Origin of the sequence: Tsukamurella hominis (assembly GCF_965137015.1) — a bacterium.
GTDB lineage: Bacteria > Actinomycetota > Actinomycetes > Mycobacteriales > Mycobacteriaceae > Tsukamurella > Tsukamurella hominis.
Genome location: NZ_CBCRZG010000025.1, coordinates 1 through 57,671 on the forward strand (window position 1 = coordinate 1; position 57,671 = coordinate 57,671).

Below are 57,671 nucleotides of genomic sequence, written 5' to 3' on the forward strand. Positions count from 1 at the left end.
ACCACCGAGCGTCCGGCCCGCACCGCCGCCCCCGCCCGCGTCTTCGCCCCGCAGCTGCGGGTCTCGGAGAAGCCCGCCGCGGCAGTGCTGCGGGTGATCCGTCGTGGCGGCCTGGTGCTCCGCGACGAGATCGTGCGCGAGACCCAGCTGTCCGCCGCCACCGTGAACCGCCAGGTCACGGCCCTGATCGAGGCCGGTCTGGTGCGCGAGCGCGCCGACCGCGCGGCGAGCGGCGTCGTCGGCCGGCCGCGACTGCCGCTCGAGGTCGATCCGAACGGCCCCGTCGCCCTGGGCATCCACATCGGCTTCCGCGTGAGCACGGTGACCATGCACGACGTCGCCGGCAAGGTCGTCGGCGCCATCCAGATCCCCACGCCCGAGAGCGGCGAGCCCGGCGAGGTGCTGTCGGTGATCGCCACCAGCGCGCGGCGCTTCCTCGCCCGCTGGGACGGCCGTACCGTTCTGGGCGCCGGCGTCGCCATCGGCGGCCGCGTGGACGACCGCGGTGTGGTCGCCGACCACCCGCGCCTCGGCTGGAAGGACGTCGCTCTGGGCGAACGCCTTTCGGGCGCGATCGGCCTGCCCGTGACGGTGGCCCCGCACGTCGAGGCGATGGCCGCCGCGGAGCTGCACCTCTCGGAGGAGTACGAGTCGCAGGGCTCCACGCTGTACTTCTACGGTCGCGAGACCGTGGGCGTCGCGCTGGCGCTGCACGGCGCCGTGCACTCGCCGAAGTCGGGCCCGCACACGATCGGCCACCTGCCGACGCGCAACGTCGAGCTGCTCGATCCGAAGCGCACCGGCCGCCTCGAGGACGCCGTCACCGACACCGCCGTCGTGGACGCCGCACGCGCGCAGAAGCTTCCGGTCCGGACCATCGCGGATCTGCACAAGCTGGCCGACGGCGGCAACGAGACCGCGCGGGCCATCGTCGCTGAGCGCGGCCGGGTGCTGGGCGAGGCCGCCGCGCTGGTCGCCGACATCTTCAACCCGGACCGGCTGATCCTGGGCGGCCAGGCCTTCACCGACCACACCGCGATCCTCCCGCACGTCTCCGCCGCACTGAAGGCCACCTCGGCCGAGCCCGGCCGGTCCGTCCGGGTGAGCGGCGCGGGTGGGCGCGTGCAGCAGCAGGCCGCCGGCGCCGCCGCGCTCGACGGTGTCTACACCGACCCGCTCGGCGCCGTCTCCCGCGCGATCGCCTGATCGCTCACTTCGCGTCCTTGACCATCAGGTAGCTCGCGGCCGCCTGCTGGTGCGCCTGGGTGAGGGTGCTGACCGCGCCGGTGGAGACGTAGTAGCGACCCGCCGTGAAGCTGCAGGTGTAGGCCTTGCGCGGGTCGCCGTTGGAGCGGGTGATAAACGAGGCGCAGCGCGAATCCACGACACCCGCGGCAGGACGCTCCTCGGTCCCGTTGCCCGAGCCGCCGTCCTCGCCCGTCCAATACGCGTCGGCGAGGTACCGCGCACTGGCGGCGCTACGCGCGCGCCGCACCGTCGAGCCGGCGGCGGCGATGAGGTCGACGCCGGCGCGCTCGAGGAGCGTCTTCGTGGCCAGCCAGTCGTCGGCCGCGGCGTTCGCCCAGGCCTGCGGAGCGAGGTAGCCGAGGGCGAGCTGAGCGCCGTCGCCCGTTCGGATGACGTCCGGCAGGGTCAGCGACATGATGCCATCGCGGTCCGGCGGTAGCGCGAGCATCTGCTCCGGTGTCGCGGTGACGGCGCGCAGCGCCGTCGTCTGCCGGTCGATCCAGGACTTCGCGAGGGATTCTGCCGCCGCATCGGCGACATTGCCGAAGCCGATCACGAGCAGGTAGTCCTGGAAGGGCATCCACCAGACCTTCGTGAGGTCGTGGTCCAGCAGGCTGGTCCCGAGGAATGCGTCGGCGTGCTCGGGGATAGGCGCGGATTGATGGGAGCCGACGGCCTCGCGCACGGCCCGGGCCGCGGCGGTCGCGTTGTCGGCGGTCCGGTATCGGATGACGCCGGTCCTCATGCGCGCGGTATTCGGCTGCGCGCGTTCGATGAGCGCCGTCTGACGCGCCGAGACGGCGCCGCCGACGTAACTCTCGTTCTGCGACAGCGCGGTCACCAGCGGGACTCCGAAGACCATCCCGAGTGCGACGGTCGACGGGAGGACCGGCGTCGACGCCGCTGCCGGCCAGTTGAAGGTCTTGTCGAGTTCGGGCGGAGCGATGAGGTGGCCGGACAGCTCGTAGCTCGCCTGCACGCGCCGGTCGTTGGGATCGGTTCGTTCCGGCACCTGCCGCGGCGCCGTCGGGTAGCCGCCGGTGTCGCGGCGGGCGGCCGAGCTCGGGTCGGGCTGTGCGGTGCCGTCGACGACGGTCGCGCACCCGGTGATGGTCAGGGCCGCGGTCAATAGCGCGGCGAGCGCGATCCGCCGGAATCTCCTCATGGTGGACAGCTTGGCACAGCCCCGCGGGGGCGTAGTCCGAGGCGACGCCGGTGCTTTCATGTCCCGAGCGCGGAGCGCCGGAAATTACTGAACTTGAATTCTCGCAGTCGGTGTGAACTCTCACGAATGACCCGCGCGCGGAGCTGGGGTGGTGCCCGGTTCTCCGCCGGCGGAGGGGCGATTCCCACTCCGACCAGGTCACCTCTCGCAAACTCGATTCCGCTGCAACGTGTTCTAGCCGATTCGCGCGGAAGCGCCCCGACGGTGCGCGAAGAACCGGGATCGCTGCGCAGGGCATCGACCTGTGACCGTGCACAACGTGATCGACAACCAGAATTGTCGATCACGATCCTGTGGGGCCTGACCTGGTCGTCTTGTAATCCAACAAGGGTGACTTCAAAGAAGTGCAGTTGCAATGCGAGTGGTACATTCTTTTGCGACAACGAACTCAGTCGGTACGTGTGTGCCGTCTGGCTGGGCAGGACGGGAGGGTGGCATTGAGTTCCGACAAGGACGCCGGTGCGAACCTCGGCCAGAGCGCCGGTTCGCGGGCCATTGAGGCACGTGCGGCCATCGCGACGGCGCAGTTGCGATCGACCGTGACGTCGATCAGCTCCTCGGTGGGCTTCACGAGCTCGCACGGCGAGCGGATCGTGGTGACGATCGAGGATCTCATCGACGACGTCGTGCCCGAGCTCGAGGCCGCCGAGGCCCTCACCGCGGCGGGCAGGTCCGGTCGAGGGGGCGACGGTGGTTCCTCGCCGCGCTCGTCGCTGTGGGTCGAGACCCCGTCGACCGTGAGTGCTTCGTCGTGAGCACGTCGTTCGTCGCGGCCGCGCCGCGCCCGGCATGAAGTGAGGTGTCGAAGTGATCGATCGCCCTGATACCCCCCACGCCGACGTCCTCCTGGAAGGGATCTGGGAGGACGAGGTGACGCCCGACGACCTCGCGTCGCGGGCGCTGTCCGCCGCCCAGGCATCGTCCTACGCCTTCCGCGTCGCGAGCGAGGGCACCACCGCCACCGCGCAGCTGGCGGAGGTCGACGTCTCCGAGTTCCTCGAGTCCGAGACGGGCAAGTGGGCGCAGAGCTTCATCGGCATCGTCCGCGTCGGCGAGTCGCTGGTCCACGTCTCGCACGCGCTCGGCGAGCTCGCCCGCAGCCTGCAGCAGGTGAACCTCGAGCAGTCGGAGATCGTCTACCAGGTCGAAGCCGAGATCGAGGCCGCACAGCTCCAGTCCGCGCAGGCGGGCGTCGACCCCGCTGACCGGATCGCCGAGCTGATCGCCGGTGCGCGGGCGCGCGCTGCCGAGGTGGCGGAGAAGATGGTCACGCCCGAGACCGCGAGCTCGACGAAGAAGCCCGCGGTCGGCCTTGTCAGCGGGTTCATGGCGTTCGGCCGGGTACCCGGGGCCAGCGCCGAGGCCGCGGAGCGCAACGGCCGCGTGGCCCGGAACGGGCACGCCCGCAACGGGTACGCGATCCGCAACTCCCGCGCCGACCAGAACGGTCATGCCGTCGCGAACGGTCGCGACGTTGCCAACGGTCACGAGGAGGCCGCGAACGGTGACGACGTCGTGAACGGCGGCGCGGCCGCTGAGCGTGTGGTCTCGGCGGAGAAGCCCGCCGCGGCCGCTGCACATGACGCGTTCGCGAACTCCGGCGACGAGGCTACGACGGACAGCGGTTTCCTGGCCTTCGGCCGCACGCCTGCGCCCGCCGTCCCCCACGCCGACGAGGCCTCGGACGCGGATGAGATCGCCGTGGACGACGTCGTCGCGGAAGCCTCGGGCGAGGCCGATGCGCCGCCGGCGGCCGCCGCCGATGCGCCGGTCATCTCGAACGGCTTCCTCGGGCTGGGGAGCGCCCCGTTCGTGGGCGTGCCCTCCGACGATGCCGCGGTCCCGGTGGTGCCGCAGCCCCTGGCCGGCGGCTTCCTCACGCTCGGGCGCACACCGTCCGCAGGGGCGGCTGCGGTGCCGGGACCCAGCAGCGGCCCGATTCCGGTCGTCGCGCCGACCCAGTTCCTGCCGCTCCCCGCGACGCCTGCCGAGATCGTGGCAGGGGCGAGCGGAGACGCGCTCGGCGCCGAGTTCGGCGCCGCGCTGCCGCTGGCCGGGGCAGTCGGCGGCCTCCGGCCCGAGAGCGAGGACTCCCGTGCGGACGCGAACGACGACGGCTTCCTCTCGTTCGGACGCGTTCCCGGCACGGAGTGGGGTGGTTCGGGGGCCCTGCCGACGGTGCCCGCGCCCGAGGCCGCCGCTGTGACGCCGGGCGCCCACAGGCCCGCCGACGACGAGCTCGTCGCTCGGGTGGAGGACTCCGCCGAGGCCGAGCCCACGGAGGTGGTCGAGGAGCTGTCCGGTGAGGCCGACGACGCGATCGACGGCGTGGACGCGGACGCGGCGGCCCGGCTTGACGACGATGCCGGGGAACCCGCCACGACCTCCGACGTCGAGGACACCGATGATCTCGCGGAGCTCGACGGTGCCGACGACCTCATCGACGTCGACGAGACGGAGGTCGACGAGACCCCGGCGCCGGGCGACGAAACACCCGATGACGACGTCGATTTCGCCGACGAACTGGACGCCGAGGCGGACGAACTCCTCGCGCCGGAGGAGCAGGACGACCACGCGATCGCCGACGCCGACGCCGACGCCGACGTCGTCCTCGATGACCTGGCCGACGAGGTGCCCGACGACGTTCCGGTTGCCGACGAGGTACCGGCTGCAGACGATGCGGAAGCGGCGACAGGCGGGCCCGCGGCCGACGATCTCGCGGACGTGGTGTCCGAGGACGCCGACGTGACGGGCGAGACCGCCCGCGAGGAACCGGCGGACGACACCGCGGAGGCCGACGACGACTCGGCTGAGGCCGACGAGGACACGGCTGAGGCCGACGACGAGGCTCCGGTGGAGGGCTTCGCCGTGCAGGACGACGCCGCCCACGACGAGCCGGCGGACGACGGCGAGACCGCCGCCCCGGACGAGGCCGTGCAGGCGGTGGAGGTCGCGGAGGCGACCGCCGAACCCGTGAGGACTCGCCCTGCTCCCGCACCGAAGCCGGTGCGGAAATCCGGTCCGGTCAAGTTCTCGGACCTGCTCAAGGCTGCGAACGCCAAGAAGGTCGATCCCGCTCATCTGGCGCCCGCCGCGATCGTGGCGGCGGTGGAGAGCTCCGCCGTAGCACGGGAGGCCGAGCCCACCGCGGCCGCCGACGAGACGGCCGCTGCCGCGAGCGAGACGGCGGCGCCGGTGGAGCGGGGCCCCAGCCCGGAGGAGCAGGTGGAGGAGCAGAAGGCGCCCGTCAAGCCTGCGCCGGTGCTCGCCACCGGTCCGGCCATCCTGGGCCGCACGGAGCCCCTGGTGCTGCGGAAGAAGGTGTCGCCGGTCGTGCAGCAGGTGCACGACGCGGTCGCCTCGATCCTCGGATCGCTGCGCGGCGGCCCCCACGGACCCGACTCCGGGCTGCACTGGGCCGCAGGCCTGTTGGTCAAGGATGCGGAGACGATCATGGCCGTCACCACGTCGGACGCGGGCTGGCTCCCGCCCGGCGTCGTGATCCCCGCCGGCGTCCGCGTGCTCTGGAACGTGCCCAGGGGCTACCGCTGGGCGTCGATCGACGACCCCGTGCGCCAGCTCATCGCGTACGCCGAGCAGGACGGGTACACGCTCACCGCCGTCGCGACCACGCACCAGAGCCGCGCCTACGCGCCCGTCATCGGCGAGGAGAACATCGTCGGCGTGCACCGGCCCGGTGCGGTGCTGCCCGGTGGGCGCAGCCGGTTCGAAGCCACCGTCTCGCCTGCGCGGCTGCAGCACATCCGGTCACTCGACCGCGATCAGGCGGAGCGGCAGGCGCGGGCGCTGATCCGTGACCTGGAGACGCAGCCGATCGCACCCGAACACGCGATCGGCATCGAGGCCGCGCGGATCGACGCCCGGTGCTTCCTCGACGAACGCGACGAGGTGCCGCCCCCGGTCCTCGAGCAGCTTCACGCCGACGAGCGGGCGCTCGGCGACGCCCTGGTCCTGGACCGGACGCCGGCGTCGGCCGCGGATCTCACGGCATCCGCACCGGAGGCGGCCCGCCTGCGCGACCGGATGCTGGAGCGGGCGATCCTCGTCGCCACGCTCGCCGCGGCGCACCACGACATCGAGTCGGCGGTGTACGCCTGGACCTACGCACGGTTCCTTTCGAGCCAGGATCAGGACTCCGAGCAAGAACGATGACGACCTCCAATCCCACTGCCCAGCGGTACTTCTCGCTCGGGCTGCGATCGCTCGCGGCCCGGACCGACACCCGCGAACCGGCCCAGGCGTTCCGTCTGGCAGTCGAGGCCGACCCCACGATGTGCGATGCATGGATCGGCCTGATGGCCGTCGACCGATCGCAGCTCAGCGATCCCGCGGCCGCCCGCGGCCTGCTGAACTCGGCCCGCAACTTCGGCGTCGAACTGCGCCGTAACGGCATGGTCGTCGACCCCGCCGAAGGCGCTCTCGGGCTGAAGATCCCCGTGCACATGGGGGTCGTCGAGCTCGGCATGCCCGTCACCGACGTGATCTACGCACGCGCGGGCGCCGCGGTGATCCTCGCCCAGGCCGGCTTGCTCACGGAGGCCGCCGCGGAGCTCACGCGGCTGCAGCGCGAGGTGAGCGCCGACTCGCCCGCCCAGCGGAACTATCTGCGCTACTTGTGGATCTGCCTGCTCGGGCTCGCGCACCGGTGGCCCGAGGTGCTCTCGACGGTGGCCGACAGTCGCGAGCCGCTCTGGGTGTCCGCCGAGACGGACGGTGCGGTCCGCTTCTGGCAGCTGGGGGTCACCGCGCTCACGGCGCGCGCCCTGGTCGGCACCGGCGACGCCCACCAGGCGCTCTCGGCGACCAAGACCGCGCTCGCCTCCGAGGACTTCAAGTTGGTGCAGGCGAGTCTCCTGGTCACCCAGGCGTACGCGCTCCGGGCGACGGGCGACGAGGAGGGCGCCGCCAAGCTGCTGCGCGACGCCCGCGCCTGGATCTCCTCGCGCCCGGACCTCGACCACGCCGCCGCGGGCGGCTCCCTCGAAGTGGTCACGGCGCAGTCGATGAACACCCGCTCGGACCCGTGGAATCCCGACTCGGGGACCACGGCGCAGGAGATCGAGCAGGAGAGCCTCGACCGGCAGCGCCACGTGGTGCTCGCCGACGCGTGGCGCGAGCTCGACGCGCTCGTCGGCAGCCCCGATGTGAAGTCGCAGATCCGCCGCCTCGCCTCGAAGGTGGAGATGGACCGGGAACGCAAGGAGCTCAGCGACGAACTCGGCGAGGAGTACAGCGAGGAGGAGATGCGGCTCTCCGCGATCATCACGGGCCCGCCGGGCACCGGTAAGACGACCGGCGTGCGGATTCTCGCCAAGCTGTACTACGGCCTCGGCGTGATCGCCAAGCCCGAGGTCTACGAGCACCAGCCCAGCGACATGATGACCGGCTACGTCGGCCAGGCGGGCATCCGCACCAACAAGCTCGTCGACGAGTCCCGCGGCGGCCTCTTCTTCCTCGACGAGGCGTACGGCCTCGTCGCCGGAGACGGCGAGGACCAGGCCTCCCGGTTCGGTCGGGAGGCGCTCGAGGCACTGCTCGCCCGGATCGAGAACGAGGGCGACAAGCCGCTGCGCGACAAGGTGGTCGTGGTGCTCGCGGGCTACGACGACGACATGAACCGCCTGCTGCAGGTGAACGCCGGCCTCCCGCTGCGCTTCCCGACGCGGATCTCGTTCAGCTCCTTCACGGCGGACGAACTGGTGGAGATCGCGGAGTCCGTCGCCGCGAAGAGCCGGGAGAGCCTCGGCGTCGGCGTGCGCGAGTACCTGGAGGAGCACAACAAGCGGCTCGCCGAGGTCAGCGCTCTCGACCTCAAGGGCCGCCTCTGCTCCGGTATCGACCTGATGTCGAACGCCCGCTTCATGCGCACCGTGATCTCGTCGGCACGGGGTTTCCGCGACTTCCGGGTCAGCGCGATCGACCGGTCGTCGCTCTCGTCGGAGGAGAAGCGGACGCTGCTGCGCACCCTCGAATTCGAGGACGTGCGCCTGGCCTACGAGGAGACCCTGCGGGTGTCGCCGAACTTCCCGTGGTCGCAATGGCATCTCCTGGAGACGAGTTGGCACGAGGAATCGAATGGCTGAGATGACTCCGGATCCGTCGAACCCGAAATCGGGCCTGCAGGAGCGGGTCCGGGGGTTCCGGCTGACCTCGAAATACCAGAAGTCGGGCGAGGCGTACCTGCAGCGGCGCAACGAGGAGGCGCTGGTGCGCCGCGACACGCGCTGGATCGACGACGTCAAGAAGTTCCAGGGCTCGCCGTTGTACATCGGACTGGCCGTCGGGCTCGTCGTGATGCTGGGGTGCGTGATCGGTGCCGTGATCTTCCCCGCCGGGAAGGTCGGGGACGGCGACATCATCCAGGACAGCCAGACCGGCGCCCTCTACGTCAAGGTCGGCGACGCGCTCAGCCCGATCCCCAACGTGGTCTCCGGCCAGCTCATCATCGGATCGCCCGCCAAGCCGGTGCTCGCGAAGTCCGGGGAGATCGAGAAGCTGCCCCGCGGCCCCATGGTGGGCATCCCTTACGCCCCCACCGTGATCCGCAACTCCACTAGCCGGCTGTCCCAGTGGGCCGTCTGCGACAGCACCGCCACCGGTTCGGCCGTGCCGCTCGACCCATCGACCGGATTGCCGACCACCGCCACCGCGGCGGTGAAGGTCACCGTCATCGGCGGCGCACTCACTCCCGCCGACGGCACTGACGAGCTGACCGGCGACCGCGCCCGCGTCGTCGCCTTCGACAACCAGACCTGGCTCGTCTACTCCGACGACGGGGTGGTGGCCCGCTCGCGTCTGGACCTGGGCAACTCCGCGATCCGCGAGGCACTGGGGATCTCCATCGACCAGCGGGTGATCCCCATGTCGCCGGGGCTGTTCAACGCCCTCGCCGCGCGCGAGCCCATCGACGTCCCGCAGATCACGGATCTCGGTAAGCCCGTGCGCTTCCCGAACACCGAGAAGCTGCTCGTCGGCACCACCCTGCGCGTCGCGACCGTCGACGGCGGCTGGACCTACTACGTGGTTGCCGCCGACGGCATCCAGCAGGTCAGCCAGACCGCCGCGGCGATCCTGCAGACCGTCTCGCCCGTCAAGAGCGGCGTCGTCGAGACCGAGGCGTCGAAGGCGAACCAATGGCCCAAGGTGGGCGGGCGGATCGCCGTCGACCACTTCCCGGCCGGCAAGGTGCGGATCGAGGACGCGACGAGCGACCCCGTGACCTGCATGACCTGGTCGCACGACGGCGAGGCGCCGACCGCCGAGCAGAAGGTGCTGGTCGCAGGCACGCTGCCGCTCACCGCCGAGCAGAGCGTCGCCCGGATCGCGCTCATCGGCGCGCCCGGCTCGGCGGGCACCATCGCCGACGACGTCTACCTGCCGGCGAACAGCGGGCGGTACGTCTACGCCACAGGCTCCGCGAAGGACTCCCGTGAACACAGCGGCGAGTTCTGGATCGCCGATACCGGCATCCGGTACGGCATCGACGACCAGGGCTCGAACGACCCCGGCTCGTCCGCGAAGGCGCTGGGCCTGAGCAATCCGGTGCCCGCGCCGTGGACGATCGTGAGCCTGTTCGCGCAGGGGCCCACGCTCTCGAAGGCGAGCGCATCCATCAAGCACGACGGTGGCGCCGAGGACCCCGTCGTCGCGACGTTCGACCCGAAGGGGAAGTAGTGAGTAGGCAGGTCTTCGAGCCCCCGCTCCACCCGAAGAAGGAGCCCCGGGTCGTCAAGAAGGAAGTGGAGGTCCGCACCCCGGACACCATCGACGAGGTCGACCCGCCCGGCAAGTGGCGCACCGTGATGATGCCCGTCATCATGGTGGTCGCCGTGCTCGGCATGCTGTTCATGATGATCCGCATGAACCGCGGCTTCAACCCGGTCATGCTGCTCATGCCGATGATGTTGCTGTTCGGCATGTTCGCGTACATGGGCGGGGGCCCCGGCGGCAGCGGCAACAAGTCGAAGGCGCAGCTGCTGCACGACCGCAAGCAGGCCAGCCGCTCGATCGGCACCTCGCGCGAGAAGGCGCTCTCCCGCGGCCGCAACTACTTCGACGCGCTCGCCCACGCCTATCCCGACCCGGCCGTGGTGGCGTCGCTCATCGGCACCGAGCGGATGTGGGAGGTGAACGGGGGCGACGCCGAGCGCAAGACCCGGTTCACCGCGGCGCGCTACGGTCGCGGCCGCATCGTGCCGAAGGCGAAGTTGCTCACGCCCGAGGCGCCCGACGGGGAGTTCCTGGACCCCGTGCAGTGGACCGAGACCGTGAAGTTCCTGCACACGCATTCGACCATCGCGGACATGCCGCTGGCCTTCACGCTGCGCACCGTGCCCGTCCTGGGCGTGGGCGGCGATCCGGAGCGGTCGGCGGGGATGGTGCGCGCCATGCTGAACCACCTCGCCATCACGCACGGCCCGGACCGGCTGCGCGTCGCGGTGGTGGCGGACACGCCCGACGGCGGCCGGTGGGAGTACCTGAAATGGCTTCCGCAGGCGCAGCATCCGTCGCTGATCGACGCCCTGGGATCGCGCCGGATGATCTACGGGAACTGGACCGACTTCCTGGAGGAACTCGCCGGCGGCGACGAGCAGCCCGTCGCCGAGTCGGACCGCATCGTCGACTACTCCCGGCCGTTCACCACCGAATCCGAGGTGACCGGACGCACTCGGCACACCGTGGTCATCGTGGAATCCGCTGAGCGGGCGAGGATGACGGACCAGGCGATCGCCTCGCTCGCCGACGTCACGTGGATCCTGATGTCGCCGCCCGACGGCGTGATCGACGCGTTCCCGCACGCCGTGCTGCTGAACGTGGACCCGACGGGCATCGTGACCCGGTGGGACTCGGACCTTCCGCTGGAAGCGCCCAAGGAGATCGCGCGGGCCGACGACCTCGACCTCATCGACGCGCACACCACCGCGCGCAAGCTCGCCCGGTGGGAACTGGAGACCACCGCCTCCCTGCTGTCGAAGGAGCGCCAGGACACCGGCCGGGACTGGGCGAACCTCGTGCAGGTCGACGATCCCGGTGCGATCGACGTCGTCGACTTCTGGCAGCGGATCAAGCGCTTCGACGATCCCCGTCGGCTCAACTTCCCGATCGGCTTCGCGCCCGATGGGACCCGGATCTTCCTCAACATGCGCGAGGCCAGCCAGGGCGGCACCGGCCCGCACGGCGAGATGATCGGCACCTCGGGCTCCGGCAAGTCGGAGTTCCTGCGCTGCCTGGTCCTCGACGCCTGCCTCTTCCACTCGCCGACGATGCTCAACCTGCTGCTCGTCGACTTCAAGGGCGGCGCGACCTACCAGGGCATGGAGGACATCCCGCACGTCGCCGCGGTGGTCACCAACCTCGAGAAGTCCGAGAGCATGGTCGACCGCATGATGGAGGTCATCACCGGCGAGCTCAAGCGGCGCCAGCAGCTCTTCGACAGCGCCGCGGCCCGCTACCCCTCCTTCAACATCATCGGCCTGACCGAGTACGAGAAGGCCCGCGAGTCCGGCCACTGCCCCGACCTCGAGCCCATGCCGGCGCTGCTCGTGCTCATCGACGAGTACACCGAGCTCCTGGAGGCCAAGCCCGAGTTCGTGAACATCTTCAGCCAGATCGGCCGCGTCGGCCGCTCCGTGGGCGTGCACCTGCTGCTCGCCTCGCAGAACGCGGAGATGGCGCGCTCACGCGGCCTCGAGTCGAACATCCACTACCACATCGCTCTTCGCACCGGCACCGCCGGCGACTCTCGTGCGGTGATCGGCGTCCCCGACGCGAAGAACCTGCCCGGCAAGCCCGGCAACGGCCTCATCAAGACGCTCCACGAGGACGAGCTGATCCGGTTCTACGCCGGCTTCACGGGCAAGCCCTACTTCGCGCCCGAGGCGGCGCCGGAGCCGGTCGCGCGGGAGGTCGTGCAGCCCACCGCCGACGACCTCTCCTCCCGCGGCTTCACCGCGCGGCGAGTGGACATCCCCGACCTCGAGGCCGAGATCGTCGAGGACGACGAGATCGTGCGCACCGAGGAGGAACTGCTCGCCGCGCCCACCGTGTTCACCGTGGTCAAGGAGCTGCTCACCAAGGCGCCGGCGCGGCCCGCGTACAAGCCGTGGCTCCCGGAGCTCACCTCCACCACCCTGGACATCCTGGCACCGTCGCTCGCGGCGGACGCGTGGGTCGCGCCGAAGGTGACCACCCCCGCCACGCTGAAGCTGCCCTTCGGCGTCTTCGACGACCCGGCCAGGCATCAGCAGCCCGTGTGGGAGCTGGACCTGTCGGGCGGCCAGGGCAACGTGCTCATCTACGGTGCGCCGCAGAAGGGCAAGACGACCGCCGCGATGACGCTGGTCACCTCACTGGCGCTCACCCATTCGCCCGAGCAGGTGCAGTTCTTCGTCGTGGACTACACGGGCGGCGGCTGGATGCGGCTCGAGGACCTGCCGCACGTCTCCCGGATCGCGACGCGGTCCGAGGAGGACGCGATCAACCGGATCGTCTCCCAGATGTCCGACCTGATCGACCAGCGCGTCAAACTCTTCCGCAAGTACCGCGTCAACTCGATGGCGGAGTACCGGCGGCTGCGCAGCGACCCCGGCGCGGAGGTCATCACCGAGGACGCCTTCGGCGATGTCTTCATCGTGATCGACGGCTTCGACGCCGCTGTCACCGAGGGAGGGGTCTTCGAGGACAAGGTGGCCGTGCTCGAGGCGCTCGCGTCGGGCGCCCTGAACTACGGCATCCACTTCGTCATCACCACGGCCCGCAACACCGTGCTCCGCGGCCTCGCCAGCCACATGCACACGATCATCGAGGGCCGCGTCTCCACGGCCAGCTACGACATGTCGGTGGTGAACTCGCAGCGGAACAAGGCGGTGCCCGACAAGGCCGGCCACGTCATCACCACGGACCGGGAACTGCTCGCCCTCGTCGCGCTGCCCCGCGCAGACGGTGATGCCTCGCCCGAGACCCTCAGCGACGGCATCGAGGAGGTCGTGGACCGGATCCGCCGCGCCAACACCTCCGGCGCGGAGGCGCCGAAGTTGCTGGCGCTGCCCGAGTCGGTCCTGCAGGACGACCTGTTCTCGGTGCTGCCCGCCGAGGCGAGCGCCCGCGAACGCGTCCGGTTGCCGTTCGGCGTCCGGGAGAGCGACGGCGGACCCGCCATGGCGGACTTCGGTCGCGAGGCGCACATGTACGTGGTCGGCGAGAGCGGCTCCGGGCGATCCGCCTTCGTGCATACCCTCATCGAGGCGATCAGCCGCCGGTACCCGACGATCGACGACGGCGTCATCGCCCTGCTCGACCCCAAACGCGTGCATCGCGGCGCCTTCGCACCCAATCCGAAGAACCTCGGGCTGCACGGCTCGGATCTCTACGACTTCCTCCGCCGCTGGCAGGACAAGCTCGTCGACTGGATGGGCGAGGGGGAGACGGATCCCGTGAAGGTCACCTACCGGAAGGTGCCGGACAGCGCCGACAGTTCGGCGCTCGCGCGCCGCGACTGGTGGACCGGTCCCGAGATCTTCCTCATCATCGACGACTACGACGCCGTCGTCGCCCGCGGGGACCGCACCAACCCGCTCACGCAGACGGTGAAGCTGATGAACGACGGTGTCATACGCGGCTTCCACGTGATCGTCGTCCTCAACGACGCCGAGTACCTCTACAAGGCCAGTTCCGACCCGCTGATCCAGTACCTCGACACCCACAGCTCGATGGCGCTGGCGATGTCCGCGGACAAGTTCAACGTGAACATCGCAGGAGAGCGCGGGCAGCGCTTCGGCACTCCAGGTCGCGGTCGGTTCCACCCCGGGCGCGGGGCGCCGTCGGACGTCGTCCAGGTGGCCTGGAACGGCGTACGCAGGGATGAAGCGGAGGCCGACGACGATGTTTGGGGATGACAATTTCGGACAACTAGGGATTGACGAAATTTGACATTTCTGTTTTAGTTGCAACTTGAAAATCTAGGCGGAGGGAAGATCAGGTGGGCCTGAACGTGGCGCCTGTTCAGCTTTTGGCGGGAACCAACGAGGTGATGGCGAATGTCGCCACCACCTCGGGCTTGATCGGTGGCGCCGCGGGCGCCATTGGGGCGATCGTGCCCGCGGGTGCCGACGATGTGTCGCTGCTGGTCTCGGCCAGTTCCGCGGCGCACGCGGCGAATTTCCTGGCGACGTCGATCGTCGATCACGCCGAGGTCGCGCAGTACGCCGTGAGCCTCTCGGCCGTGGCCTCCACCTACATCATGGCCGACAACGCCGTGCAGTTCTGACGAGCGTGACCTCGTGACTTTCCCAGCGCTTCCCCCCGAGGTCAACGTGGGGCGCCTGATGTCGGGAGCGGGCCCGGCGCCGGCGACCGCTGCGGCTGCGGCGTGGGCCTCGGTCGCGGCCTCCGTCAGCGCGCGGTCGGTCTTCCTGCAGTCCCTGCTGCCGCGGCTCGCGGCGTCCTGGCAGGCGCCGGAGACGGCGCTGATGACGCGCAACGTCGCGATCTACCTCGCGCACAACGAGGCACTGCGCACCCAGGCGCTCCTCGCCTCCACCCGCCACACCAAGCAGGCGGCCGACTACTCGGCGGCCCTGGCCGGCATGGCTCAGCTGCCCGAGATCGCGACGAACCACGTGACGCACGCGGTCCTGCAGGCGACCAACTTCCTCGGTGTGAACACCGGGGCGATCGCCGCGAACGAGGCGGAGTACGCGGGGATGTGGGCCCAGAACGCGTCGATGATGGCTGTGTACCTCGCGAACTCCACCGCGAACATGACGTTCGAGCCGTTCCTGCCGCCGAAGCCTCTCGCGACCTCGGTCGGCGTGCCGATCCCCGCGGCGGCCGCGGGCGCCGCGTCGGTCGGCGACGCGGTGGTCACCAAGATGACCCTCGCCGCACAGGGCGCGCAGGCCGTCGCCAGCATGCTCTGGATGCGCACCGCCGGCGGCGTGCTCACCACCACCAAGCTCGGCCAGACGTTGCTCGTCAACGCCCAGCGGGCCGAACAGGCCGCCTCGAACGCGGCGACCGCCGCGTCCCAGTCGCGCGAGAACAGCGCCGTCCGGCCCGTCGCCGGGCAGCAGCTCGGCCAGAGCCTGATCCAACAGCTCGGTGGGGCCGGCGGCGCGGCGGCCGGCGTCGCGGGCGGCGTGGTCGGCGTCGCCGTCTCCGGCGGGGGGCAGGCCCTGCAGACAGGCGTCAGTGCGGGGACCGTCGCCACCGGCGGCGGCGTCGTCTACCAGCCGATGAGCGCGCTGCTCGCGGGCGTCAACCCCGAGAACCGGACGGGCACCGTCGGCTACTTCGGCGCACGCCCCGGCTCGCCCACGCTCGAACGGATGTCCCGCGGCGAGCAGGCACAGCGATCGGCGTCCGCGCTGCGCGTGGAGCCCGGGACGAGCGCGCTGCCCAAGGTGGCCGCGCCCGCGAACTGGTCGACCGACGGCCTCACTGTGGCGCCGCCGCCCCCGCCGGTACCGCGGGTTCCGGCCGAGCCGCTGCGCCCGGTCCTGCCGACCAGCGCGAGCGCGCCCGTCGCGCGGTCGAAGGGCAAGCAGCGCGAGCGCATCGTCGTGCCCGATACCGCAGCCATGCCGATCTACCAGGACTCGGCGCCCGAGTACGAGTCCGTTCCCGTCGACGTCCCGTCGAGTGGGGAGGGACGCTGATCCCCACGACTCGCTCGGCCCACCACGACCACCGCTGAACTGGAGGAACACTCATGCCCCCGCAGATCTACGACCTGAACACCGTTTCGCACGCCGCCGGCACGGCCAAGACCCACGACGTGGCCGCGACGACCCTCGCCAACATCAAGTTCGTCCGCACCACGGCCGAGGCCTACCGCGCCGCGAACAACGGCGACACCGCCAACAAGGCCACCGCCCACATGGAGGAGCTCATCGCCGTGTGCAACGCCGAGCAGCAGAAGCTCGAGGCCGTCGCCGAGGCCCTCGGCCGCAACGGCGGACTCATCACCAGCACCGACGGCGACGCCGGTGGCCTGTTCACCGGCTACGTCGTCTAGACCGCCAGATCTCACTGAAGGGGTAACAGCATGACTTCCGCCGAGCGCATCACAGTCACCTACGCCAGCTACGACGCCACGTCGGCCGGCCTCGCCAAGGCCTCCGCCGTCGCGGACGCGAACATCGCCGAGCTGACGGCCAACAACACCGCGAACCTCAACGCCGGCAACTGGGTGGGCGTCGACCAGGAGAGCTACCAGCACGTCCACGAGATCTGCCTCAAGGCCAACGAGAACCTGTCCATGGCGATCCGCAAGACCGGCGTGAACCTGCAGACGGCCGCCACGATCCACCAGGCCGGCCAGGCGCAGGCCGCGGGTCTCTACGGCGTCTGAGAACGACAAGACGAGGCCCGGCCACCGCATGCGCGGCGGCCGGGCCGCGTCGGAAGAGGAGGGCGCATGGCGGTCCTGCGCGAGGAAACGGCGAAGCTGTCCGCCTTCGCCGCGGACGTCGACGAGCTGCTGCTGTTGATGCGGCTCTCGGACGTCAGCGAACTGGCGCCCGTGGTGCTGGCCGTGCACCCGAACGTCTACCGGCCCGACGATCAGCTGGTGGTGGACCTGGCGGTCCTGCCCGGCCTGGTCGACGCCGGCCTGGTGGCCACGAACGGATCCGTGGACCCGCAGGTCGGCCAGTGGCTGCGCGCCCTCCAGGTGCCGGCCGCCGAGGTCGCCATCCGCGTCTTCGACGGTGACGCCGTGCTCCGCGGGGCCGTGGTGCGCCGCGACGAGCTGGTGGTCGTCGCCTTCCGCAACGACGACCAGTTCACCGTCCAGGGGTTCCGCACCGATCGCGAGGATTTCGAATCGACCGTGGTCGAACCCCTGTGGCGGGTGCTGGGCGCGCGCGATGCCGCGGACTTCGAGTCCCTCACCCTGGACGAGGCCGAGCTCGCGGAGATCGTCGCGAGCTTCGATCCGCAGGTCGCCGGGCCCCGCGGTGAGCGGGAGATCCGCAGCCGGCTGCGCGAGCACGACCTGCCCCCGAAGACGGTCGACATCCTCGTCGACGCCGCTCGGTACACCGGGCGTCGCGCTGAAATCGTCTACCACCGTGCGGATTCCAGTGGCGTGCGGACGCAGGCGGCGTGGGCCGTCGGGGTCATGGACACGGCGGCCGGTCGCGTGCTGTCGACGACGGACCGCGGCTCGCGGGGCGTGGTCGACGTGACCCTCAGTCCCGGAACCCGTCGGCGGTTCTCCGAGGGGATCGGCGCGCTCGTCGAGCGCGGAGGTTGCCGCGGGTGGTTCGATACATCAAACTGATAGCTCACCCCCACTGGTCCTCTGACCTGGGTATGTATTAGTCTGCAAAAGATTCTTCCAGCAAGAGAGGTGCAGTCCATGAGCGACGCAGCCACTAACGTTCGGGTGCCTTTCGTACCGCAAAGCAGTCACGAGGATGACTCCGCGGCGGCGATCCTGCCCTCGACCGACTCTGCCGTTCCGGTGGTCCGTCCGACCGTCCCCACGGGTGGCCCGCTGTCCGAGCCCGCGAGCGGTGAATGGGAGGAGCCGGAGCTCCCCGGGGTCGACGACCTCGACGGATCCGCCGCCGTCCCGACGGCCCCCGCAGCCACGCCGGTCGTCATCGCCGCGGACGAGCGCCCCACCGCGGAGCAGCCCGCGATCGTCGACGACGTGGCCGATACCGCGAAGGCGGACGGACCCAAGGCCGGTTCGCCGAAGACGGACGCGCCGAAGACGGACGCGCCGACCAACGGCACGCCCAAGGCCGAGGCCCCGAAGGCCGACGCCGACGACGCCACGACCGACGCTCCCAAGCCCGACGCGCCGAAGGCTGCTGCCAAGGCCGAGCCCGCGGCACCGTCGACACCGCAGGCGGCCAAGCCGGTCCCGGCTCCGGCGCCCGTGCCGCAGCCGCAGCAGCCCCAGCAGCAGTGGCAGGGCGGCCAGAACGGCTTCGTCCCCGCCGCGGCGCAGAACGGCCAGCCCCAGCAGGCCCCGTTCCAGGGCGTCCCGCCGACCGGCCAGTTCCAGTCGGCGCAGGCCTCCGGTCAGATCCATCGCCCCGCTTCCCCGCAGCCCTTCGGCCAGGCCCCCGCGCCCGTTCAGGGTGCGCCCGCGCCGATGGTGCCGCAGCACCAGCAGGCCCCGATGCGCCCGATGGGCGAGTCGCTGTCCGCGCCGATGTCGACCGCCTCGTCGTCCTTCAACCAGCAGATCCGGTTCTCGGACGCCGCGGTGCGGGTCTCGGGCTGGCGCGCCTGGCTGCGCAAGATGGGCCTCGACGTGGGCCCCAGCGCGAACGACCAGGAACACGCGGAGCTGGTGCACCGCATCCGCGTCCCGAAGAACAAGTTCCACGTGACCAGCGTCTTCGCCGACAACGCCGGCGGCACCCTGCTCGTGGGCGTCCTCGGCCAGATCCTCGAGCGCACCCGCGCCGACAACGTGGTCGCGCTCGACCTCGACCCCGACGGCGGCGACCTGGATCAGGTGACCGCGTGGCACCAGGGCGGCTCGACCGCGCGCACGCTGATCCAGCAGAGCGACCTGTCGGACCGCAACCAGGTGGACAAGCACCTCGCCGTCACGTCGACCAACCTGCACGTGCTGCCGACGCCGTGGCGGTTCAACGGCCGCGACGTCACCGACTACGACGACGTGCTGGATCTGTACTCGATCTTCCGCCCGCACTACAGCCTCGCGCTGGTCGACGCCGGCCGCGGCCTGCAGACCCAGACGGGCACCGGCGTGCTGGAGATCTCCTCCGCGCTGATCCTCCCCGCCTCGGCCACCACCCGCGGCGTGCGCAAGGTGGCGGCGACCATCGACTGGCTGCGCCACCACGGCTGGCACGGCCTGCTGGCGAACACCATCGTGGTCATCAACCACACCAAGCGCCGGGGCAGCGTCTCCGTGGAGCAGTTCGACGAGCTCTTCCGCGCCGGGCAGAAGCTCCGCGTGCACGAGATCCCGTACGACCCGCACCTCGACTCGGACCAGCCGATCGACATCGACCTGCTGCGCAAGCGCACGGTCCGCGCGTTCGAGGAGCTGGCGGCGGACCTGGCGGACGGCTTCAACTCGGGCTACGAGCCGCCGGCCGCTCAGAAGCTCGCCGAGCTGCAGCAGGTGCGCACGACAGAGGGACGCTGACGCCAGATGGTCTTCCCGATCACCCCGGAGCCCGCCGGAACCGAGAACGCGGGCCCCGGGCGATCCGCCGTCCCCGAGCAGGTGCGCGTCCTGGTCGAGGTCGGCGAGAACTCGGTCGAGCGGAGCCTGCTCGCCCGCCGGCGGCTGTCGGTCGTGATGGATTCCGTGATCCCCGGGCTGGAGCAGATCTTCCCGGACCACGACTTCGCGACGACCGGCGCCTGGACCTTCGCCCGGGAGGGCGGAACGCCGCTCGCGCGCGACAAGTCCCTCGCCGATGCGGGCGTGCTCGACGGTGACCGGCTGATCCTCGCCGAGACCTTCTCGACCCAGACCTTCCGGCCGCTCATCGAGAGCACCGCCGACGCGATCCAGGAGTTCTGCCGCCAGCGCTTCCGCCGGTTCGAGTCGGCGACGGCACGGGCGCTGGGGCTCCTCGCGCTGGTGCTCGGCGCGACCGTCTTCTCCGCGCTGGTGCTGATCGCCTGGTTCGAGCACTCCAGTGTGCTGTGGTGGTTCCCGGTGGCGGCGCTGGCCTCGATCGCCGTGGTGCTCGCCGCGCTGTCCGCGGACCGGCAGTACCGCGCGCCGCAGGTGGCGTACGCGCTGCAACTCGCGGCGGTCCCGGTGCTGTTCTCCGCCGGGTTCGTGCTCATCCCCCCGGACGGCGGGGTCGACGGTGCCTTCACCGCCGCGAACGTCCTCACGGGGTCGACCTTCGCGCTCATCGGCGTGGTGGTGCTCGGCCGCGCCAGCCGCCTGGGCGCGACGGTGCTCGCCGCGCTCGGCCTCACCGCCGCCGCGGTCGTGGTCGCGAGCGCGCTGTTCGCGTACACCCCGCTGGGCCGGCCCGCGATCCCAGCGATCGGCGTCATCGGTGGTCTGCTCCTGGCGAACTGGGCGCAGGGCTGGGCCCTCATGCTCGCCCGCGTCCGGCCGGATCCGCTGCCGCCGCCGGGCGAGGACATCGACCGCAGTGAGCTCGACGCCGCGTACCACGTGGACACCTTCGACGACGAGAGCACGACGGAGCTGGCGCGCGCCCAGGAGAACACCGGCCTCGAGCGCAAGGCCCGCACCGCGGCCAAGCTGCTCACCGGGTTCTACGCCGCGATCGCCGGGATCCTCGTGGTCTCCGCGCTCACCGTGATCGTGCCGCACAGCCACTACTTCTGGGGCGAGGTGGCGATCGCCGCGCTGACCTCCGTGATCTGCGTGCTGCGCGGCCGCACCCTCGACGACCGCGTGCACGCCACGGTGTTCTTCGTGGCGGGCTTCGTCATCGCGGCGGGCCTCGCGGTCGTCCTCGTCGGGGCGCTCGACTCGGACCTCGGCCGTCTCGTGGTGATCGTGCTCAGCGCCGCCGTGCTGGCGAGCTTCGGCGCGGGCGGCCTGCTGCTCGCGGACCGTGTCTCCACCGACCGCGGCGGCCACGCCCGCCCGCTTTCGGCGCGGCTCCTCGGCCGCATCGAGGCCGGGGAGAAGCTGGCGATCTTCGCGGTCGTCCTGCTCGCGCTGTGGTGCACCCGCCTGTTCGCCGCGATGCGCGAACTCGACCTGTCGTTCCTGAAGTAGAGGGGCTGGGGTCCGTGCTCCGTTTCCCGAGGGCGGCCGCGATCGCGGCCGTCTCCGCCACCGTCGTCGTTGCCGGCGCCTGGGCCCCGGCCGTCTCCGGCGCGGTGGTGCCGCCCGTCGCCGACATCGGCGGCGCGCCGCCCGACACGGACGGCCCGGAGCGCCCGCTGCGCAACAACAATCCGCGGTGCGTGGAGCCCGGCGTCCTGCCGAACTCCAACCTCGCCGCGGCCCCCGCGCCGGCCACCACGCTGCGGATCGACGAGGCGCACAAGTTCTCCACCGGTGCCGGGGTCACCGTCGCGGTCCTGAGCACCGGCGTCCGGCCCCAGGCCCGCCTGCGCGGCCTCGACGGCGCCGGCGACAACATCGTGGCCGCCGACCGCGGCCTGCTGGACTGCGACTCGACGGGCACCCTGGTCGCGGGCATCATCGGCGCACAACCAGCGGCGGGCGACGGCGTGGTGGGCGTGGCCCCGGACGCGCGGATCCTGTCGATCCGCGTGGACTCGGCCGGTTTCTCCCTGCAGAACAGTCCGGCGGACGACGCGGACCCCAACCTCGGCCGTGCCGCGGTCAACGCACGCAGCATCGCCCGTGCCATCGTGCGCGCCGCCAACCGCGGCGCGAAGGTGATCGTCGTGCCAGAGCCCGTCTGCATGGCGGCCGACAACCAGTTCCGCCAGCGCGAGGTCGGCGGCGCCGTCGCCTACGCGCTGCGCGCGAAGGATGCGCTGGTCGTGGCCGGCGCGGGCGCGACGGACCGGCAGGGCGGCACCGTCGGTGCGAACGACTGCAAGGCCAACCCCGACCCGGACCCGGGGCAGCCCGACGACCCGCGCGGCTGGCGGCAGGTGACCACCGTCGCGACCCCGAACTGGTTCGACGGGCAGGTGCTCTCGGTGGGCGCCACCACCGCGGAGGGCACGCCGTTGCCCGGATCGCTCAACGGCCCCTGGCTCGACGTGGCCGCACCGGGAGCGGGCATCGTCTCGCTCAGCTCGCGCGGCGGCGACGGCGTGGTCAACGCGGCCCCCGTCGACCGGAACCTGGTGCCCTTCGCCGGTCCGGAGTTCGCGGCGGCCTACGCCGCGGGCGCGGCGGCGCTCGTCCGCGCGCGGTACCCGCAGTTGTCGGCGACCGAGGCGGCCGCGCGGCTCGTGGCCACGGCGCACGCGCCGGGCCGCGGCACGGACAACAAGGTGGGCCGCGGGCTCATCGACCCCGTCGCGGCCCTGACCGCGAAGGTGCCCGCCATCGACGCGGACATCGACCCGCAGTCGGTGGAGAAGCTGCTCGTACCGCCGCCCCCGCCCGAACCCGACACGAGGCCCCGGCGCACCGCGGCGATCGTGGCCGGCGCGGGCGCGGTGGTGCTGCTGGTGATCGGTGGCGTGGTCGCGCTGACGCGACCCGGCCGGAAGCGGAGGTCGTGATGACGGAGCCCGTGACGACGGCGGCGGTCGCCGAGGCCCCGACGCATCCCGAAGTCGCGCGGCTGCGCCGGCCGGTCGGCATCCGGATCTCGCTGCGCCGCGCGCTGATCTGGGCCGTCCTTTCGGCGAGTCTGTTCGCGCTGGTCGGCGGCAGCTGGCCGCTGTGGTCGGTGATCGCCCTCATCGTGCTGGGCGCCCTGGTCGCCTTCGTCTCGGTGCACGGCACCGTGCTCAGCGAGAAGATCGGGGCCCGCTACCGGTACCTGCGGCGGCGGCGCCGCGCGTCCGGGGACATCCCGGGGCGGGTCATCGACGTCGACGGTGTCGGCGTGCGGCAGGGCGACGGCTTCGAACTGGTCTCGGCGATCGAACTCACCGCAGACCCGGCGGAGACCCGGCTGCGCGAGGGCCGGGCCTTCGCCGCGGAGACGGTTCCGCTGGACCTGCTCGCGACCATGATGACGCAGTACGGCCTCGATGTGGACATCGACATCGTCTCCGCCGGCCGGCGCGTGCCGCCCGGCCCCGCGTACCGCGCCTCGTACTCGCAGGGAGTCCGGTTCTACGCCGCGATGGCGGAGCGCTCGACGTGGCTCGTCCTGCGCGTGAACACGCAGCGGAACCTCGCGGGCATCGTGCGCCGCGGGCCGTCGCGCACGGCGGGCCCGAAGGCCCTCATGGCCGCCACGCGGCGGCTCGAGCAGCGGCTGCAGGAACGCCTGATCCGCGCGCGGGCGCTGCCCGCCGCGGAGCTGGCCGGGGTGGACGCCCGCATGACCTTCGGCGCGGATCCGTTGGGCGGCACCGAGAACTGGCAGAACATCGAGCACGGCACCGAGTTCGCCACCGTCTACCTGATCGACCCGGTCCGCACGTCCACGGAGAAGCTCGACCGCTGGTGGGGCCTCGACAGCGACAGCACCGCCGTCGTGCTGCGCATGCGCAAGGCGGACGCGCAGGCGCCTGTGGAGATCAGCGGCCTGGTCCGCTACGACACCGCGGTGCCGATCGTCGACAATCTCGACGACGCGCTCGTGCCGATGCCGGGCCGGCAGATGGAACTCGCGCGGGGAACCCTGCCGGGCGGCGGGTCCAGCGTCGTCGACCTGCCCTCCACCCGCCTGGACGGCCTCGGCACCGTGGAGATCCCCGTCGGCCCCGCCGGCCCCGTCTGGGGCGTCTCCGGCACGGACGCCGTCGCGTTGCCCCTGTTCGACGGTTCGCCCGTCCCCGAGACGCTCGTCGTGGAGTTCGCGACCGAGCTGATCCCGCTGCAGCTCGTGCTGCTCCGCTCCGTCGGCGCCGGCGCGTCCGTCGCGGTGCACACCGACCGACCGGCCCAGTGGGCCACCCTCACCGCGACCCTGGCGGACCCCTCGCGCTTCCGGATCGCCGACGGCCCCGGGGGACGCCCGGCGGACATCACCGTCTTCGACGGTGCCCCCGCCGACGCCGTGCCCGAGCGCACCATGCTGACCCTGCGCGCGCCCGGCAGCGCCCCGCAGCGGGCGAACGCCGACCTCGTCGTCGCGCAGGTCTCGCCGTCGGTGGTGGCGGTGCGGATCGGCCGCCGCGCCCCGTTCGACGTGGTCCTCAACCCGACGGACGAGGAGTTGCGCTACTGCGACGTGCAAGCGCAGCCGATCACGGCCGCCGCTCCGCAGCAGCCGGCGCAGCGCCTGCCGCGCCAGGTGCCCGCGCCGCCGCGGCTGGCGCCGGGTGCCGCAGTGCCGCAACCGCCCGCGGCCCCGCAGGCGACGGTCCCGCCGCGCGTCCCCGGCCGGCACGCGCAGCCGGCGGTCCCGCCGCAGGCCGCGCCCTCCCCGGCGCCGGTAGCGCAGGCGCCCGGTGCCCCGGCGCCGCAGCCGCCCGTCCCGCAGTACCAGGCGCCCCCGCCGCCCGTGCCGCCGCAGCGACCGCCCCGCCCGGTGCGGCCGCTGCCCCCGCCGCCCTACGAACGCGGCACCGGCGCCCAGCGCAAGCAGGGCGGGGACCGCTGGGTGCGGCCCTCGCAGGGCCAGGACGACCGCGGCCCGCGGCGCCGCCCGGTGCAGCCGCCGACCGCGCCCCGGTGGGGCAAGACGGGAGAGCGCGGCCCCTCCGACGAGCCGCCAACCTCACGTTAAGCACCGCGCAACCTGCGTCGCGGTAGATTCTTACCGCTGTACACGTACAGGAGCGGAGGTGTGTTCGTGGCGTCGGAACCCGGTGAATCGATCGCGGGGTACGTGATCGAGTCGGTCCTCGGTACCGGAGGCATGGGCACGGTGTACCGCGTGCGGCACCGCACGCTGCCCCGGTCCGTCGCGCTGAAGGTGCTGCAGAGCCAACTCTCGGCGGATCCGTCGGTGCGCGCGCGGTTCGACCGCGAGGCCGACCTGATCGCCGGGCTCAAGCATCCGCACATCGTCGACGTGTACGACCGCGGCGAGTCCGACGGGCACCTGTGGATCGCGATGGAGCTCGTCGAGGGCGGCAACCTCGCCGAGACCGTGCAGCGGGAGGGCCCGTTCAGCCTGGACCGCACCGTCGCCGTGATCGAGCAGGTCGCGGACGCGCTCGACTACGCGCACCAGCACGGCATCCTCCACCGCGACGTCAAGCCCGCCAACTTCCTCGTCGACCGCGGCCGCCGCGGCGAGCAGGTCAAGCTCGCGGACTTCGGGATCGGCGCCGCGCAGACCGAGGTCGGCCAGAACACGCAGGCGGGCACCGTCGTCGGCACCCTGGCGTACACGGCGCCGGAGGCGCTACTGGGGCACCCCGTCGACCACCGGGCCGACGTCTACTCCCTGGCCTGCGCCACGGTGGTCCTGCTCACGGGCGCGCCGCCCTTCACCTCCACCGTCTCGGGGCAGCTGATGCTGGCGCACATCAGCCAGAACCCGCCCAGCGTCCGGCTCAAGCGGCCCGACCTCTCGCCGGAGATCGACCACGTGCTCGGCCGCGCCATGGCGAAGAACCCCGCGGACCGGTTCAGCACCGCCGGCGAGTTCTCCGACGCCCTGGCCGCCGCCGCGCGCCGCATGTCGGGCGCCGCGGGCATGGCGCCGCCCACCGCGCCGCAGGGCGTGAACTGGCAGGGGACACCGTCGAACCCGGCGCTCGCCACCGGGTACAACCAGCCGGGCCCGCCGTCGCCGGTTCCCGGTGGGCAGGGCCTGCCGCCCGGCGCGCCGACGGGGCTGCTGGGTCCGGTCGGGCCGGTCGGTCCGCGGGGGCCCGGCGGACCGATGGGGCCGAGCTCGCCGTCGATGCCCGCGCTCGGCGGGACCGGGGCCGGGTCGTCGAACCGGAAGAAGCTGTTGATCGGCGGGGCGGCCGCTCTGGTCGTGCTGCTCGCGGTGGTGCTCGGCATCGTCCTCGTGGGCGGCGGTGGCGACGACGAGGGACGGCCGGCCCTGGACGCCTGGAGCTCCCGCACGGTGACGGACGTCAACGGCACGACGGAGCTCGGCGACCGGCCGCAGCGGATCGTCGCGCTGGGCGTCGGCGACGCGGAACTGGTCTCCGCCCTGGGCTTCGAGGTGGTTGCGGGGGCGAACGGCCCGAAGTCGGAGCTGCCCGCCTGGGTCCCCGCGCTGTCGGGCGTGCCGAGCGCCGGCACCTCGACGAACCCGGACACGTCGGCGATCGAGAAGGCGAAGCCGGACCTGATCCTCGACACCGATCCCGATGCGGCCGAGAAGGTCAAGGACCTCAAGTCGCTCGCCGGCGGCCGCGCCATCGCGGTGTCCGCGGAGGGGAAGGCCGGTTGGACGTGGCAGCAGCAGCTGGCCTTCATCGCCGAGGCGCTGGGGGCGAAGGACCGCGCCGAGGCCGTGAAGAAGACGTACGAGGGCCGTATCACCGCGCTGCGGACCGCCCACCCGGAGTTCGCGGGCAAGAAGCTGGACGTCGTGCACTTCGACGGTACGGCGACGAAGCTCGCCGGCTCCTCGGCGAACGCGCTGCAGGTGCTGGGGCAGCTCGGTTTCGCGACGCAGACCCCGGTCGACGGCACCGGGTCGTGGCTGTCGCTCGCGTCGGCGGACCTGTACAAGGCCGTGAACTCGAGGGACGTGGACCGGACGGTCGTGGCGCGCACCGACGCCGCGGGCGGCAACGGCGGCTTCGACGGCGTCCCGTCCTCGTTGACCTACGGCGTGCCGATCATCATCCTGGACAGGACCAACGGCGTGGACGCCCTTCTGTACGGCGGCCCGCTCGCCATCGACACGATCGAGAAGTCCGTGGTGCCCGCGCTGGTGAAGGGAGTCAAGTGATGGCCGAACAGACCCTGACCGCCGAGGATCTCGGGCGCTACGCCGCCGCGCTCGCCGAGGGGAAGAAGCCGCTGGTCTACCTCGTCGAGGGCGTGCCGAGCCTCGGGCTGGCCGCCGGAGCCTCCGCCCGGGTCGTCGCGGTCGACGGCGTCGTCGTCACCGTCAAGCCGACCGGCGTCGACGACCAGTTGCCCTACGAGGCACGGGAACTGCGCTCCACCAAGCAGCCGAAACCGGTCAAGCGCGCGCCGAAGGCGGCGGCCGCCAGGGCCGCGACCCCCAAATCCGCACCGCCGAAGTCGGCGGGCGCCGCGACGCCCGCGCGGGCCGCCCGGTCGGTCGCGATCACGGTGTACGTGGGCGCCGACAACACGGCCTCGCTCAAGGTCACCCGGAACGCGCAGAAGCCCGCGGGTGCGCAGGAGATCCCGCTGCCGGCGCTGCACAAGGCGCTGGCCGGGCTCGGTGACAAGGAGGCGCAGGCCGCCGTCGACGAGGTGCTCTCCGCGGCCCGCGACGCCGCCGCCGATCGCGTCGCGGCGCTGCAGGCCGAGCTGGCCGCCGCGAAGAAGTCCCTCGCGACGCTCGATCGGGCCAAGCGGGGGAGCGGCTCGGCCCGCGCGCGCTAGGTTCTCTGGCTAGGGTCGAGGCATGGCTCTCGACTTCCCGCACCTGGACCTGACCGCCGACGAGGTGCTCACCACCACCCGATCGGTGCGCAAGCGCCTCGACCTCGAGCGGCCGGTGCCGCTCGAGGTCATCACCGACGCGCTCGAGGTAGCGCTGCAGGCCCCGTCGGGCAGCAACGCCCAGGGCTGGCACTGGATCGTGCTCACCGACCCCGAGCCCAAGAAGGTCGTCGCCGAGTACTACCGCAAGTCCTACTTCGCGTACGCCGAGGCGGGCGCGGCGGCGCGGGCGGCGAAGCCGCCGGCGGACCTCGAGACCGCCGAGAAGGTGGCCTCCAGCGCCACGTATCTCGCCGAGGTCATGGAGCAGGTGCCCGCGCTGGTGATCGGCGCGATCCACGTGCCCGGCGGCGAGCTGCCGGCGGGCAACCAGGCCGGGCTGTGGGGCTCGCTGCTGCCCGGGGCGTGGAGCCTGGCCCTCGCGCTGCGCGAGCGCGGGCTCGGGTCCGCGTGGACCACGTTGCACCTGGAGTACGAGCGGGAAGTGGCTGAGGCGCTGGGCATTCCCGCCACCGTCCGGCAGGGCGTGCTGCTGCCCGTCGCCTACACCAAGGGCACCGACTTCAAGCCCGCCAAGCGCGCCCCGCTGGACACGGTCCTGCACATCAACCGCTGGTAGCCCGACGGTCCGCCGCTCGGACCTTCGGTGGAATCCTGCGACGGGCCGTCGGCGTGTCGTCGCCGACACGCACCGAAGGTCATGCGTGTGTCCAGCCGCGGTCGGACAGTGCCTTGCGGGCCTGGCGGAGCAGCTCCGCCCGGCCCGTGCTGAGGGAGGCGTCGTTCGCCAGGACCACCGTCCAGCCGTAGTCGTGCTGGAGCCGGTTCCAGCGCTTGATGTCGGCCCGATGCTGTTCGCGTCCGCGGTGGTGCCCGCCGTCGTACTCCACCGCGACCTTGTACTCCTCGGCGCCGAGGTCCACCCGGAACAGGCCGCGCCCGATCCGGATCTGCGGGACGAACACCGTCAGGCCGGCGCGGTGCAGGAGCAGTCGGGTGTGCGTCTCCTGGGGCGATTCGGCCCGCCCGTCGACCTCGGTGAGCACCTCCCGAACCCGAGCCGCCCGGTGGAGGTACGGGTGGGACGCGAGATACGCCTGCATCTCCTCGACGGAGGTCACCTGCCGGCCGGAGCGGTCGATGTGGACACACTGATCGACGGCGGCGATCGCCTCGTCGCCCGGGACGAACCGCGCCAGGTCGACGGCAGTACGCACCTCGGTGGTGAGCGCGAACCCCTTCCGCCGCAGGACGTCGGATGCCGGTAGCGCGCATCGCCGGATCACCAGGCCCGCTCGTCGACGGTGCTCTGGGAGCCACAGTTCCACCGGACGGGCGTCGTCGTCCGCGAAGGGCACCGCGTGCATCCGAGCAGCGGTCCACCCGCAGAACACGGCCCGCGGATAGGCCTGCATCACTGCGCGCCGACGCTCGGCGAAGTCGATCTCGTCGTTCACGGGGACTCGGATGCCGTGGATGACCTGCTGGTACTCGGCCCGGATCCGGTGTGAGGTCATCTCGGCCTCGAGCTCCCGCGTCCTCGTTCCCATGTCAATTGGACGCGCCAGTCCGCCGGGCGGTTCCGCTCGCCAAGACCTTCGGTGGAATCCTGCGACGGGCCGTCGGCGTGTCGTCGCCGACACGCACCGAAGGTCGAACAGTCAGATGCCCAGGGCGGCGTCGACGAGGTGGACCAGCTCGTCGTGGAAGCGCGGGCGGCCGCGCAGGCGGCGGGTGCGGGCGAAGTCGTTCGCGATGGTCATGGCCGCGCCGACGGCGATGCGGGCGCCGGCGGGGTCGATGTCGCCGTCGGATCCGGCGGCGAGCAGCGCCACCCAGCGCGCGACATACGCCTTCTGCGCGGCGAGCAGCGCCTCGCCGCCCGACTCGATGACCACCTCACGGCCGACGGTGAACGCGACGGCCAGGTCGGTGGAACTGACCAGGTTCGCGGCGTAGGAACGCACCAGCGCGCGCAACTCGGCGAGGGGGTCACCGTCGGACACCCCGGCCGCGCCGACGACGCCGATCTCGAGCGCGGCGCGCGCCCGGGCGACGATGCCCACCAGAATCGACCCCTTCGAGGGGAAGTGTCCATAGACGCTGGGGCCCGAGATGCCCACGGCCGCACCGATGTCGTCCATGCTCACGGCGCTGTAGCCGCGGGAGAAGAAGAGCTCGGAGGCGGCGTCGAGAATCTCGTCGCTGCGCACCACGGGGGCGCGGTGCGGCGGGGGCGCGGGCAGCTCCGGCGCGGTCGACGGTGCCGCGCGCAGCACCCGCCGGGCGATCACCTCGAGGTCGGCGCGGTAGCGGCGGATGCCGATGCGGCCGCGGCTGGGCGGCACGGAGCCGCCGACGGCGAGCACGGCCCAGGTGAGGACGCGGGCGTCGTCGTCGGTGAGCTCCGGGTGGTCGCGGCGGAGTACCTCGGTCCACGAGCCGAGCACGCCCTCGCTCGCGGCGATCATCTCGCGGGCCTGCTCCGCCGTGAGGTGCCGCCGGTTCCACCGCCACAGGGCCAGCGGGCCCGGGCGGGAGACGGCCATGGCGAAGACCGCGGAGGAGAGGTCCTCGAAGGTGGCGCCGGGGCGGGCGAGCACGCGCGCGGTGGTCTCCGCCATCTCGTCGACGGCGGAGCGCATGGCCGCCGCGAGGATGGCCTCCTTGTCCGGGAAGTGCCGGTACACGCTGGGGCCGCTGATGCCGGCGGCGCGCGCGATGTCGGAGACCGAGACCTTGCCGTAGCCCTGCTCGAGGAACAGCGCGGTGGCGGCGTCGACCAGTTGTCGACGCCGCTCGGCGGGGCGCAGGCGCGTGCCCGCGGTGCGAGGTGCTGGTGCCATGATGAACATCACAATAGCCCATACTGGGCGTAGTAGATGAGTGTTCACCTGCTGGTCTTTCCAAATAAGCTACAGACGGTTAGCCTGGGGGAGTGCCGGTCTCTCGTGGTATCCGCGGGGCCGGGAACACCTTCTTCGAAAGGACGGGAAGACCAAGTGTCTGACGCATTCATCTACGAGGCGATCCGCACGCCCCGTGGCAAGCTCAAGAACGGCTCGCTGACCGCGATCAAGCCCACCGACCTGGTGGTCGGCCTGATCGACGAGATCAAGGACCGGAACGAGAACCTCGACCCGGCTGCCATCGACGACATCGTGCTCGGCGTCGTCTCGCCCGTGGGTGAGCAGGGCGCCGACATCGCCCGTACCGCCTCGATCGTGGCCGGCCTGCCGGACACCGTCGCGGGTGTGCAGATCAACCGCTTCTGCGCCTCGGGCCTCGAGGCCACCAACATGGCGGCGCAGAAGGTCGGCTCGGCCCTCGGCGACGACCTGGTCCTCGCCGGCGGCGTGGAGTCGATGTCCCGCGTGCCGATGGGCTCCGACTTCGGTGCGCTGTTCTACGACCCGCAGTACAGCTACGACAACTACATCGCGCCCCAGGGCATCGGCGCCGACCTGATCGCGACCATCGAGGGCTTCTCGCGCGACGACGTCGACGAGTACTCCGCGCAGTCGCAGGACCTCGCCGCGAAGGCGTGGGACGAGGGCCGCTTCGCCAAGTCCGTCGTGCCCGTCAAGGACCAGAACGGCCTCGTCGTGCTCGACAACGACGAGCACCGTCGCCCCGGCACCACCGCGGCCGACCTCGGCAAGCTGCGCCCCGCGTTCACCGTGATCGGCGAGATGGGCGGCTTCGACGCCGTGGCGCTGCAGAAGTACACCACCGTCGAGAAGATCGACCACGTCCACACGGGCGGCAACAGCTCGGGCATCGTCGACGGTGCCGCGCTGGTCCTCGTGGGCAACGAGGCCGGCGGCAAGAAGGCCGGCCTGACCCCGCGCGGCCGCATCGTCGCCACCGCGTCGACCGGCGCCGACCCGACGATCATGCTGACCGGCCCCACGCCGGCCACCGAGAAGGTGCTCGCCAAGGCCGGCCTGACCAAGGACGACATCGACGTCTGGGAGCTCAACGAGGCCTTCGCGTCGGTCGTGCTCAAGTGGATGAAGGACTTCAAGCTCGATCGCGAGCAGGTCAACGTCAACGGCGGCGCCATCGCGCTGGGCCACCCCCTCGGCGCCACCGGCGCCATGCTGGTGGGCACCGTGCTCGACGAGCTGGAGCGCACCGGGGGCCGCTACGGCCTCATCACGCTCTGCATCGCCGGCGGCATGGGCTCGGCCACCATCATCGAGCGCGTCTGATCGCCCGCCGGAACAACAGGAGACTGAAGAAACATGTCTGACAACATGATCCGCTGGGAGCAGGACGCCGACGGCATCGTCACCCTGACGATGGACGACCCGACCAGCTCCGCGAACACCATGAACGAGCTGTACGGCACGTCCATGCGCGCCACCGTCGACCGCCTCGAGGCCGAGGTCGAGTCCATCACCGGTGTCGTCATCACCTCCGCGAAGAAGACCTTCTTCGCCGGCGGCAACCTGACCGAGATCCGCAAGGCCACCCCGGCCGAGGCGCAGCAGGTCTTCGACAACGTCCAGGAGATCAAGAAGGACCTCCGTCGTATCGAGAAGCTGCCCAAGCCCGTCGTGGCCGCCATCAACGGCGCCGCGCTCGGCGGCGGCCTCGAGATCGCCCTCGCCGCCAACCACCGCATCGCGGCGGACGCGCGCGGCAGCAAGATCGGCCTCCCCGAGGTCTCGCTCGGCCTGCTTCCCGGCGGCGGCGGCGTGACCCGCACCGTCCGGATGCTGGGCCTGCAGGGCGCGCTCATGGGCGTGCTGCTCCAGGGCACCCAGATGAACCCGACCAAGGCGCAGAAGACCGGCCTCGTCAACGACGTCGTGGGCACCGTCGAGGAGCTGCTCCCCGCCGCCAAGGCGTGGATCAAGGCCAACCCCGAGGGCGGCGTGCAGCCCTGGGACGTCAAGGGGCACCGCATCCCCGGCGGCTCGCCGATCGACAAGACGCTGGCCCCCAACGCCCCGGCGTTCCCGGCCAACCTGCGCAAGCAGCTCAAGGGCGCGCCCATGCCGGCGCCGGAGGCCATCATGGCCGCCGCGTTCGAGGGCACCTACGTCGACTTCGACACCGCCCTCGAGATCGAGTCGCGCTACTTCACCGAGCTGGCCACCGGCAGCGTCTCGAAGAACATGATCAAGGCGTTCTTCTTCGACCTGCAGCACATCAACGGCGGCGGCTCGCGCCCCGACGGTTTCGAGAAGTACCAGGCCAAGAAGGTCGGCGTCATCGGCGCCGGCATGATGGGCGCGGCCATCGCGTACGTCTCCGCCAAGGCGGGCATCGAGGTCGTCCTCAAGGACATCGACCTCGACGCCGCCAAGCGCGGCAAGGCCTACTCCGAGAAGCTCGAGGAGAAGGCACTGGCCAAGGGCCGCACGACCGCCGAGAAGTCGGCGGAGCTGCTCGCCCGCATCACGCCCACGGTCGACGCCGCCGACTTCGCCGGCGTGGACCTCGTGATCGAGGCCGCGTTCGAATCGGTCGAGGTGAAGCACAAGGTCTTCCAGGAGATCGAGGACATCGTCGAGCCCGACGCCATCCTCGGCTCCAACACCTCGACGCTGCCGATCACCATCCTCGCCGAGGGCGTCAAGCGGTCCGAGGACTTCATCGGCATCCACTTCTTCAGCCCCGTCGACAAGATGCCGCTGGTGGAGATCATCAAGGGCGAGAAGACCTCCGACGCCGTCCTGGCGAAGGTGATCGACTACACCCTGCAGATCAAGAAGACCCCGATCGTCGTCCACGACAGCCGCGGCTTCTTCACCTCCCGCGTCATCGGCACGTTCATCAACGAGGCCCTCGCGGCCATCGGCGAGGGCGTCGACCCGGTGTACCTGGAGCAGGCGGGCCAGCAGGCCGGCTACCCGGCCGCGCCGCTGCAGCTGACGGACGAGCTCACGCTCACCCTGATGCAGAAGATCCGCCTCGCGACCGAGACCGCCCTCAAGGCGGAGGGCAAGGACGTGCCGCAGCACGGTGCCTTCGCCGTGGTCGACTGGATGGTCGAGAACGGCCGCACGTCCAAGAAGGACGGCGCCGGCTTCTACGACTACGCCGACGGCAAGCGCACCGGCCTGTGGCAGGGCTTCCAGGAGCACTTCAAGTCGGGCAGCGTCACGCCGGACTTCCACGAGCTCCAGGAGCGCATGCTCTTCATCGAGTCGATCGAGACGGTCCGCTGCTTCGACGAGGGCGTGCTCACCTCGGTGGCCGACGCCAACATCGGCTCGATCTTCGGCATCGGCTTCCCGGCCTGGACCGGCGGCGTGCTCCAGTACATCAACACCTACGAGGGCCGCCCGGGCACGCCCGCCGAGGGCCTCGCGGGTCCGAAGGCGTTCGTCGCGCAGGCGAACTTCCTGGCCGGCAAGTACGGCGAGCAGTTCACCCCGCCCGCCTCGCTGGTCGCCAAGGCCGAGGCCGGCGAGACCTACGAGTAGGACTCACCGCCCCGCGGCGTGAACGCCGAAAGGGCCGGCACCGTCGAGAGACGGTGCCGGCCCTTTCCGTGTGCCGAACGGAGCCGGCGAGCCGGCGAGTGCGGATCAGACCTGCGGGTGCAGGCGGTTGATGTTCGACCGGATCTGGATGCCGTGGACGATCTCGACCAGGCCGAGCACGATCAGGACGATGCCGGTGGCCAGCACCAGCGACGGGATCGAGTCGTACGGGTAGATCACCACGAAGGCGCCGGCCGCGATGGAGATGATCGACAGGATGATGCCCCACACCTTGCCCGGGGCGCCCTTCGGGAAGTCGGTGTAGAGGGACAGGCCCGCGATGCCGCGGAAGATCCAGCCCACGCCGATCCAGATGGCGAGCATCACGAGCGACTCGACGACGTTACGGAACGCGACGACGGCCAGCACGATCGAGACGGCACCGGTCAGGAAGGTCAGCAGGCGCCACCAGAAGCTCTGCGAGGAGAGCACGCCGAAGGTCGCGACGATCTGGAGCACGCCGGTGATGAGCAGGTAGAGCGCGAACAGGATCGCCACGACGTGCAGCGTCGGCTGCGGCCAGGCGAGGAGCACGATGCCGAGGATCGCGGCGATGGCGCCGATGGCGACCGCCGTCTGCCAGGTGCGCTTGGCGACATCCGCGGCGAAGCCGCGCACCTCGTTGACGAACTGCTGCCCCGGCCCGAGCGGGGCGCTCGGGGGGTTCGGGTTGTTCGTGGGACTAGTGGACATGATCTCCCTCTTCTCGTGAGACGTTCCCGGCGATGAATCGAGGTGAACCCGTGTTCGTCTCTCGCCGACGACAGACAATCACACCAGACGGTGTTTTGCGATGTGAACAGAGGGTCGGAATCGTCGCAGTTCGAACCCGTGACTACGACCGTGTTCCCCACGTCGACAGAAGGTCCAGGTCACGGCTTTCCGCAGGCCCGAAGACTGCGATGTCCGATTCACTGGAGTACGGATCCCACCCGGGTGAGCCGGCGCCGCAGAATCGGACCCATGCGCCGTGCATCGCTGCGGCCAGTGTCCGCGGCGGTCGGGGGCCCGCGTGCCGGGCGAACGCCGGATCGTCGACGTTGTCCAGCGCGAAGCCGAGGTCGAGGGCGTGGAACGCGCTGCGGCTCAGGAGCGGCGACGGCCAGGTGAACAGGTACGCGTGGCAGTTGCGTCCCTGCCCACGCTGGGCCCGGAGCGACGGGGCGCAGAACAGGCCGTCGGAGACGAGTTCGACGAAGGCGTCATCGTCGTCGAACCGCTCCCGGTAGGCGTGGACGACGGTCTCATGGGCCCCGAGCAGGGTCAGTTCCTCGGCGATCCGGGCGTCCGGTGCACCGTCGGCCCACGCGGGTGGGAAGACGCCGGGCGTGCGCCACAGGTCGGCCTCGGCGGCGTTGTGCCCGATGATCATCGGCACGGCGGCCGGGCCGCGGGAGAGGACGTCGACGGGGCTCTCGGGCACCAGGTCTGCGTCCCGTGCGAGCGTGAACAGCGTGGCCTGTCGGTGCGGGGGCATCCCCGCCATCACCTCCGCGACCGCCCGCCCGACGGTCCGCGGGTCGACGGTGCGCAGGTCCGCAGCGGTCGGGGCGAGGCCGAGCCGCGAGGCGGCGATCCGCGTGGGCCGGGCGGCGGTCTCGGCGTCGTACGCGAGCCCGATGCCGGACTGGCAGATCGCGCCCGCGAACAGGCGACCGGCGTGCGGCGACGCGGCCAGCGCCGAGGCGCTCATCGCGCCGGCGGACTCGCCCGCGATCGTCACCCGGGCCGGATCGCCGCCGAACGCGGCGATGTTTCGCCGCACCCACTCCAACGCGCAGACCAGGTCGTGCAGGCCGCGGTTGTCCGGGGCGTCGGGGAGGTGGGCGAAGCCCTCGATGCCCACGCGGTGATTCACGGAGACGAAGACCACGCCGTCGCGGGCGAACGCGGCTCCGTCGAAGACGCCCTGCGCGGTACTGCCCATCGCGAAGGAGCCGCCGTAGAACCAGACCAGCACGGGGAGCGGACCGTCGGGTTCCGCGGGGGTCCAGACGTTGAGCGTGAGCCAGTCGTCCCCGAGGATCTCCGGGTACGTGAAGGGGGCGGGCAGGACGAACGAGGCCGGGGGCGTGGGGCCGAAGGCGCCCGCGTCCACGTCCGACGGTGCGGCCGCCTCGGGGAGCGCGAAGCGGCGCGCGCCGACCGGCGGATGGGCGTAGGGGACGCCGAGGAAACGCCGGAGCGCCCCGGCCCGCCGGCCGGTGATCCGGCCGGCATCGCAGTCGACGACGGCCGGATCGGTGCCCGGGGAGGAGGTCACGCCTCGGTCGCCCCGGCGGCGTCGGACGTCGTGGCGGTGGCGTCCGTATCGTTCGTCGCGGCGGTGCGGGGCACCAGGTACCAGATCACCACGCCCACCGCGAGGTACAGGCCGGCGAGCACCCACGCCACGGACGTGTAGCCGAAGGGCTCGGCGAAGATCGCCACGATGAGCGGCCCGACGAGCGTGGACAGGCCGGCGCCGAAGTTCATCACGGAGATCGCGGCGCCCTTGTTGTCCTCGACGAAGTTCGCGACGATCGCGTCGAGCGGGATGTAGCCCGCCACACAGGCGCCCAGGCACAGGCCGGCGATCATCAGGGCGGTGAAGTTGTGGCCGAAGACCTGCGGGGCGTAGAAGAAGGCCAGCGTGGACAGCGCGCAGCCGATGCCGCCGACGAAGGAGATGACGCGCTTCCAGCCGAGTTGGTCGCCGAGGTAGCCGAAGACCAGGTTGAAGGCGATGTTGGCGAGCCAGGTGGTGCCCCAGACCGCGAGCCACTCCGCCGTGGTGAAGCCGTAGTCCTCGAGGTAGAGGGGCATGAACACGGGCATGGCGAAGAGCGGCAGCGTGTTCACGATCCGGATGCCGATCACGAGCGCCAGTCGCGGCTGATCGCGCAGGATCGTCACGAGGGAGAAGAGCTCGCGCCAGCGGTCGGCGGCGGGCGCCGGCTTCGGCGTGATGTCGTCGCGGTTGAGCAGGACGATCGCCGCGGTCCCGAGACCGGCGAAGAGCACCGTCGACCACAGGACGGGCACCGGCCCGATGGCGTCGATGATGAGCCCTGAGCCGTAGGCGCCCACCACGCTCATACCGCCGGAGAAGGCGACCCAGAACCAGCCGTAGGCGGTGCTGAGGCGTTCCGGCACAGCGCGGTACGCGATCCACACGAGGAAGGAGTAGGAGAACAGCGGGTAGCTGAAGCCCTTGATCGCGTAGCCGGCGAACAGTGCCCACACCGCCTGTTGCTGCACGCCGACCCCGACGAACAGCGCTGTGCCGGCGGCGAACAGGACGAAGGCGAGGAGCATCGTGCGCTTGGCGCCGACGATCTCGAAGACCACGCCCGAGATCCACGACGAGATCGAGACGCTGATGCCGTAGACCGAGAAGATCGAGGCGACCACGCTGACGCTGATGCCCTGGTCAGTGAGGTACGGACTGAGCCAGCTGATCTCGAGGCCGATCCCGATCATGAACAGGAAGACGCCGGCGAAGCCCCACGCGATGCTCGGAGGGATACCGATGCGGGCGAGCAAGCCGGACGGTGCCGAGCTCTCCAGTGTCGGTGGTGGGGTCATGATGCCTCCGGGGGGTCGATGCGGACGAGCGTCCTGTTGTTAAATCACATCAAAATGTAGAGCGGTGTGACGTGGATCGCAAGAACTTTCGGCAAGTTTGGTGAAAAATTCTCGGGACGTGGTGGTGGTGATCACATGGCTGTGATAAAGTCACAATCGTTCATCACCGACACGAGCACGAGGGGAGCGGGCCATGGCACTCGACGTCACGGAGCGGCGGCGCCTGATCCGCGATCTCGTGCAGGAGCAGGGCGAGGTCGACTTCGCCTCGCTCGCCGGCCGCTTCCAGGTCTCCGAGATGACGGTGCGCCGCGACGTCGACGCGCTCGAGGTCGAGGGTCTGGTGCGCAAGGTGATGGGCGGCGCGATCGCGACCGGCAAGTTCGTCGAGCCCACCTTCGAGTCCCGGATGGGTGCCGAGTCGGTGGGCAAGGAACACATCGGCGCGACGGTTGCGAACCTGTTGCACCACAAGGAGACCGTGATCCTGGACAGCGGCAGCACCGCCCTCGCGGTGGCGCGCGCCATCCGGGGTAGGCGGCTCGAGCTCACGGTGGTCACGCCCAGCGTGCTGGTCGCGGTCGAACTGGCCGACGAGCCCGGCACCACCGTGGTGCTCACCGGGGGTACCGTCCGTCCCGGTGAGCACAGCCTGATCGGCGACGACGCGGTCTCCGCGTTGCGCCGCTACAACTGCGACACCTTCGTGATGGGCGTGTCCGGCGTGGACGCCGCCCGCGGCTACAGCGACTACCACCGCGACGAGAGCGCGGTGAAGCGCGCCGCCATCGAATCCGCCGACCGCCTCATCGTGGTCGTCGACCGCACGAAACTCGGCCGCGCACACCTCGCGCAGGTCGCGCCGCTCGCTGCGGCCGATCTACTGGTGACCGACGCGGCCCCCGATTCCGACGTGATCCGCGCCGCGGAGGCGGCCGGAGTGCGCACCGTGTTCGCCGACCAACGCTGACACTCGATCCCGATCCACCACAACGAAACCCGCGCGCCCGAAACCCGGTGCGTGTCTTCACCGACGAAAGAGACGGACCCCATGACCACCACCACCTGGCTCGACGACGTCTTCAGCACGAAGAAGCCGGTCATCGCCATGCTCCACCTCTCCGCCCTTCCGGGCGACCCGGGCTACGACACCAAGGCCGGTATCGGCGCGATCGTCGACCGGGCGAAGGCCGAGCTCGAGGCCCTGCAGAGCGGCGGCGTCGACGGCGTGATGGTCTCCAACGAGTTCAGCCTCCCGTACCTGACCAAGACCGAGCCGATCACCGCGATCACCATGGCGCGCATCATCGCCGAGCTGCTGCCGCAGCTGTCGGTGCCTCACGGAGTGAACGTGCTGTGGGACGGCCGCGCCTCGATCGACCTCGCCGTCGCCACCGGTGCGCAGTGGGTGCGCGAGATCTTCACCGGCGTGTACGCCAGCGACTTCGGGATGTGGGACACGAACGTCGGCGAGGTGGCGCGCTACCGGCACCGCATCGGCGGCCAGGGCGTCAAGCTCCTGTTCAACATCGTTCCCGAGTCGGCGACCTACATGGCCGAGCGCAGCCTCAAGTCGATCGCCGAGACCACGGTGTTCGCCACCAAGCCCGACGCCCTCTGCGTCTCCGGCCTCACCGCCGGCGCCCCCACCGACACCCAGTCGCTGCGCATCGTCAAGGACGCCGCCGGCGCCGTGCCCGTCTTCGTCAACACGGGCGTCCGCGCCGCCAACGCCTCCGAGCAGCTCGCGATCGCCGACGGTGCCGTGGTCGGCACGGCCTTCAAGGAGGGCGGGGTCTTCGAGAACCGCGCCGACCTGGCCCGCGTGCAGGAGCTGATGGGCGCCGTCCGCGATTTCCGCGCGACGCTCTGATCCGCGCGAAACACTGAGCTCATGACTGTCGTTCTCGGTGTCGACATCGGCACCTACGAGACGAAGGGGGTGCTGCTGCGGGCCGACGGCACCGTCGTCGCACGGGCCCGCCGGCAGCACCGCGTGACGGTGCCCCGCCCCGGCTTCGTGGAGCACGACCCGGAGACCGTCTGGTGGGCCGGCTTCGTCGAGGTGACGGCGCGCCTGCTCGCCGAGGGCGACGTGGATCCCGCCGAGGTCGCGGCGGTGGCGTGCAGCGGCATCGGCCCGTGCGTGCTCCCCATCGACGCCTCGGGCAGGCCCCTGCGCACCGCGATCCTCTACGGCGTGGACACGCGCGCCGACGCGCAGATAGCCGCCACCCTCGCCGCGCTCGGCGAGGACGAGATCATGGAGCGGTCGGGGACGACCCTCACCTCGCAGTCCGCGGGACCGAAGGTGTCCTGGCTGCACGACGAGGAGCCCGAGGTCTTCGCGGCCGCCGCGCATTTCGTGACCTGCCAGACGTTCGTCACCGGCCGCCTCACCGGGGAGCGGGTCACCGACCACGCCACGGCCGCCTACTACCATCCGCTGTACGACCGGCGCACGGGCGACTGGAACCTCGACGGCGTGCCCGGCGCGCCCCGGCGGGACCAGCTTCCCGATCTGGGCTGGTCCTCGGACGTCGTCGGCGAGGTCACGCCGACCGCGGCCGCGGCGACCGGGCTGCGGGCCGGGACCCCGGTGCTGGTGGGCGCGCCCGACGCCGCCGTCGAGGCGCTGAGCGCGGGCGTGCGCCGCCCCGGCGACATGATGCTCATGTACGGCTCCTCGCACTTCTTGATCGAGGTCGTGGACCGGCCCGTGTCCTCCGCCGTGCTGTGGCCCGCGCCGTACGTCTTCCGCGACAGCTACATCGCCGCCGCGGGCACGGCGACGGCCGGCAGCTTCACCCGGTGGTACGTCGACATCCTGGCGCCCGGCACCGAGAGCATCGACGAGGTGTTCACCGAGATCGCCGACCTCGCAGCACGATCGAGGCCCGGCGCGCGGGGCCTGTTGGCACTGCCGCACCTCAGCGGCGAGCGCACGCCCCTGTTCGACGCGGGCGCCCGCGGCGGCTTCCTCGGGCTCTCGCTCGAGCACGACCGCGGGGACATGGCCCGCGCCGTGCTCGAGGGCATCGCCCAGTCGGCCGCCGAGGCGCTGCGCGCGTACGAGGCGGAGTCCCTGGCGCCCAGCCGGATCCGCGCGGTCGGCGGTGGGACCAAGAACGCCGTCTGGCTGCAGGCGATCTCCGACATCAGCGGTTACCCGCAGGAGGTCGTCGGCGGATCGGGCGCCGCGCAGGGCGACGCCATGCTCGCGGCGTGCGCCGTCGGGATGACCCGGCCGGACCGCCTCGACGACTGGGTCGACGTGCAGCGGGCCGTGGCGCCGCGTACCGATCTCGCCCCGCTCTACGCCCGGCAGAGCGCCGCCTACCGGGCCTTCTACCGCGCCACGCGCGACATCGTCAGCGACCTGAACGAACTGAGGAGCCATGACCAGTGACGACCCCCGGTGGGCCCGCCTCGGCGTGCACATCGCCCACCGCCTGGAGATCGCCGCCGATTCCCGCGTGAGCATCTTCCTCAACGATGCCGCCGCCGTCCCCGCGGCGCACGCCCTCATCCGCGAGGCCACCCGCCGCGGCGCCGCGGTGCAGACGGTCTACACCAGCGAGTTCGCCGACGCCGATGCGCTCGCCGCGCGGACCGTCGACGAGCTGCGGGTACCCGCGCCGGTGGAGGTCGCGGCGATGGAGTGGTCGACGGTGCACGTCTCCTTCCGGGCGATGCTGTGGCCGGAGGACGAGTCCGATCTGCCCGACCTGCCGGCGAAGCTCGCGGCGCAGCGCACCGCCAAGGGCGTCGTCTCGTCGCTGCGCTGGCGCGGCACCCGCTGGGCCGTGGTGCGGATCCCCACCGCGGACTGGGCCGAGCGCATCGCCGTGCCCTTCGCGACGTTGCTCGACGAGTTCTTCGCGGGCGCGCTCGACGACTGGGACGCGCACCGTCGGCGCTGGCAGCCCCTGGCCGACGCCGTGAGCGCCGCCGACACCATCACCGTGGTCTCGCCCGACACGCATCTGACGATGCGCATCGCCGGCCGGCTCGGTGTGCTCTTCGCCGGCGAGGCGAACCTCCCCGACGGCGAGGTGGCGACTGCGCCGCTCGACGACGGGGTGAACGGGCACATCACGTTCCCGGGCGTCTTCGTCTTCGCCGGCCGCTCCTTCGAGGACCTGCGCCTGGAGTTCACCGACGGGCTCGTCACCGGGGTCTCCGCGACGCGGGGCGCGGAGGTGGCGCGCGCTCTCATCGCCACCGACGGGGGCTCCGCGCGGATCGGCGAGCTCGGCATCGGTACCAGCGATGTGGTGCAGACCTGGACCGGCGATCTGTTCATCGACGAGAAGATCCTCGGCAGTGTGCACATCGCGTTGGGGCGCGCCTACGCCGAGTGCAAGGGCACCAACGATTCGTCGCTGCACTGGGACATCGTCAAGGATCTCCGCACGGGTGCCCCCGGCGGCGCGGGCAGCCTGCTCATCGACGGTAAGCCTCTCATCGCCGACGGGGTCGTGCTCGAACCGTAGGGTTTGCCGGCGCGTGAGGCCCCGGCGGGTGGGGCGCGACCGCTCGGAGAAGCCATGCGCCTCATGCATGCCTGCATCGGCGCAGATCAGTAGGTGTTTCTTGGGTGAAGGGGTATGCGTATCGCGCATACCCTTTGACGGCGTGGGTCGCGGCGTCCGGTGGGGGATTCGGTGCGGCGCGGGGACGATCGTGCTGATGGTCGCCGCGGTGCGCAGTACCGCCGCAACCTCTCGCGTGGTCGTCCCCACGCGGCGTCGTCATGGGAGGTCCCGCCGCGGTCGGCGGACCGTCGGTCTACTCGGGCCCGGCGTCGATGACCTGCTCGGCGACCTCGGCGAGGCGGACGTTACTGTCCTGGGAGAGGCGGGCGAGGAGGCGGAAGGCGGCGTCGGAGTCCAGCTTGTAGCGCTCCATGATCATGCCCTTGGCCTGTCCGATCACGTCGCGCGTGGTCAGCGCGGCGCGGATCTGCTCCTTCTCGCGCACGGCCGAGAAGGCGACGGCGGCGTGCACGGCGTAGAGCGAGCCGATGGAGATGGACTCGGCGTCGAAGGCGTGCGGTTCGCGCGCCATCAGGTCGAGCGTGCCGTACGCCTCGTTCTGCACGTACAGGCAGAACGAGAGGATCGAGCCGACGCCGGCGGCGTGCGCGGCGGCGGCGAAGCGCGGCCAGCGGTCGTCGGTGGCGGTGTCCTCCAGCAACAGGATCGTGGTCGACTCGAAGGTGGCGCCCACGCTCGGCCCCTCCTCCAGATCGCGCTGTACGTCGGCCACGCGCTGGGCCTCCTCGCCGATCACGACGGGGTGGGAGATACCGCCCTTGGGATCGACGAGGGTGACGCACGCGAAGTCGGCGCCGGGCACCTGGTCCACGGCGAACTGGGTGGCGGCCGTCAGGAGCGATTCCGAGTCGGCGGACTGCTCTCGCAGCAGCCTCGCGATCTCGCCCATCCGCTCGCTGAGGGTCAGTTCCTCGAGCGGGACCTCGGGTGACTCATGGACGACACCGAGGACGGAAGGGAGTTGTTCACTGGACTGTTTGCGTGAGTGCACGGCCACCCGTTCTCCGCGCCGGTTCGACGCGGGGCTACATCAAGGGTTCCGCCGGTTGCTGGACGGGTCGTTCGGAAAGTCGTTACTGATCGGTTCTCACCATATCGAGACGCGGCGGTCGCGGTCCAAAAACAGGCGATCCCCGGCATCGACGCCGAACGCGTCGTAGAACTCGTCGAGATTCGAGACGATGGCATTGCAACGGAATTCGGCAGGGGAGTGCGGGTCGATCGCGAGCCGCCGGATCGCCTCCTCGGGCCGCGACTTGCCGCGCCAGACGACGCCCCAGCTGAAGAACAGCCGCTGCAGTCCGGTCAGGTCGTCGATCCGCGTGGACTCGTCGTCGACGGTGCCGCCCGCCCGCTCGCGCGCGATCCCGTACGCGACCAGGGCGATGCCGAGGCCGCCGAGGTCGCCGATGTTCTCGCCCACGGTGAAGCCGCCGTTGACGTGATGCTCGGAGCCGCCCGGCTCGCCGGCCAGTTCCCGCGGAACCAGCGCGTCGTACTGCTCGATGAGCGCCTTCGTGCGCTTGCCGAACTCCTCGCGGTCGGCGTCGGTCCACCAGTCCTCGAGGTTCCCGTCACCGTCGTACTTGGCGCCCTGGTCGTCGAAGCCGTGGCCGATCTCGTGCCCGATCACCGCACCGATGCCGCCGTAATTCACGGCGTCGTCGGCGGTGGGGGAGAAGAACGGCGGCTGCAGGATCGCGGCGGGGAACACGATCTCGTTCATGCCCGGGTTGTAGTACGCGTTGACCGTCTGCGGCGTCATGAACCACTCGTCGCGGTCGACGGGCGACCCGATCTTCGCGAACTCGCGGTCGTGCTCGAAGGCCTCGCCGCGGCGCAGGTTGCCCACCAGGTCGTCGCGGCGGATCTCCAGCGCCGAGTAGTCGCGCGACGAATCCGGGTAGCCGATCTTGGGTGTGAACTTGCCGAGCTTCTCCAGCGCGCGCTCGCGCGTGGCCGGCGTCATCCACGGGAGGTCGGTGATCCGCCGGCGGTAGGCCTCCACCAGGTCGGCGACGAGCGCCTGCATCCGCTCCTTGGAGTCGGCGGGGAAGTACTGCGCGGTGTAGAGCTCCCCCACGGCGAAGCCCAGGTACTGCTCGACCAGCGTGACGCCGCGCTTCCAGCGATCGCGGATCTCCGGCGTGCCGGTCAGCACCGTGCCGTAGAAGGCGAAGTGCTCGTCGACGAGGGCGTGCGTGAGGAACGGGCTGCGCGCGTGCAGGACTCGCCACGCGAGCCAGGTGCGCCACTGCTCCACCGGGCGGTCGGTGAGCAGGTCCGCGGCGTGCGCCGCGAACGACGGCTGCCGCACGTTCACCTCAGCGAAGACCGCGCCGTCGTCGGCGGCACCGTCGGAACCGGTGACGGCCGCGACCCACGCGGCGGGCGCGAGGCCCGGCGCCTCGGCGGAGAGCTCGGCGAAGGTGCGCAGGTTGTAGCCCTTGTCTGCGTCGCGGCGGGCCACCACGTTCCAGTGCCCGGCGGCGATCGCCGTCTCCAGCTCGAGGACCTGTGCGGCGGCCGCGTCCTCCCCACCGGGGGCGACGATGCCCTCGAGCACGTCCGCGGCCAGGCGGAAGGTCGCGGCCACGTGCGCCGCGAACTTCTCCCGGATCGGCGCGTACTGCTCCTCGCGGTAGTAGGCCTCGTCGGGCAGGGAGATCCCGCTCTGCACCACGTTCACCAGGTAGCGGTCCGAGCGCTTGGCGTCGGTGTCGACGTAGTAGCCGAGCAGCCCGCTCACGCCGGTCCGCTGCAGGCGCCCGAGGACCGTCACCAGGTCCGACGGCGACTGCGCCCACCGGACCTCCGTCAGCTCGTCGGCGAGCGGCGCGAGGCCCGCGGCCGCGATGGCGTCGGTGTCCATGAAGCTCGCGTACAGGTCGCCGATCCGGGCGGCGTCGCCGGTCGCGCCGGCATCGGCGGCGCACCCCTCGATGATCGTGCGGACCGTCTCCTCCGCGGCGTCGCGGAGGGCGTAGAAGGCGCCGTCGGTGGAGCGGTCGGCGGGGATCTCGTGCGAGTCCAGCCAGGCGCCGTTGACATGCCCGAACAGGTCGTCCTGCACGCGGATGCCGGCGTCGACGTGGCTGAGGTCCAGAGCGGGAGAAGTCGTCACCCGTCCATCCTGCCAGCCGACGCTCGGTGATCTCACATGGTGGGAGAACTGACTCGTCAGTATTCCGTATGACGCCGCACACCATTAGCGTGCGCTGTGGTGCATACCGCAATCAGGGTTAGCCTGATGCGGCGCTGAGAAGTTAAAGGGGATTCTTCGATGGGTCTGACACGTCCGCAGCTTCGCCTCGCCCTGGCCGCCCTGCTCACGGCGTTCGCGCTGATCGGAACGTCGATCACGGTGCCCGGACTCGTCGCGCGGGCGGGAGCGGAGCCGTGGAAGCCGGGACCGGGCGTCGCGGGCATGATCAACCCCGAATGGATCGCCTCCCACGACGGCCCGACGCAGTACCCGAGGATGGCCACGGAGTGGGACGTGCCGATCCGGATGTCCGACGGCACCATCCTGCGGGCCAACGTCTTCCGGCCCGCGGACGCCGCCGGGCGGGCCATCGAGACCAAGACGCCGACGATCGTCAACGTCACGCCGTACACCAAGTTCGTCAGCACCATCGCGACCGTGATGACCAACGTCCCCGTGCTCTACCCGGCGCTGGTCGGCGTGCTCAACATGTTCAACTTCTCCGGCACCCCCATCGGCGGCGTCGACGACCTGCGCAACGTGCTCAACGGCGGCCTGATCAACACCTTCACGGTCGACCAGAAGCTGGTGCAGAGCGGCTACACGCAGGTCGTCGTCGACGTGCGCGGCACGGGCAATTCGCAGGGCGTCTGGGACGTCTTCGGCGCGCGGGAGCAGGCGGACACCGTCGAGGTGCTGGACTGGGTGCGCAAACAGAACTGGACGAACGGCCGCCTCGGCATGTCCGGCGTCTCGTACTCCGCGATCAACCAGCTCCAGGCTGCGTCGAAGAACCCGGCCGGCCTGCAGGCCCTGTTCCCCGTCGTTCCCGGTGCCGACATCGCCGCCGACATCGTCGCCCCCGGCGGAGGCCTCGGCGTCGGCTTCCTCGGCCCGTGGCTCGCCATCGTCAACATCCTCAAGTTCATCCCCGACCTGCGGTCGTTGCTCAACGGCACCTTCGACTGGAAGTGGCTGCAGGACAGGCTGCAGAACCCGGCGGTGTTCTTCCCCGAGCTGCTCTCCGGCGTCTTCTCGCCGACGGTCGAGGGGCTCACCCCCACGACCAAGCAGCTCATCGACAAGAACTCGCCGCTGCGCGCGGCCTACCGCACGCCGCTCGACAAGGTCACCACGCCGACCTTCGCACTCGGCGCCTGGAACGACCTGTTCACCAACACCGAATGGCGCCTGCCCAAGGACCTGAGCGCGCTGCCGACGAGCAAGAAGAAGCTCATCATGGGCGATGCGGCGCACGCGACCGTTACCAACGACCTGGGCGGGGTGAACCAGCCGACGCGCGCCGACGTGCTGCAAAAGGCATGGTTCGACAAGTGGCTCAAGGACGCCGACAACGGCATCGACAACTACGCGCCGGTCACCGTGCACCGGATGGGCGGCGGCTGGTGGCAGGGCGACACCTTCCCCGAGCCCGGCCAGAAGTACCAGCGCATGTACCTCTCCAGCCTGCCCTCGGGCACCGCGCCGACAGCATTGTCGGACAACAGTCTCCAGACCTCGCCGCCGAAGATCGCGGCGCGCCGCACGGTCGGGCCCGGTCTCTCCACCCTGTGCTCCAACGACACAGGGCAGGCGATGTTCGGGCTCCTCGTCCTCACCGGCTGCACCAAGGACACCCGGGTCGCGGAGATGAACGCGCTGACCTTCACCTCCAAACCGGTCGGGAAGTCGACGGTGATCTCCGGACCGATCAACCTGCGGCTCAACACCACCCAGGACGCTCGGGACGCCTATTGGAGCGTGATCGTGACCGACGTCGGGCCCGACGGTCGCTCCGAGAAGATCAGCTCGGGACAGCTCACCACGTCGCTGCGGCAGATCGACGAGTCCCGCAGCATCCGCACGGCGAGCGGCGATCTCGCGTCGCCGTACTACCAGCTCAACCTCGACGACCGCGAGCTGGTCAAGCCCGGCCAGGTGGTGCCGCTCGACATCGGCACCCACGCCGTCAGCGCGATCCTCAAGCCCGGCCACCGGCTGCGGGTCGACGTCTTCGCGCTGAACCTGATCAAGGCCATGACGGTCGGCCCCGTGACCTCGGAGACGCAGTTCCGCCCCCAGCACGTGCTGATCGACCCGAAGCAGCCGAGCTACCTCGTCGTTCCCTCGGACCGGCCGCTGCCGTAGCGTCCGGAGCCCGCCCGGCCGCTCGGCCGTGCGGCTCAGCCGCCCAGGCTGCTGCGCATGCGCCAGAACAGGAGCTCGGCGCCGTCGGGCCCGGCGGTCACGCGCCGCCCGTCCCCGACGGTGCGCAGCGAGTCACCGTCGGCCAGCCCGACCGGCCCGTCGGAGGACTCGGCGACCATGGCACCGTCGGCCAGGTAGAGGTGCCCGAAGGGCGCATCGGGAAGGTCGAGGGCGCGGCCGGGCGCCAGGCGCGCCGCGAACAGGGTGGCGCCGCGGTTGCCGATCCGGATCGCGGCGTCCTGCGCGGGGTCGCCCGACGCGACGGGGACCAGCCCGCCGGCGGCGAGGTCGGCGTCCACCTCCCGCTGCTCGTACGACGGTGCGCCGCCCGGCTCGTCGGGAAGCACCCACATCTGGACGAACCGGACGTCGGCGTCGGCGGGATCGGGGCGGTCGTTGCGCTCGGAGTGCAGCACGCCCGTGCCCGCGCTCATCCGCTGCGCGAGGCCGGGACGGACCAGCCCGGCGTGTCCCTCGCTGTCCTGGTGGACGAGGGAACCGGACAGCACCCAGGTGACGATCTCGACGGCGCGGTGCGGGTGGGTGTCGAAGCCCGTACCCGCCGCGACCTGCTCGGCGTTGCACGCGAGCAGGACGCCGTGGTGCGTATTGTCCGGATCGTAGTGGTCCCCGAAGGAGAAGCAGTGGCGCGACTGCACGCCCGGCATCGTCGACGCGGCGCGGTCCTCGGAGCGAAGCAACCGATCCATATCCCAAGGATGCCATGTGAGGACCGGTAAACTCCGCGGCCAGGGATGCCGAACGCACCATGAGCAGCGAGGAGACCACGTGAGACGCAGCGGCCGGGCACGGTACGGCGCCGCGGCGGTGGTCTCCGCGCTCCTCGTCGGGCTCGGCTCCGGGCTGGCCGCCTGCGGGGACAGCGCCGTCGAAGAGGTCCAGAAGATGCTCGACGGCTACGGCTCCGCACTCGGCGAGGGCAAGGCCGTCGCGGCCGCCGCCTTCACCTCCTCGCCCGACGCGGCGGGCGGCGTCATCGGCCGCACGCTGCGCGACATGAACGCGAAGTCCGTGGAGGTCAAGGCCTCCAACGTGCAGCGCTACTCCGGCGGCAACGCCACGTTCGACGTGAAGACGCACTGGAACTTCGGCGACGGCCGCGACTGGGACTACACGACCAAGGGGAGCGCGTCCCAGCTGTCGATCGGCTGGCGCATCTCCTGGGACCCCGCCGTGCTCGCGCCGGGCCTCACCCCCGACACGGCGATCCGGCAGATCCGCACCGACGCCAAGCCGCCGAAGGTCTTCGCCGCCGACAAGTCGGAGCTGATGTTCGCCGGCACCGTGCACAGGCTCACCGTCGACCCGAACAAGACCAAGAACCTGACCGACAGCCTGAACCGGGTCGCGAAGATCGTCTCCCCGGTCGCGCCGCTGGTCACCCCCGAATCGCTCGCCGCGAAGGCGAAGGCGGATCCCGGCAAGCCGGTCCCCGTCGTGGACCTGCGGGACGACGACTACGGGGTCCTCGGCGACGCGCTGACGGCCGTCCCGGGCCTGCAGGACACCACGGCGGGCGACCTGCTCATCGCCAACCGGCAGCTGTTCTCGCCCCTGTTCGACGGCATCAAGGGCGCCTGGCAGGCCAACCGCGACGAGACCGCCGGCTGGGAGGTGCAGCTGCTCACGAACGGGAAGCCGCCCACCAAGATCGTCGGCTTCCAGGGCCCGCCCGGTCCCGACCTGCGGACGGCGATGGACCCCAAGGTGCAGCTCGACGCCGAGAACGCCGTGGTCCAGCTGGGGCAGCCCGCCGCCATGGTCGTGCTCTCCGTCTCCAGCGGCGCCGTGCTCGCCGCCGCGCAGAACACGCAGGCCAGCGGCATCTCCATCGATTGGGCGCTCACCGGGCTGGCCACCACGGGCCCCGTGCTGGAGCCGCTCTACAGCGAGGTCAACGCCGCCGCCGGGAACGACGCCGGCAAGCAGGCGAAGCTGCTCGCCCCGCTCGGCATGGGCACCGACTTCGCCATGACCGGCGTGAAGACGACCACCGCTCAGCTGCCCGGCACGGGCGGCCGGGGCGCTTCCGAGCTGGGCGCCGACACCGTCAAGGCCAGCCCCTTCGGCATGGCCGTCCTCGCCTCCGCGATCGCCAAGGGCAAGACCACGGCGCCCTACGTGGTGCAGGGGCAGACCGCCAAGCCCAGTGCGCCGCTCGGCGACGTCGACGAGAAGATCCTCAAGGCCGTGCGCGCGAAGATGGACGCGACCGTCTCCCCGTCGGGCGACGGCAGCGATCTCGTGTCGACCAAGGCCAAGGGGCTCGTGGGTACCAACGGCCCCGAGGGGCCGGGCTGGTTCATCGGCTACCGCGGCGACCAGGCGTTCGCGATCCTGGTCTCGGGCGAACGCTCCGGCGCCGGATCGCTGCAGGTCGCGGGCGCGTACCTGAAGTAGACCGGACCGGTCCGAGTCAGACTGCGGTCTCCTGCGTCGCCTTCGCGCGACGGGACAGGACCGTGCGGGCGATGGCGCGCCAGCCCAGCAGGAACAGGCCCAGCGCGATGGTCGCGACGATGACGAAGCTGACCTCGACGCCCTTCGACGTGAGCAGCCCCCGGGCCGTCATGCCGAAGGCCACCGTCGAGACCCAGATGATGACGCCGGCCGGGAAGACGCGCCCCGGCGCGAAGGTGGCGGCGCGGCCCGGCTCGTGGCCGCGCAGGGCCGCGAGGACGTAGGTGAACGCCCAGCCCACGGCCAGGGCCAGCAGGAACGGCCAGGCGGTCTCGGCGAAGCCGGACGGCGAGAAGGCCTCGTTGTGATTGAACCGGCCGATCACCACGAACAGGAGGACGAAGACCACGTCGAGGGCGGCGATGACCGGTATACGCATACGGCAACGGTAATTGATCTGCGGCTCCTGCCGGGAATCGGATCGCGGGGTCGGGACGGCACGCGGCCGGGGCGCGGTCCTCCCAACCGCGGCCCCGGCCGGGCCTGACCCCCTCGCCCCCCTCCACTCCGGGGCGCCGTGAGCGTTGCGGGTCTCTCGCTCACAGGAACGACGATGCCCGGCGCCTCTTCACCGCCGGTTGGGGCGCGCTAAATTCGCTGGTCGGGAGCGGTTCCGGTTGACGGTGCGCCGTCGTCCGGCGGACCGTCGGACGCGGGTGGATCGGCGACCGTGCTCTCCGCGGCGGCCTCCGCCGCCTTCGCGGCCTTCTCGGACGGCTTCTCGCCGTTCTTGTCCGGGGCGTCGGGATCGATGTCCATGGTGCTGCGGTAGGAGACGAAGAAGACGACCCAGCCGATGATGACCACGAGGACGTAGCTGACCAGGCGGTAGAGGATGGTCGCGGTGAAGGCCTGGCTCGCGGGCATGCCGGCGAGGACGAGGGCGGGCACGAGGGCCGCCTCGACCAGGCCCAGTCCGCCGGGGATCGGGCTGATGGAGTTGACCACCTTGGACGCCGCGTAGGCGCCGGCCAGGGCGGCCAGGCCGGGGGCGTCGCCCACGGCGTAGCAGGCGAACGCGAGGCAGGCCACGTCGGCGATCCAGTTGAACATCGACCAGCCGAAGGCCTCGGCGCCGTAGCGGCGGCTCATCTTCACGGCCTGGAGCTGCTCGATCACCTCGCGCAGGCGGGCCAGGCCGGTGTCCTCGGGCTTGTTCCGCAGGTCGTTGGTCCAGCGGATCAGGCGCGCGCCGACGACGTAGAGCCCGTCGGGGTGCGAGGCCACGTACTGCACGAGCACGATGAAGACGACCAGCATGCCGACCGAGAAGATGACCGAGTAGGGGCTCGACTTCGCTCCGGCCATGAGCGCGCCCACGAGACCGAGCACCGCCAGGCCCGCCGACATGAGCAGCCCGCTCATCACGATCTGCCAAGCGGCCACCACCCGCGAGGCGCCCCACATGCGGGTGCGCCGGTAGACGAGCGTCGGCGCGAGCACCTGCCCGCCCGGCATCGTCTGCGAGACGGAGTTCGAGGCCATCTGCAGGCCGAGCGCCTGCCGCTGCGTCACTTTCACCCCCGCCGAGCGGAGCAGGACCCGCGTCACCTGCGCGAACGAGTCCATCGAGAAGAAGACCGCGATCACGCAGGCCACGACCCACTCCCAGCGGATGTGCTCCAGCTCGCGGATCGACTTCGAGACCGTCGGGCCGAACAGGTACACCTCGACGCCGAGGACGATCGCGATCACCAGCAACAGGGCGCGGCGGACCCACCGGAGCCGCCGCCGGGTCACGGCGGGGTCCTTCGGGGGCGTGTCCTCGGGCGGCGGGCCGCCGGAGGGCTCGGCGCCGGGGGCGGGCGCGTCGTCGTCTGCCTGCATCGGCGCCAGCCTACCCACGGGTTAACGTGGGCACATGCAAGGCCTCGCATCGCGGCTGCGGCGCGTCGAACCCACCGGCGACGATGCCGGGGTCCGCGCGTCCGACGGCGACCCCCGCGCGCCGCTGTGGCGCGGCGCGCAGTGGTTCCGCGCGCTCTCCGTCGTGTACGCCGTGGGCCGGCAGATCGACGAGGCCGACCGGTACCAGCGGATCGGCTGGAGCTGGGTGATGATCGGCGCGGTCGTCGCGGTCAGCCTGATCGCCGGCCTGGGCTACGTGCGCGGCTTCGGGCGCAACCGGTGGTTCGTGATCGGCGAGTTCGCGGCCGCCGCGGTGCTGGCCCTGGGCACCGTCTGGGTGGCCTCCCCCGAGTTCACCGCCCACAACCAGGCGCTGCCCACTACGTTGTGGCTCACCAACCCGGTGGTCTCGGCTGCGATCCTCGGCGGCCCCGTCGCCGGCATGGCCGGCGGCATCGCGATCGCCGTCGTCAACGCGATCTACCGCGGCACGTTCCCCGAGACCATCGTGCGCGACGCCAACTACCCCGTGTTCATGGCCGTCGGCCTGGGGCTCGGCGTGGCGGCGCGCGTCGCGATCCGCTCGCAGGAGCAGCTGCGGGAGGCCGAGCGCGTCGCCGCCGAGGCCCGCGCCCGGGAGCGCCTCGCCCGAGAGGTGCACGACGGGGTGCTGCAGGCCCTCGCCTTCCTCGCCCGACGGTGCGCCGCGCTCGGCGGTCCCGGGACGGAGCTGGGGGCGCTCGGCGAGCTGGCCGCGCAGCAGGAGCGGGCGCTGCGGCACCTGATCGCCGAGACGCCGGTGGGACCGGTCCCGGACCCGGATGTGGGCGGCACCGTCGACCTGCGGGACCTGCTGCGCCCCCTCGCCTCGGCGACGGTGACGATCGCCGAGCCCGGCGGACCCGTACCGCTGCCGGCCGGGCCCGCCGCCGAGGTGGCGGCGGCGGTGCGGAACGCCCTCGACAACACCGCGCGGCACGCCGGGCCGGGGGCGCGCTCGTACCTTCTGCTCGAGGACGTCGACGATGCCGTGCTGGTCACCGTGCGCGACGACGGCACCGGAATCGCGCCTGGACGGCTCGACGCCGCCCGGGCGGAGGGCAGACTGGGGGTGTCGGAATCCATCGTCGGGCGGATGCGGGCGCTGGGCGGCCGCGCCGAACTGACGACGGGGGTCGGCGACGGGGTGGAATGGGAGTTGTCGGTGCCGCGGTCGACGCACGAGCGGTGACCGCCCGGTGATGAGGAGACGAGTGCTGTGGATGCCGCGAACGTAGACCCGGCGGGTATTTCCGTGCTGGTGGTGGACGATCACCCGATGTGGCGCGAGGCGGTGGCCCGCGACCTCGAGGCGCGCGGCTTCGCCGTGGCCGGCACCGCCGACTCGGTGGCCGCCGCGGGCCGGATCGCCAAGGCGGTGCAGCCGTCCGTGGTGCTGATGGACATGTCGCTGCCCGACGGGAACGGCGCCGCCGGCACCGCGCTGGTGCTCGAGGCCGCGCCGAAGGCGCAGGTGCTGATCCTCTCCGCCTCCGACGAGCGCGACGACGTCGTCGAGGCCGTCAAGGCCGGTGCCTGCGGCTACCTGGTCAAGAGCGCCTCCGCGGAGGAGCTGGTGGCCGCGGTGCACGCCACCGCCGCGGGGCAGCCGGTGTTCACGCCGGGCCTCGCCGGGCTGGTGCTGGGCGAGTTCCGGCGGATGGCGTCGGCGCCCGAGCCCGCCGGTCCCGGGCTGACCGCCCGCGAGACCGAGGTGCTGAGGCTGGTGGCGAAGGGCCTGTCCGCCAAGCAGATCGCCACCCGCTTGCACTTGAGCCACCGCACCGTCGAGAACCACGTGCAGGCCACGCTGCGGAAGCTGCAGCTCGGCAACCGCGTCGAGCTGGCGCGCTACGCGTTGGAGAACGGGCTGGATTAGTGGCGCCCGGTTCCGGTCCCGGCGGGGCCGATCGGGAGCCGCGCCGTCGCGCCGGCGAACGGGGTCGCCCCCGCCCGCAGGCGGCCCGGCCCCGTGCTCGCCGGGCGCGGCGGATCAGGAGATCGGGACCTCCTTGATCTTGGTGTCCTCCTTGCCCGCGGTCTTGCAGTAGGCGATCGCCTCCGCGCGCAGTGCGGTCGCCGCACCCGCCGCCGGCTCCTCGCCGTGCTTGTCCTTGTACATCTTCTGGACCTGCTCGGTCTGGTCGGCCTCGGACATCGCGAGGAAGTCCTTACAGGTGGTGTCGGCGCCGGCTTTCGCGCACCCGCCCAGCGCCAGTGCCGCTGCGAGAGCGGCGATCACTGCCACAGAACGGGTCGATTCCAGTCCTGCCATCGTCGCCCCCTCAGCCACGTCGTCCGGTGACCAGGCCCACGACGAACAGCAGGACGCACGACCCCGCGAGCGCGGTGAGCAGAGTGAGGATCCAGCCGGCGCCGGCCGTGGAAACGCCGAGGAGCCTGAGGATGATCCCGCCGACGACACCGCCGACGATGCCCACCACGATGTTGAGGAACAGTCCCTGCTGCGCATCGGTTCCCATGATCTTGCTCGCGAGCCACCCCGCGATGCCACCGATGATGATCCAGGCGATCCAGCCTATGCCGTCGAATCCCAGGTTCGCCTCGATCACCGTTGTCGAGAGTTGCATTGTCTCCTCCTTCTGTGCGGAAACCTCGTGGAGGCCACTCGCTGGGAGGACACGCAGAGAGACCGGCGATCCGTGATGCTCTGCGGGAGAGGCCGACGGCGCGCGTCCATACCGACGGGCGTCGACGACGCCGATCGGTTGAGCGGCCGCACCGTGGTCTCAATGCGAATGCACTCGAAGCGATCATCGCTTCGGTACGGCGGAAGACTAGCACGGATGCCGTACCGGGAGAGGCGTTCCCAGAGGCGGTGGAGGACCGGGCGGGATCACGCGGGTTCGCGGCTCGCGGATCCCTTCTCCACCACGCGCTCTGCGATCGTCGCCAGGGGAACGTTGCTGTCGCTGGAGACGCGGGCCAGAAGTTCGAAGGCACGTACGGCGTCCACGTCGAATCGCTCCATGAGCATTCCCTTGGCCTGCCCGATGATGTCTCGGCTGGCAAGGGCGGAGCGGAATTGCAAAGCGCGATCGTTGGCGATGAGGGCCGTCGCGGCCTGCGTCGCCAACATCCCGCCGACGGTCTCGGATTCGTCGCCGAAGGCATCGACCTTCTCGGAGAACAGGTTCAACGCGCCGACCCGGGAATCGAAGGTGAACAGCCGGAACGAGAGCATGCTGAGGATTCCCGCTTCCACCGCGGCGGGCGCGAATTCAGGCCAGCGGTCGTCGCTGCGGAGGTCGGGTGCGCGGGTGGCGGGGTTCGTGGTCGCCGCGTCCCAGCACGGGCCCTGCTGGAACCGGTGCTGGAGCCCGTCGAGCTTCTCGGTCAGTTCCGAGGTCGGCGCGAGGGATCCGTACTTCTCGGGCCCCTCGACGATCAGGATCGAGGCGCCCGCCACATCGGGAATCAGCTGGACGCACGCGGATGTGACGCTCTCGAGAGTGCTGTCGAGAGAACTCGTCTGCGCGATGTTGCGGGACATCTCCGCCATCGTCGACAGCAGGCTTTCGAATCCCTCGTCCGTCATGCTCGTCCTCCGGTACCGGCAGTGTTCGGTGTACCGCGAGAAAAGTAGCACGGTCGTCCGGGCTCTCCGCGCAGCCGACGAGGACCACCCGGATGCTCTAGAACGGAGCCGCATTCGGGTGGTCCACCGGCCGGCGGCCTACTGGCCGAGTCCCGCCGCCGGCGCGTCATCGGGCCGGGGCTGCAGAGCGTGGGGCGGATGCCCGGTGAGGTACTCGGGGCTGAGGAGGGAGTCGAGCACGGCATCGTCGAGTAGGGCGCGCTCGCGCACGATCTCGACGACGCCCCGCCCGGACTCCAGCGCCTCGGCGGCGACGGAGGTCGCGGCGGCGTAGCCGATGGTGGGGCTCAGCGCGGTCACGACGCCGATGGACTCGGCCACCATCTGCTCCAACCGTTCCCGGTTCGCTGTGATCCCCGCGATGCAGCGCTCGCCGAGCACGCGGGCGCCCCGCGTGAGGTGCGCGATGGACTCGACCAGCGAGCGGGCGATGATCGGCTCGAAGGCGTTCAGTTGCAGCTGCCCGCCCTCGGCGGCCAAGGTGATGGTGACGTCGTGGCCGATCACCTCGTAGGCGATCTGGTTCACCACCTCGGGGATGACGGGGTTGACCTTGCCCGGCATGATCGACGACCCGGCCTGCACCGCTGGCAGGTGGATCTCCGCGAGGCCGGCGCGCGGGCCCGAGGACAGCAGCCGCAGGTCGTTGCAGGTCTTCGACAACTTCACCGCGATCCGCTTGAGCACGCCGGAGAGCTGGACGAAGACGCCGACGTCGGCGGTGGCCTCGATGAGGTCCGTCGCGCCGACCAGCTCGTGGATGCCCGTGACCTCGCGCAGCTGCTCGATGACCTTGCGCCGGTAGCCCGGGTGGGCGTTGAGGGCGGTGCCGATCGCTGTGCCGCCGATGTTGAGCTCGTGCAGCAGGCGCGTCGCCTCCTGCAGCCGCACGATGTCCTCGCCGAGCGTCGTGGCGAAGGCGCCGAACTCCTGCCCGAGGGTCATGGGGACCGCGTCCTGCAGCTGGGTGCGGCCCATCTTGAGGATGCCCGCGAACTCGTCGGACTTCGCCGCGAAGGTGCCGCGCAGCTCCGTGAGCGCCTCGGCCAGCTCGGCGAGCTGGGTGATGAGGGCGATCTTGATCGCCGTCGGGTACACGTCGTTCGTGCTCTGCCCGAGGTTCACGTGGTCGAGCGGGTGCAGCGCGGCGTAGTCGCCCTTGGGGCGGTCCAGGTGCTCCAGCGCGGCGTTGGCGATCACCTCGTTGGCGTTCATGTTCGTCGAGGTGCCGGCGCCGCCGGCGATGGTGTCGACGACGAACCATTCGTGCAGCCCGCCGCCGCGGATCCGCTCGCAGGCCGCGACGATCGCCGCGGACCGCTCCTCGTCGAGCAGCCCCAGCTGCCGATTCGCCGACGCCGCGGCCTGTTTGACGGCGGCCAGCGCGTTCACGAGGTGCGTGTGGATCGCGATGGGGACGCCCGTGATCGGGAAGTTCAGCAGGGCCCGGGCGGTGTGGGCGCCGTAGTAGGCGTCGGCGGGGACGTCGATGTCGCCGAGCAGGTCGTGCTCGCTGCGCGTCTGGGGTGTGGTCATCGCACAATCGTTGCGCACCGCCGCTCTTCGGTCGGCGGTTCGGCGGATCAGATTGTGCGCCCGGCCCGTCCGGAGTCGGCCTCCGCGGTGAGGGGGACGCCCGACGTAGCGAAGACGTCGAGCACCTCGGCGTAGAGCTTCGGGCCGAGCGCGGCGCGGACCTCGTCGGCGTGCGTGAGGCGGAAGCCGAAGGGCTCGTCCTCGGGGGTGCCGAAGCCGCCGCGCAGGCAGTCGACGAGGGCGTCGAGGTTGCTGCCGAAGTAGCCGTCGGGGCCGTTCACGGCCCGGCCGAGTTCGGTGTAGAAGTCGGCCGCCCCGGTCACCCGGCTGCCGTCCACGGTGTAGGTCTTCACGATCAGGCTCCCGTCACGATGCAGAACGAGGCGTAGTGGTCGCCCGTGTAGTACCAGTTGGGCGGGGACGTGAGCGGCGTTCCGCCGGTGACGATCCGGCGCGCGCCGCGCGTCGACGACCCGGGCGTCGGCACCGTGTACTCGTGGTAGTAGCCGG

Annotated in this window: 45 protein-coding genes (1 of these 45 running past the window's edge); 28 read left to right on the forward strand and 17 right to left on the reverse strand. The window is 71.3% G+C overall.

From position 1 onward, the window contains the following. The coding region (locus ACM9LD_RS21680; RefSeq protein WP_415678605.1) for an ROK family transcriptional regulator at positions 1–1,206 on the forward strand (1,206 nt) is incomplete at its 5' end. A 4-nt stretch (positions 1,207–1,210) separates the two neighbouring features. Here ACM9LD_RS21680 and ACM9LD_RS21685 read toward each other — a convergent pair. Further along, the gene (locus tag ACM9LD_RS21685) at positions 1,211–2,413 is read right to left on the reverse strand and encodes a DUF7373 family lipoprotein (RefSeq protein ID WP_415678606.1); all 1,203 of its coding nucleotides are present in this window, start codon (positions 2,411–2,413) and stop codon (positions 1,211–1,213) included. 491 nt (positions 2,414–2,904) lie between these two features. Between ACM9LD_RS21685 and ACM9LD_RS21690 the strand changes: the two genes are divergently transcribed. The 17 genes from ACM9LD_RS21690 (at position 2,905) to ACM9LD_RS21770 (ending at position 28,218) form a co-directional block, all read left to right on the forward strand. After that, positions 2,905–3,228, forward strand: a complete 324-nt coding sequence (locus ACM9LD_RS21690; RefSeq protein WP_415678607.1) for a hypothetical protein — start codon at positions 2,905–2,907, stop codon at positions 3,226–3,228. A 52-nt stretch (positions 3,229–3,280) separates the two neighbouring features. After that, on the forward strand, positions 3,281–6,646 hold the full coding sequence (locus tag ACM9LD_RS21695; RefSeq protein WP_415678608.1) for a hypothetical protein: 3,366 nt from the start codon (positions 3,281–3,283) through the stop codon (positions 6,644–6,646). Then, on the forward strand, positions 6,643–8,577 hold the full coding sequence (locus tag ACM9LD_RS21700; RefSeq protein WP_415678609.1) for an AAA family ATPase: 1,935 nt from the start codon (positions 6,643–6,645) through the stop codon (positions 8,575–8,577). The genes ACM9LD_RS21695 and ACM9LD_RS21700 overlap by 4 nt, the downstream gene beginning before the upstream one ends. Continuing rightward, positions 8,570–10,168, forward strand: coding sequence for a type VII secretion protein EccB (gene eccB, locus ACM9LD_RS21705; RefSeq protein WP_415678610.1), 1,599 nt, complete (start codon positions 8,570–8,572; stop codon positions 10,166–10,168). Before ACM9LD_RS21700 ends, eccB begins: the two co-directional genes overlap by 8 nt. Next, entirely contained in the window at positions 10,168–14,388 is a 4,221-nt protein-coding gene (gene eccCa / locus ACM9LD_RS21710) for a type VII secretion protein EccCa (protein ID WP_415678611.1), read from the forward strand. Before eccB ends, eccCa begins: the two co-directional genes overlap by 1 nt. 83 nt (positions 14,389–14,471) lie before the next feature. Next, on the forward strand, positions 14,472–14,759 hold the full coding sequence (locus tag ACM9LD_RS21715) for a PE domain-containing protein (RefSeq protein ID WP_415678612.1): 288 nt from the start codon (positions 14,472–14,474) through the stop codon (positions 14,757–14,759). Positions 14,760–14,772: 13 nt separating this feature from the next. Continuing rightward, complete coding sequence (locus ACM9LD_RS21720; RefSeq protein WP_415678613.1) at positions 14,773–16,149, forward strand: PPE family protein; 1,377 nt, start codon at positions 14,773–14,775, stop codon at positions 16,147–16,149. A gap of 53 nt (positions 16,150–16,202) precedes the next feature. Then, complete coding sequence (locus tag ACM9LD_RS21725) at positions 16,203–16,508, forward strand: hypothetical protein (RefSeq protein WP_068523434.1); 306 nt, start codon at positions 16,203–16,205, stop codon at positions 16,506–16,508. Between the two features lie 30 nt (positions 16,509–16,538). Next, the gene (locus ACM9LD_RS21730; RefSeq protein WP_415678614.1) at positions 16,539–16,844 is read left to right on the forward strand and encodes a hypothetical protein; all 306 of its coding nucleotides are present in this window, start codon (positions 16,539–16,541) and stop codon (positions 16,842–16,844) included. 66 nt (positions 16,845–16,910) lie between these two features. Next, a complete protein-coding gene (locus ACM9LD_RS21735; RefSeq protein WP_415678615.1) occupies positions 16,911–17,777 on the forward strand; it encodes an ESX secretion-associated protein EspG in 867 nt (288 codons plus the stop codon). Positions 17,778–17,960: 183 nt separating this feature from the next. Beyond that, positions 17,961–19,634 (forward strand): MinD/ParA family ATP-binding protein, encoded by a 1,674-nt coding sequence (locus ACM9LD_RS21740; RefSeq protein WP_415678616.1) that lies wholly within the window; start codon positions 17,961–17,963, stop codon positions 19,632–19,634. Positions 19,635–19,640: 6 nt separating this feature from the next. Continuing rightward, the gene (gene eccD / locus ACM9LD_RS21745; RefSeq protein ID WP_415678617.1) at positions 19,641–21,209 is read left to right on the forward strand and encodes a type VII secretion integral membrane protein EccD; all 1,569 of its coding nucleotides are present in this window, start codon (positions 19,641–19,643) and stop codon (positions 21,207–21,209) included. A 14-nt stretch (positions 21,210–21,223) separates the two neighbouring features. Beyond that, positions 21,224–22,645 (forward strand): type VII secretion-associated serine protease mycosin, encoded by a 1,422-nt coding sequence (gene mycP, locus ACM9LD_RS21750; protein WP_415678618.1) that lies wholly within the window; start codon positions 21,224–21,226, stop codon positions 22,643–22,645. Further along, on the forward strand, positions 22,645–24,771 hold the full coding sequence (gene eccE, locus ACM9LD_RS21755) for a type VII secretion protein EccE (RefSeq protein WP_415678619.1): 2,127 nt from the start codon (positions 22,645–22,647) through the stop codon (positions 24,769–24,771). The genes mycP and eccE overlap by 1 nt, the downstream gene beginning before the upstream one ends. A 66-nt stretch (positions 24,772–24,837) precedes the next feature. Then, positions 24,838–26,910, forward strand: a complete 2,073-nt coding sequence (locus ACM9LD_RS21760; protein WP_415678620.1) for a serine/threonine-protein kinase — start codon at positions 24,838–24,840, stop codon at positions 26,908–26,910. After that, the gene (locus ACM9LD_RS21765) at positions 26,910–27,539 is read left to right on the forward strand and encodes a hypothetical protein (protein WP_415678621.1); all 630 of its coding nucleotides are present in this window, start codon (positions 26,910–26,912) and stop codon (positions 27,537–27,539) included. The genes ACM9LD_RS21760 and ACM9LD_RS21765 overlap by 1 nt, the downstream gene beginning before the upstream one ends. Positions 27,540–27,561: 22 nt before the next feature. Continuing rightward, positions 27,562–28,218: a nitroreductase family protein gene (locus ACM9LD_RS21770; RefSeq protein WP_415678622.1), complete on the forward strand. Its 657-nt coding sequence runs from the start codon at positions 27,562–27,564 to the stop codon at positions 28,216–28,218. 79 nt (positions 28,219–28,297) lie between these two features. Here ACM9LD_RS21770 and ACM9LD_RS21775 read toward each other — a convergent pair whose 3' ends face one another. Together ACM9LD_RS21775 and ACM9LD_RS21780 are read right to left on the reverse strand one after the other, a co-directional pair. Further along, positions 28,298–29,149, reverse strand: coding sequence for an endonuclease domain-containing protein (locus ACM9LD_RS21775; protein ID WP_415678623.1), 852 nt, complete (start codon positions 29,147–29,149; stop codon positions 28,298–28,300). A gap of 111 nt (positions 29,150–29,260) precedes the next feature. Then, on the reverse strand, positions 29,261–30,445 hold the full coding sequence (locus ACM9LD_RS21780; protein ID WP_415678624.1) for a TetR/AcrR family transcriptional regulator: 1,185 nt from the start codon (positions 30,443–30,445) through the stop codon (positions 29,261–29,263). 156 nt (positions 30,446–30,601) lie between these two features. On the opposite strand from ACM9LD_RS21780, the gene ACM9LD_RS21785 reads away from it, so the two are divergent. Both ACM9LD_RS21785 and ACM9LD_RS21790 read left to right on the forward strand, forming a co-directional pair. After that, the gene (locus ACM9LD_RS21785; protein WP_415678625.1) at positions 30,602–31,813 is read left to right on the forward strand and encodes an acetyl-CoA C-acetyltransferase; all 1,212 of its coding nucleotides are present in this window, start codon (positions 30,602–30,604) and stop codon (positions 31,811–31,813) included. A gap of 33 nt (positions 31,814–31,846) precedes the next feature. Further along, positions 31,847–34,039 carry a 3-hydroxyacyl-CoA dehydrogenase NAD-binding domain-containing protein gene (locus ACM9LD_RS21790; protein ID WP_415678626.1) on the forward strand — a complete coding sequence of 731 codons (2,193 nt, stop codon included), beginning with the start codon at positions 31,847–31,849 and terminating at the stop codon, positions 34,037–34,039. A gap of 105 nt (positions 34,040–34,144) precedes the next feature. Here the strand turns inward: ACM9LD_RS21790 and ACM9LD_RS21795 are convergent, their stop codons facing one another. The 3 genes from ACM9LD_RS21795 to ACM9LD_RS21805 all read right to left on the reverse strand — a co-directional run bounded on the left by ACM9LD_RS21795 (position 34,145) and on the right by ACM9LD_RS21805 (position 37,666). After that, positions 34,145–34,792 (reverse strand): HdeD family acid-resistance protein, encoded by a 648-nt coding sequence (locus tag ACM9LD_RS21795; RefSeq protein WP_415678627.1) that lies wholly within the window; start codon positions 34,790–34,792, stop codon positions 34,145–34,147. 142 nt (positions 34,793–34,934) lie between these two features. After that, positions 34,935–36,362, reverse strand: coding sequence for a carboxylesterase family protein (locus tag ACM9LD_RS21800; RefSeq protein WP_415678628.1), 1,428 nt, complete (start codon positions 36,360–36,362; stop codon positions 34,935–34,937). Continuing rightward, entirely contained in the window at positions 36,359–37,666 is a 1,308-nt protein-coding gene (locus ACM9LD_RS21805) for an MFS transporter (protein WP_415678629.1), read from the reverse strand. Before ACM9LD_RS21805 ends, ACM9LD_RS21800 begins: the two co-directional genes overlap by 4 nt. 193 nt (positions 37,667–37,859) lie before the next feature. Between ACM9LD_RS21805 and ACM9LD_RS21810 the strand changes: the two genes are divergently transcribed. From ACM9LD_RS21810 to ACM9LD_RS21825, 4 genes are all read left to right on the forward strand, one after another. Further along, the gene (locus ACM9LD_RS21810; RefSeq protein ID WP_336669646.1) at positions 37,860–38,636 is read left to right on the forward strand and encodes a DeoR/GlpR family DNA-binding transcription regulator; all 777 of its coding nucleotides are present in this window, start codon (positions 37,860–37,862) and stop codon (positions 38,634–38,636) included. An 81-nt stretch (positions 38,637–38,717) separates the two neighbouring features. Continuing rightward, positions 38,718–39,539, forward strand: coding sequence for a BtpA/SgcQ family protein (locus ACM9LD_RS21815; protein WP_415678630.1), 822 nt, complete (start codon positions 38,718–38,720; stop codon positions 39,537–39,539). A 21-nt stretch (positions 39,540–39,560) separates the two neighbouring features. Then, positions 39,561–41,075 carry an FGGY-family carbohydrate kinase gene (locus tag ACM9LD_RS21820; protein ID WP_415678631.1) on the forward strand — a complete coding sequence of 505 codons (1,515 nt, stop codon included), beginning with the start codon at positions 39,561–39,563 and terminating at the stop codon, positions 41,073–41,075. Then, the gene (locus tag ACM9LD_RS21825) at positions 41,065–42,162 is read left to right on the forward strand and encodes an aminopeptidase (RefSeq protein ID WP_415678632.1); all 1,098 of its coding nucleotides are present in this window, start codon (positions 41,065–41,067) and stop codon (positions 42,160–42,162) included. The genes ACM9LD_RS21820 and ACM9LD_RS21825 overlap by 11 nt, the downstream gene beginning before the upstream one ends. A 295-nt stretch (positions 42,163–42,457) precedes the next feature. On the opposite strand, the gene ACM9LD_RS21830 is transcribed toward ACM9LD_RS21825, so the two are convergent. Together ACM9LD_RS21830 and ACM9LD_RS21835 are read right to left on the reverse strand one after the other, a co-directional pair. Next, entirely contained in the window at positions 42,458–43,114 is a 657-nt protein-coding gene (locus tag ACM9LD_RS21830; protein ID WP_415678633.1) for a GAF and ANTAR domain-containing protein, read from the reverse strand. A gap of 198 nt (positions 43,115–43,312) precedes the next feature. Next, positions 43,313–45,349, reverse strand: a complete 2,037-nt coding sequence (locus ACM9LD_RS21835) for a M13 family metallopeptidase (RefSeq protein WP_415678634.1) — start codon at positions 45,347–45,349, stop codon at positions 43,313–43,315. A 159-nt stretch (positions 45,350–45,508) separates the two neighbouring features. Here ACM9LD_RS21835 and ACM9LD_RS21840 point away from each other — a divergent pair, with 159 nt between their 5' ends. Next, a complete protein-coding gene (locus tag ACM9LD_RS21840) occupies positions 45,509–47,578 on the forward strand; it encodes a CocE/NonD family hydrolase (protein WP_415678635.1) in 2,070 nt (689 codons plus the stop codon). Between the two features lie 35 nt (positions 47,579–47,613). On the opposite strand, the gene ACM9LD_RS21845 is transcribed toward ACM9LD_RS21840, so the two are convergent. Further along, positions 47,614–48,348 carry a pirin family protein gene (locus ACM9LD_RS21845; RefSeq protein WP_415678636.1) on the reverse strand — a complete coding sequence of 245 codons (735 nt, stop codon included), beginning with the start codon at positions 48,346–48,348 and terminating at the stop codon, positions 47,614–47,616. A 79-nt stretch (positions 48,349–48,427) separates the two neighbouring features. Between ACM9LD_RS21845 and ACM9LD_RS21850 the strand changes: the two genes are divergently transcribed. Then, positions 48,428–50,059 (forward strand): NTF2-like N-terminal transpeptidase domain-containing protein, encoded by a 1,632-nt coding sequence (locus ACM9LD_RS21850; protein ID WP_415678637.1) that lies wholly within the window; start codon positions 48,428–48,430, stop codon positions 50,057–50,059. Between the two features lie 16 nt (positions 50,060–50,075). Here the strand turns inward: ACM9LD_RS21850 and ACM9LD_RS21855 are convergent, their stop codons facing one another. Then, positions 50,076–50,498 carry a DUF3054 domain-containing protein gene (locus ACM9LD_RS21855; RefSeq protein WP_415678638.1) on the reverse strand — a complete coding sequence of 141 codons (423 nt, stop codon included), beginning with the start codon at positions 50,496–50,498 and terminating at the stop codon, positions 50,076–50,078. Between the two features lie 209 nt (positions 50,499–50,707). Then, positions 50,708–51,946 carry a lysylphosphatidylglycerol synthase transmembrane domain-containing protein gene (locus ACM9LD_RS21860; protein WP_415678639.1) on the reverse strand — a complete coding sequence of 413 codons (1,239 nt, stop codon included), beginning with the start codon at positions 51,944–51,946 and terminating at the stop codon, positions 50,708–50,710. Between the two features lie 34 nt (positions 51,947–51,980). Here ACM9LD_RS21860 and macS point away from each other — a divergent pair, with 34 nt between their 5' ends. Then, complete coding sequence (macS, locus tag ACM9LD_RS21865) at positions 51,981–53,198, forward strand: MacS family sensor histidine kinase (RefSeq protein ID WP_415678640.1); 1,218 nt, start codon at positions 51,981–51,983, stop codon at positions 53,196–53,198. Between the two features lie 66 nt (positions 53,199–53,264). Further along, positions 53,265–53,885, forward strand: a complete 621-nt coding sequence (locus ACM9LD_RS21870) for a response regulator (RefSeq protein WP_386111953.1) — start codon at positions 53,265–53,267, stop codon at positions 53,883–53,885. A gap of 114 nt (positions 53,886–53,999) precedes the next feature. Here the strand turns inward: ACM9LD_RS21870 and ACM9LD_RS21875 are convergent, their stop codons facing one another. The 6 genes from ACM9LD_RS21875 to ACM9LD_RS21900 form a co-directional block, all read right to left on the reverse strand. Next, positions 54,000–54,281 carry a hypothetical protein gene (locus tag ACM9LD_RS21875; protein WP_415678641.1) on the reverse strand — a complete coding sequence of 94 codons (282 nt, stop codon included), beginning with the start codon at positions 54,279–54,281 and terminating at the stop codon, positions 54,000–54,002. 10 nt (positions 54,282–54,291) lie between these two features. Then, positions 54,292–54,597 (reverse strand): GlsB/YeaQ/YmgE family stress response membrane protein, encoded by a 306-nt coding sequence (locus ACM9LD_RS21880; protein ID WP_415678642.1) that lies wholly within the window; start codon positions 54,595–54,597, stop codon positions 54,292–54,294. A 266-nt stretch (positions 54,598–54,863) separates the two neighbouring features. Beyond that, positions 54,864–55,565 (reverse strand): GAF and ANTAR domain-containing protein, encoded by a 702-nt coding sequence (locus ACM9LD_RS21885; RefSeq protein WP_415678643.1) that lies wholly within the window; start codon positions 55,563–55,565, stop codon positions 54,864–54,866. 138 nt (positions 55,566–55,703) lie between these two features. Next, on the reverse strand, positions 55,704–57,161 hold the full coding sequence (locus ACM9LD_RS21890) for an aspartate ammonia-lyase (protein ID WP_415678644.1): 1,458 nt from the start codon (positions 57,159–57,161) through the stop codon (positions 55,704–55,706). 47 nt (positions 57,162–57,208) lie between these two features. Then, positions 57,209–57,514 (reverse strand): barstar family protein, encoded by a 306-nt coding sequence (locus ACM9LD_RS21895; RefSeq protein WP_415678645.1) that lies wholly within the window; start codon positions 57,512–57,514, stop codon positions 57,209–57,211. A gap of 2 nt (positions 57,515–57,516) precedes the next feature. Next, positions 57,517–57,671: the 3' portion of a guanyl-specific ribonuclease gene (locus tag ACM9LD_RS21900; RefSeq protein ID WP_224651943.1), read on the reverse strand. It continues 226 nt past the right edge of the window; 155 of the gene's 381 nt are visible here — the last part of the coding sequence; its start codon lies off the right edge, out of view; it ends in the stop codon at positions 57,517–57,519.

What these genes read in the sequence shown, in the direction of transcription:
- ACM9LD_RS21685 (WP_415678606.1), bottom strand. Translation starts at nt 2,413, where the DNA reads ATGAGGAGATTCCGGCGGATCGCGCTCGCCGCGCTATTGACCGCGGCC.
- ACM9LD_RS21700 (WP_415678609.1), top strand. Translation starts at nt 6,643, where the DNA reads ATGACGACCTCCAATCCCACTGCCCAGCGGTACTTCTCGCTCGGGCTG.
- eccB (WP_415678610.1), top strand. Translation starts at nt 8,570, where the DNA reads ATGGCTGAGATGACTCCGGATCCGTCGAACCCGAAATCGGGCCTGCAG.
- ACM9LD_RS21725 (WP_068523434.1), top strand. Translation starts at nt 16,203, where the DNA reads ATGCCCCCGCAGATCTACGACCTGAACACCGTTTCGCACGCCGCCGGC.
- ACM9LD_RS21730 (WP_415678614.1), top strand. Translation starts at nt 16,539, where the DNA reads ATGACTTCCGCCGAGCGCATCACAGTCACCTACGCCAGCTACGACGCC.
- ACM9LD_RS21735 (WP_415678615.1), top strand. Translation starts at nt 16,911, where the DNA reads ATGGCGGTCCTGCGCGAGGAAACGGCGAAGCTGTCCGCCTTCGCCGCG.
- eccD (WP_415678617.1), top strand. Translation starts at nt 19,641, where the DNA reads ATGGTCTTCCCGATCACCCCGGAGCCCGCCGGAACCGAGAACGCGGGC.
- eccE (WP_415678619.1), top strand. Translation starts at nt 22,645, where the DNA reads ATGACGGAGCCCGTGACGACGGCGGCGGTCGCCGAGGCCCCGACGCAT.
- ACM9LD_RS21765 (WP_415678621.1), top strand. Translation starts at nt 26,910, where the DNA reads ATGGCCGAACAGACCCTGACCGCCGAGGATCTCGGGCGCTACGCCGCC.
- ACM9LD_RS21770 (WP_415678622.1), top strand. Translation starts at nt 27,562, where the DNA reads ATGGCTCTCGACTTCCCGCACCTGGACCTGACCGCCGACGAGGTGCTC.
- ACM9LD_RS21775 (WP_415678623.1), bottom strand. Translation starts at nt 29,149, where the DNA reads ATGGGAACGAGGACGCGGGAGCTCGAGGCCGAGATGACCTCACACCGG.
- ACM9LD_RS21780 (WP_415678624.1), bottom strand. Translation starts at nt 30,445, where the DNA reads ATGGCACCAGCACCTCGCACCGCGGGCACGCGCCTGCGCCCCGCCGAG.
- ACM9LD_RS21790 (WP_415678626.1), top strand. Translation starts at nt 31,847, where the DNA reads ATGTCTGACAACATGATCCGCTGGGAGCAGGACGCCGACGGCATCGTC.
- ACM9LD_RS21795 (WP_415678627.1), bottom strand. Translation starts at nt 34,792, where the DNA reads ATGTCCACTAGTCCCACGAACAACCCGAACCCCCCGAGCGCCCCGCTC.
- ACM9LD_RS21805 (WP_415678629.1), bottom strand. Translation starts at nt 37,666, where the DNA reads ATGACCCCACCACCGACACTGGAGAGCTCGGCACCGTCCGGCTTGCTC.
- ACM9LD_RS21810 (WP_336669646.1), top strand. Translation starts at nt 37,860, where the DNA reads ATGGCACTCGACGTCACGGAGCGGCGGCGCCTGATCCGCGATCTCGTG.
- ACM9LD_RS21815 (WP_415678630.1), top strand. Translation starts at nt 38,718, where the DNA reads ATGACCACCACCACCTGGCTCGACGACGTCTTCAGCACGAAGAAGCCG.
- ACM9LD_RS21820 (WP_415678631.1), top strand. Translation starts at nt 39,561, where the DNA reads ATGACTGTCGTTCTCGGTGTCGACATCGGCACCTACGAGACGAAGGGG.
- ACM9LD_RS21825 (WP_415678632.1), top strand. Translation starts at nt 41,065, where the DNA reads ATGACCAGTGACGACCCCCGGTGGGCCCGCCTCGGCGTGCACATCGCC.
- ACM9LD_RS21830 (WP_415678633.1), bottom strand. Translation starts at nt 43,114, where the DNA reads ATGGGCGAGATCGCGAGGCTGCTGCGAGAGCAGTCCGCCGACTCGGAA.
- ACM9LD_RS21840 (WP_415678635.1), top strand. Translation starts at nt 45,509, where the DNA reads ATGGGTCTGACACGTCCGCAGCTTCGCCTCGCCCTGGCCGCCCTGCTC.
- ACM9LD_RS21845 (WP_415678636.1), bottom strand. Translation starts at nt 48,348, where the DNA reads ATGGATCGGTTGCTTCGCTCCGAGGACCGCGCCGCGTCGACGATGCCG.
- ACM9LD_RS21855 (WP_415678638.1), bottom strand. Translation starts at nt 50,498, where the DNA reads ATGCGTATACCGGTCATCGCCGCCCTCGACGTGGTCTTCGTCCTCCTG.
- ACM9LD_RS21860 (WP_415678639.1), bottom strand. Translation starts at nt 51,946, where the DNA reads ATGCAGGCAGACGACGACGCGCCCGCCCCCGGCGCCGAGCCCTCCGGC.
- macS (WP_415678640.1), top strand. Translation starts at nt 51,981, where the DNA reads ATGCAAGGCCTCGCATCGCGGCTGCGGCGCGTCGAACCCACCGGCGAC.
- ACM9LD_RS21875 (WP_415678641.1), bottom strand. Translation starts at nt 54,281, where the DNA reads ATGGCAGGACTGGAATCGACCCGTTCTGTGGCAGTGATCGCCGCTCTC.
- ACM9LD_RS21880 (WP_415678642.1), bottom strand. Translation starts at nt 54,597, where the DNA reads ATGCAACTCTCGACAACGGTGATCGAGGCGAACCTGGGATTCGACGGC.
- ACM9LD_RS21885 (WP_415678643.1), bottom strand. Translation starts at nt 55,565, where the DNA reads ATGACGGACGAGGGATTCGAAAGCCTGCTGTCGACGATGGCGGAGATG.
- ACM9LD_RS21890 (WP_415678644.1), bottom strand. Translation starts at nt 57,161, where the DNA reads ATGACCACACCCCAGACGCGCAGCGAGCACGACCTGCTCGGCGACATC.